This is a genomic window from Geotalea uraniireducens, from assembly GCF_027943965.1.
Classification (GTDB): domain Bacteria; phylum Desulfobacterota; class Desulfuromonadia; order Geobacterales; family Geobacteraceae; genus Geobacter; species Geobacter uraniireducens.
The window spans coordinates 2,205,922-2,263,592 of the sequence record NZ_AP027151.1; the positions used below are offsets into that span (position 1 = coordinate 2,205,922).

51 protein-coding genes and 3 tRNA genes (2 of these 54 only partly in view) are annotated in these 57,671 nt (G+C 51.3%); 48 read left to right on the top strand and 6 right to left on the bottom strand.

Annotated features, from left to right (window positions below):
* The 4 genes in view from ispG to rlmB are tightly spaced (at most 26 nt apart) and all read left to right on the top strand, a layout consistent with a single transcriptional unit that may run on beyond the window.
* Window positions 1–548 carry the 3' portion of a flavodoxin-dependent (E)-4-hydroxy-3-methylbut-2-enyl-diphosphate synthase gene (gene ispG, locus QMN23_RS10225; protein ID WP_281999214.1) on the top strand. Its footprint begins 517 nt before the window's first position, so 548 of the gene's 1,065 nt are visible here — the last part of the coding sequence; its start codon lies off the left edge, out of view; the stop codon is at window positions 546–548.
* 9 nt (window positions 549–557) lie between these two features.
* On the top strand, window positions 558–2,270 hold the full coding sequence (locus QMN23_RS10230; protein ID WP_281999215.1) for a proline--tRNA ligase: 1,713 nt from the start codon (window positions 558–560) through the stop codon (window positions 2,268–2,270).
* 25 nt (window positions 2,271–2,295) lie between these two features.
* The gene (pyrF, locus tag QMN23_RS10235; RefSeq protein WP_281999216.1) at window positions 2,296–3,015 is read left to right on the top strand and encodes an orotidine-5'-phosphate decarboxylase; all 720 of its coding nucleotides are present in this window, start codon (window positions 2,296–2,298) and stop codon (window positions 3,013–3,015) included.
* A 26-nt stretch (window positions 3,016–3,041) separates the two neighbouring features.
* Window positions 3,042–3,794, top strand: coding sequence for a 23S rRNA (guanosine(2251)-2'-O)-methyltransferase RlmB (gene rlmB / locus QMN23_RS10240; RefSeq protein ID WP_281999217.1), 753 nt, complete (start codon window positions 3,042–3,044; stop codon window positions 3,792–3,794).
* Between the two features lie 67 nt (window positions 3,795–3,861).
* Here the strand turns inward: rlmB and QMN23_RS10245 are convergent.
* Window positions 3,862–3,948 (bottom strand) — tRNA-Leu (locus QMN23_RS10245).
* A gap of 124 nt (window positions 3,949–4,072) precedes the next feature.
* Here QMN23_RS10245 and QMN23_RS10250 point away from each other — a divergent pair.
* The 17 genes from QMN23_RS10250 (at window position 4,073) to QMN23_RS10330 (ending at window position 20,161) form a co-directional block, all read left to right on the top strand.
* Window positions 4,073–4,148 (top strand) — tRNA-Ala (locus tag QMN23_RS10250).
* Window positions 4,149–4,321: 173 nt separating this feature from the next.
* Window positions 4,322–6,106, top strand: coding sequence for an aspartate--tRNA ligase (gene aspS, locus QMN23_RS10255; protein ID WP_281999218.1), 1,785 nt, complete (start codon window positions 4,322–4,324; stop codon window positions 6,104–6,106).
* 42 nt (window positions 6,107–6,148) lie between these two features.
* Window positions 6,149–6,805 (top strand): LysM peptidoglycan-binding domain-containing protein, encoded by a 657-nt coding sequence (locus tag QMN23_RS10260; protein WP_281999219.1) that lies wholly within the window; start codon window positions 6,149–6,151, stop codon window positions 6,803–6,805.
* A 329-nt stretch (window positions 6,806–7,134) separates the two neighbouring features.
* Window positions 7,135–9,366 (top strand): NADP-dependent isocitrate dehydrogenase, encoded by a 2,232-nt coding sequence (locus QMN23_RS10265; protein ID WP_281999221.1) that lies wholly within the window; start codon window positions 7,135–7,137, stop codon window positions 9,364–9,366.
* 42 nt (window positions 9,367–9,408) lie between these two features.
* Window positions 9,409–10,365, top strand: a complete 957-nt coding sequence (gene mdh, locus QMN23_RS10270) for a malate dehydrogenase (protein WP_281999222.1) — start codon at window positions 9,409–9,411, stop codon at window positions 10,363–10,365.
* A 189-nt stretch (window positions 10,366–10,554) separates the two neighbouring features.
* Complete coding sequence (locus tag QMN23_RS10275) at window positions 10,555–10,749, top strand: 4Fe-4S binding protein (RefSeq protein ID WP_088534432.1); 195 nt, start codon at window positions 10,555–10,557, stop codon at window positions 10,747–10,749.
* A gap of 24 nt (window positions 10,750–10,773) precedes the next feature.
* Window positions 10,774–11,907, top strand: a complete 1,134-nt coding sequence (locus tag QMN23_RS10280) for a 2-oxoacid:acceptor oxidoreductase subunit alpha (protein WP_281999223.1) — start codon at window positions 10,774–10,776, stop codon at window positions 11,905–11,907.
* A gap of 2 nt (window positions 11,908–11,909) precedes the next feature.
* Window positions 11,910–12,731: a 2-oxoacid:ferredoxin oxidoreductase subunit beta gene (locus QMN23_RS10285; RefSeq protein WP_281999224.1), complete on the top strand. Its 822-nt coding sequence runs from the start codon at window positions 11,910–11,912 to the stop codon at window positions 12,729–12,731.
* A 27-nt stretch (window positions 12,732–12,758) separates the two neighbouring features.
* On the top strand, window positions 12,759–13,304 hold the full coding sequence (locus tag QMN23_RS10290; RefSeq protein ID WP_281999225.1) for a 2-oxoacid:acceptor oxidoreductase family protein: 546 nt from the start codon (window positions 12,759–12,761) through the stop codon (window positions 13,302–13,304).
* A gap of 160 nt (window positions 13,305–13,464) precedes the next feature.
* On the top strand, window positions 13,465–14,646 hold the full coding sequence (locus QMN23_RS10295) for an HD-GYP domain-containing protein (RefSeq protein WP_281999226.1): 1,182 nt from the start codon (window positions 13,465–13,467) through the stop codon (window positions 14,644–14,646).
* A gap of 71 nt (window positions 14,647–14,717) precedes the next feature.
* Window positions 14,718–15,677: a GTPase-activating protein gene (locus QMN23_RS10300; RefSeq protein ID WP_281999227.1), complete on the top strand. Its 960-nt coding sequence runs from the start codon at window positions 14,718–14,720 to the stop codon at window positions 15,675–15,677.
* A 33-nt stretch (window positions 15,678–15,710) separates the two neighbouring features.
* Window positions 15,711–16,448, top strand: a complete 738-nt coding sequence (locus tag QMN23_RS10305) for a hypothetical protein (protein WP_281999228.1) — start codon at window positions 15,711–15,713, stop codon at window positions 16,446–16,448.
* Window positions 16,449–16,542: 94 nt separating this feature from the next.
* Window positions 16,543–17,166 (top strand): DedA family protein, encoded by a 624-nt coding sequence (locus QMN23_RS10310; protein ID WP_281999229.1) that lies wholly within the window; start codon window positions 16,543–16,545, stop codon window positions 17,164–17,166.
* 10 nt (window positions 17,167–17,176) lie between these two features.
* Window positions 17,177–17,923, top strand: a complete 747-nt coding sequence (locus QMN23_RS10315) for an RNA methyltransferase (protein ID WP_281999230.1) — start codon at window positions 17,177–17,179, stop codon at window positions 17,921–17,923.
* 112 nt (window positions 17,924–18,035) lie between these two features.
* Window positions 18,036–18,620, top strand: a complete 585-nt coding sequence (locus QMN23_RS10320; RefSeq protein ID WP_281999231.1) for a LemA family protein — start codon at window positions 18,036–18,038, stop codon at window positions 18,618–18,620.
* Window positions 18,621–18,635: 15 nt separating this feature from the next.
* Entirely contained in the window at window positions 18,636–19,499 is an 864-nt protein-coding gene (locus QMN23_RS10325; RefSeq protein WP_281999233.1) for a TPM domain-containing protein, read from the top strand.
* A 23-nt stretch (window positions 19,500–19,522) separates the two neighbouring features.
* Complete coding sequence (locus QMN23_RS10330; protein WP_281999234.1) at window positions 19,523–20,161, top strand: TPM domain-containing protein; 639 nt, start codon at window positions 19,523–19,525, stop codon at window positions 20,159–20,161.
* A gap of 42 nt (window positions 20,162–20,203) precedes the next feature.
* Here the strand turns inward: QMN23_RS10330 and QMN23_RS10335 are convergent, their stop codons facing one another.
* The 5 genes from QMN23_RS10335 to QMN23_RS10355 form a co-directional block, all read right to left on the bottom strand.
* On the bottom strand, window positions 20,204–21,757 hold the full coding sequence (locus QMN23_RS10335; RefSeq protein WP_281999235.1) for a DHA2 family efflux MFS transporter permease subunit: 1,554 nt from the start codon (window positions 21,755–21,757) through the stop codon (window positions 20,204–20,206).
* Between the two features lie 22 nt (window positions 21,758–21,779).
* Window positions 21,780–22,910 carry an HlyD family secretion protein gene (locus QMN23_RS10340; protein ID WP_281999236.1) on the bottom strand — a complete coding sequence of 377 codons (1,131 nt, stop codon included), beginning with the start codon at window positions 22,908–22,910 and terminating at the stop codon, window positions 21,780–21,782.
* Between the two features lie 2 nt (window positions 22,911–22,912).
* Window positions 22,913–24,193: a TolC family protein gene (locus QMN23_RS10345; protein ID WP_281999237.1), complete on the bottom strand. Its 1,281-nt coding sequence runs from the start codon at window positions 24,191–24,193 to the stop codon at window positions 22,913–22,915.
* Window positions 24,190–24,621: a MarR family winged helix-turn-helix transcriptional regulator gene (locus tag QMN23_RS10350; RefSeq protein WP_281999238.1), complete on the bottom strand. Its 432-nt coding sequence runs from the start codon at window positions 24,619–24,621 to the stop codon at window positions 24,190–24,192. Before QMN23_RS10350 ends, QMN23_RS10345 begins: the two co-directional genes overlap by 4 nt.
* A gap of 156 nt (window positions 24,622–24,777) precedes the next feature.
* Window positions 24,778–26,994 (bottom strand): transglycosylase SLT domain-containing protein, encoded by a 2,217-nt coding sequence (locus QMN23_RS10355; protein WP_281999239.1) that lies wholly within the window; start codon window positions 26,992–26,994, stop codon window positions 24,778–24,780.
* Between the two features lie 225 nt (window positions 26,995–27,219).
* Between QMN23_RS10355 and rnr the strand changes: the two genes are divergently transcribed.
* From rnr to thrS, 27 genes are all read left to right on the top strand, one after another.
* Complete coding sequence (gene rnr, locus QMN23_RS10360; RefSeq protein ID WP_281999240.1) at window positions 27,220–29,499, top strand: ribonuclease R; 2,280 nt, start codon at window positions 27,220–27,222, stop codon at window positions 29,497–29,499.
* A gap of 73 nt (window positions 29,500–29,572) precedes the next feature.
* Window positions 29,573–30,427 carry a twin-arginine translocase subunit TatC gene (tatC, locus tag QMN23_RS10365; protein WP_281999241.1) on the top strand — a complete coding sequence of 285 codons (855 nt, stop codon included), beginning with the start codon at window positions 29,573–29,575 and terminating at the stop codon, window positions 30,425–30,427.
* Between the two features lie 9 nt (window positions 30,428–30,436).
* On the top strand, window positions 30,437–31,405 hold the full coding sequence (locus tag QMN23_RS10370) for a bifunctional riboflavin kinase/FAD synthetase (RefSeq protein WP_281999242.1): 969 nt from the start codon (window positions 30,437–30,439) through the stop codon (window positions 31,403–31,405).
* On the top strand, window positions 31,402–32,412 hold the full coding sequence (locus tag QMN23_RS10375; RefSeq protein ID WP_281999243.1) for a lysylphosphatidylglycerol synthase transmembrane domain-containing protein: 1,011 nt from the start codon (window positions 31,402–31,404) through the stop codon (window positions 32,410–32,412). The genes QMN23_RS10370 and QMN23_RS10375 overlap by 4 nt, the downstream gene beginning before the upstream one ends.
* Window positions 32,413–32,427: 15 nt before the next feature.
* On the top strand, window positions 32,428–33,186 hold the full coding sequence (locus tag QMN23_RS10380) for a class I SAM-dependent methyltransferase (RefSeq protein WP_281999244.1): 759 nt from the start codon (window positions 32,428–32,430) through the stop codon (window positions 33,184–33,186).
* On the top strand, window positions 33,183–35,057 hold the full coding sequence (locus QMN23_RS10385; protein WP_281999245.1) for a glycosyltransferase family 117 protein: 1,875 nt from the start codon (window positions 33,183–33,185) through the stop codon (window positions 35,055–35,057). Before QMN23_RS10380 ends, QMN23_RS10385 begins: the two co-directional genes overlap by 4 nt.
* The gene (locus tag QMN23_RS10390; RefSeq protein WP_282003854.1) at window positions 35,057–35,920 is read left to right on the top strand and encodes a shikimate dehydrogenase; all 864 of its coding nucleotides are present in this window, start codon (window positions 35,057–35,059) and stop codon (window positions 35,918–35,920) included. Before QMN23_RS10385 ends, QMN23_RS10390 begins: the two co-directional genes overlap by 1 nt.
* A gap of 60 nt (window positions 35,921–35,980) precedes the next feature.
* Window positions 35,981–37,687, top strand: a complete 1,707-nt coding sequence (pilB, locus tag QMN23_RS10395) for a type IV-A pilus assembly ATPase PilB (RefSeq protein WP_281999246.1) — start codon at window positions 35,981–35,983, stop codon at window positions 37,685–37,687.
* Window positions 37,688–37,701: 14 nt separating this feature from the next.
* On the top strand, window positions 37,702–38,796 hold the full coding sequence (locus tag QMN23_RS10400; RefSeq protein ID WP_281999247.1) for a type IV pilus twitching motility protein PilT: 1,095 nt from the start codon (window positions 37,702–37,704) through the stop codon (window positions 38,794–38,796).
* A 66-nt stretch (window positions 38,797–38,862) separates the two neighbouring features.
* On the top strand, window positions 38,863–40,077 hold the full coding sequence (locus QMN23_RS10405) for a type II secretion system F family protein (RefSeq protein ID WP_281999248.1): 1,215 nt from the start codon (window positions 38,863–38,865) through the stop codon (window positions 40,075–40,077).
* 5 nt (window positions 40,078–40,082) lie between these two features.
* Entirely contained in the window at window positions 40,083–41,756 is a 1,674-nt protein-coding gene (locus QMN23_RS10410) for a two-component system sensor histidine kinase NtrB (RefSeq protein WP_281999249.1), read from the top strand.
* A gap of 1 nt (window position 41,757) precedes the next feature.
* Window positions 41,758–43,137 carry a sigma-54-dependent transcriptional regulator gene (locus QMN23_RS10415; protein WP_281999250.1) on the top strand — a complete coding sequence of 460 codons (1,380 nt, stop codon included), beginning with the start codon at window positions 41,758–41,760 and terminating at the stop codon, window positions 43,135–43,137.
* Between the two features lie 227 nt (window positions 43,138–43,364).
* Window positions 43,365–43,580, top strand: coding sequence for a type IV pilin protein (locus QMN23_RS10420; RefSeq protein ID WP_281999251.1), 216 nt, complete (start codon window positions 43,365–43,367; stop codon window positions 43,578–43,580).
* A 24-nt stretch (window positions 43,581–43,604) separates the two neighbouring features.
* The gene (locus QMN23_RS10425) at window positions 43,605–43,982 is read left to right on the top strand and encodes a hypothetical protein (RefSeq protein WP_281999252.1); all 378 of its coding nucleotides are present in this window, start codon (window positions 43,605–43,607) and stop codon (window positions 43,980–43,982) included.
* A gap of 180 nt (window positions 43,983–44,162) precedes the next feature.
* Entirely contained in the window at window positions 44,163–45,722 is a 1,560-nt protein-coding gene (locus QMN23_RS10430) for a tetratricopeptide repeat protein (RefSeq protein ID WP_281999253.1), read from the top strand.
* Between the two features lie 30 nt (window positions 45,723–45,752).
* Window positions 45,753–46,544 carry an ABC transporter permease gene (locus QMN23_RS10435; protein WP_281999254.1) on the top strand — a complete coding sequence of 264 codons (792 nt, stop codon included), beginning with the start codon at window positions 45,753–45,755 and terminating at the stop codon, window positions 46,542–46,544.
* Window positions 46,544–47,398 (top strand): hypothetical protein, encoded by an 855-nt coding sequence (locus QMN23_RS10440; protein WP_281999255.1) that lies wholly within the window; start codon window positions 46,544–46,546, stop codon window positions 47,396–47,398. Before QMN23_RS10435 ends, QMN23_RS10440 begins: the two co-directional genes overlap by 1 nt.
* Window positions 47,399–47,411: 13 nt before the next feature.
* Window positions 47,412–48,326: an ABC transporter ATP-binding protein gene (locus QMN23_RS10445; RefSeq protein ID WP_281999256.1), complete on the top strand. Its 915-nt coding sequence runs from the start codon at window positions 47,412–47,414 to the stop codon at window positions 48,324–48,326.
* On the top strand, window positions 48,323–49,174 hold the full coding sequence (locus QMN23_RS10450; RefSeq protein WP_281999257.1) for a decaprenyl-phosphate phosphoribosyltransferase: 852 nt from the start codon (window positions 48,323–48,325) through the stop codon (window positions 49,172–49,174). The genes QMN23_RS10445 and QMN23_RS10450 overlap by 4 nt, the downstream gene beginning before the upstream one ends.
* A 51-nt stretch (window positions 49,175–49,225) precedes the next feature.
* Window positions 49,226–49,999, top strand: coding sequence for an ABC transporter permease (locus QMN23_RS10455; protein WP_281999258.1), 774 nt, complete (start codon window positions 49,226–49,228; stop codon window positions 49,997–49,999).
* Window positions 49,989–50,693 carry an ABC transporter ATP-binding protein gene (locus QMN23_RS10460; RefSeq protein WP_282003856.1) on the top strand — a complete coding sequence of 235 codons (705 nt, stop codon included), beginning with the start codon at window positions 49,989–49,991 and terminating at the stop codon, window positions 50,691–50,693. The genes QMN23_RS10455 and QMN23_RS10460 overlap by 11 nt, the downstream gene beginning before the upstream one ends.
* Window positions 50,690–51,739 carry a glycosyltransferase family 9 protein gene (locus tag QMN23_RS10465; protein ID WP_281999259.1) on the top strand — a complete coding sequence of 350 codons (1,050 nt, stop codon included), beginning with the start codon at window positions 50,690–50,692 and terminating at the stop codon, window positions 51,737–51,739. The genes QMN23_RS10460 and QMN23_RS10465 overlap by 4 nt, the downstream gene beginning before the upstream one ends.
* The gene (locus QMN23_RS10470) at window positions 51,726–53,636 is read left to right on the top strand and encodes a glycosyltransferase family 9 protein (RefSeq protein ID WP_281999260.1); all 1,911 of its coding nucleotides are present in this window, start codon (window positions 51,726–51,728) and stop codon (window positions 53,634–53,636) included. Before QMN23_RS10465 ends, QMN23_RS10470 begins: the two co-directional genes overlap by 14 nt.
* A 55-nt stretch (window positions 53,637–53,691) precedes the next feature.
* The gene (locus tag QMN23_RS10475) at window positions 53,692–54,696 is read left to right on the top strand and encodes a hypothetical protein (protein ID WP_281999261.1); all 1,005 of its coding nucleotides are present in this window, start codon (window positions 53,692–53,694) and stop codon (window positions 54,694–54,696) included.
* A 30-nt stretch (window positions 54,697–54,726) separates the two neighbouring features.
* A complete protein-coding gene (locus tag QMN23_RS10480; protein WP_281999262.1) occupies window positions 54,727–55,869 on the top strand; it encodes a glycosyltransferase family 9 protein in 1,143 nt (380 codons plus the stop codon).
* 18 nt (window positions 55,870–55,887) lie between these two features.
* Window positions 55,888–55,962: transfer RNA gene (locus QMN23_RS10485), tRNA-Val, on the top strand.
* 74 nt (window positions 55,963–56,036) lie between these two features.
* On the top strand, window positions 56,037–57,671 hold the 5' portion of the coding sequence (gene thrS / locus QMN23_RS10490; RefSeq protein WP_281999263.1) for a threonine--tRNA ligase. 276 nt of this gene lie beyond the right edge of the window; only the first 1,635 of its 1,911 coding nucleotides appear in the window; its start codon is at window positions 56,037–56,039; its stop codon lies off the right edge, out of view.

The following is a 57,671-nucleotide window of genomic DNA, read 5'->3' on the forward strand; positions in this document are numbered from 1 at the left end:
TGAAAGCCTCCGACGTCAACAAGACAGTCGAAGCATACCGACTGTTGGCCCGGAAGGTCGATTATCCGCTCCATATCGGCATCACCGAGGCCGGGACGGTCTTTTCCGGGACCATCAAGTCGGCGGTGGGGCTCGGCATCCTCCTTGCCGACGGAATCGGCGATACGATGCGGGTCTCATTGACCGGCGATCCAGTCGACGAGGTGCGGGTTGCCTACGAGATTCTCAAGGCGCTCGGTTTGCGACAGCGAGGAGTCAACTTCGTCTCCTGTCCCACTTGCGGCAGATGCCAGATCGATCTGATCAAGGTAGCCGAAGAAGTTGAACAACGGATTGCTTCCATCGACGCGCCTCTGACCGTGGCGGTAATGGGCTGCGTCGTTAACGGCCCCGGCGAAGCGCGGGAAGCCGATGTCGGGATTGCCGGAGGGCGTGGCGAGGGGCTGCTGTTTCGTCATGGCGAAGTTGTTCGTAAGGTACCGGAACAGGAGATGGCTGATGCTCTGGTCGCCGAAGTGGAGAAGATGGCCAAAGAAAAATCCCTCTAGAGGTTAACTATGCGTTATTCCCAGTATTTCATCCCTACAGTGAAAGAGACCCCCTCTGATGCCGAGGTGATCTCCCATCAACTGATGCTGCGGGCAGGCATGATTCGCAAGCTGGCGGCCGGGATTTACAATTATTTGCCGTTAGGACTTCGCTCGGTCCGTAAAGTGGAAAAGATCGTCCGTGAAGAGATGAACCGAGCCGGTTCCATCGAGCTTCTCATGCCATCGGTGCAACCGGCCGAACTCTGGCAAGAATCGAAGCGCTGGGAACAATACGGCAAGGAGTTGCTCCGTTTCAAGGATCGCAAGGATGCCGAATTCTGCCTTGGCCCAACCCACGAAGAGGTCGTTACCGATATCGTGCGGCGCGAAATCAAGAGTTACCGTCAACTGCCGCTTAGTCTCTACCAGATCCAGACCAAGTTTCGTGACGAGATCCGACCTCGTTTTGGTCTGATGCGCGGCCGTGAGTTCATTATGAAGGATGCCTACTCATTTGACGTGGACGGTGCCGCCGCAGATATCTCCTATGACAAGATGTATCAGGCGTACCGGCGCATTTTTCAACGTTGCGGCCTGAACTTTCGGGCGGTCGAAGCCGATACCGGGTCCATAGGCGGCTCTTCGTCCCACGAATTCATGGTGCTGGCAGATTCGGGGGAGGACGCCATCGTTTCTTGTTCGGCATGCGAGTATGCGGCCAATGTCGAAAAGGCCGAGGCCCGGCCATTGCCGATAGAGCATGCCGAGCCGCGACCATTGGAGAAGATTGAAACGCCGGCGAAGCGGAGTGTCGAAGAAGTCACCGCTTTCCTCGGTATTCCCGCCTCGGCGCTAGTGAAGACGCTGCTGCTGGTGGCTGATGGTGAGCCGGTGGCTGCCTTGGTACGGGGCGACCATGACCTGAACGAGATCAAGCTGAAGCATCTGCTTGGTTGTGAAGAGCTGATGATGGCAGATGAGTCTCTCGTACAGCGGGTCACCGGTGCACCGGTCGGTTTTGCCGGACCGGTCGGCTTGTCGATCAGGATCGTTGCCGACCTGGCGTTGCAGGGGATGAAGAACTTTACCGCCGGGGCGAATGTCGCTGACATGCACCTCAAGAACGTCAACCCCGGGCGCGATTTCACTCCCACTACCTTTGCCGATATCCGGAATGTTGTCCACGGAGACCAGTGCCCCCGTTGCGCAGCCGGTCATCTGGAGGTGTGGCGGGGGATTGAAGTCGGTCATGTCTTCAAACTCGGCACCAAGTATTCCGATGCGCTCAAAGCTACTTACCTGGATAGTGACGGGAAGGAGCGAGTCGTTTTCATGGGCTGTTACGGAATCGGGATCGGTCGGACGGTTGCCGCCTGCGTCGAGCAGAATTACGACGAGAACGGTATCATCTTCCCGATTCCCATCGCACCGTTCCATTGCGTCGTGTCGGCCGTGAACGCCAAGGATGCCGAGGTGATGGCGGCGGCGGAAGAGCTCTACCGAACCCTCACGGAAATGGGCGTCGAAGTGTTGTTCGATGACCGGGACGAACGGCCGGGAATCAAGTTCAAGGATGCCGACCTGATCGGTATTCCACTCCGATTGGTTGTCGGTGCGAAAAACCTTGCCGAAGGAAAAGTGGAGCTGAAGGTCCGCAAAGGGGGCGAGGTGCAGTTGGTGCCGTTTGCCGACGCCGCGGCACGGATACAGACGCTCGTTAAAGAAGCACTTTCCTGTTAATGCTGCCACTGGAGATTTGCCGACCATGACCAGAGATGATGCCAGACAAAAAATAATCTTTGCCCTCGATACCAGCGATTTTGCCCATGTGCAGTATTGGGCGGAGACCCTGGCCGGCCGGGTGGGGATGTTTAAGATCGGTAAGCAGTTGTACACTGCCTGCGGGCCGGCTGCGGTCCGGATGATTCAGAAGTTTGGTGGTGAAGTTTTTCTCGATCTGAAATTTCATGACATCCCGAATACGGTGGCCATGGCATCACTTGAAGCGGCCCGGCTCGGAGTAAAGCTTTTCAACCTCCACGCGCTCGGCGGCTATGAAATGATGGCGCGCACCGTCGATGCGCTGGACAATGAATTCAAAGGGGCGGAGCGAGCCAAGGTGTTGGCTGTGACCATTCTCACTTCATCCAGTGACGAAACCCTTCGCCAGGTCGGCATTGACAAACCGGTGGCGGAAATGGTTGTCAGACTTGCCGAGTTGGCACAACGGGCCGGCATTGACGGCGTCGTTGCCTCACCTCAGGAAATCCCCCTGATTCGCCGGGCCTGCGGTGATGATTTTCTGATTGTTACCCCGGGAGTCCGCCCGGGGTTTGCCGCCCTCAACGACCAGAAACGGGTCATGACACCGGCAGAGGCGGTAAGGGCCGGTGGTGACTACTTGGTAATCGGTCGGCCGATTGGCGATGCTCCCGATCCGGCAGCAGCAGCCGAAATGATCCTGGAAGAAATTATTGCCGGTTAAGGCGGATTGATGAGCGAGGCTGCCTGATGAAAGACGAGTTGCTTTACGGAATCAATGCTGTCAGCGAAGCCCTTCGTGGAAAACGGAGGGCTTTCGAACTTTTTCTGGCCCGTGATGGTCATGACCGGCGGTTGGAGAAACTTCTTACCGACGCGGCGGCGAAGGAGATCGCGGTCCATCGCCGCAACAAGGCCGACCTCACCCGGCTCTGTGGCACCGAACATCATCAGGGGGTGGCGCTGCGGTTGGAAGGATTCCCTTACGTTGACCTTGATCAGTTTCTGGCCGATCAACGTTGCGCGGAGGACGACTCGCTCGTGCTTGCGTTGGACTGTATTCAGGACCCGCATAACCTTGGCGCGTTGATCCGTAGTGCGGCCTGTGCCGGAGCCACTGGCGTTCTGATCCCCAAAGATCGCGCTGCCCGGGTGACGGCGACGGTTGAACGGAGTGCTGCCGGGGCGACGGAGACGATTCCGATTGTTCAGGTGACCAACCTTGCCCAGACCCTTACCGAGTTGAAAGGAGAGGGGTTCTGGATTTACGGAACGGCCGACACTGCCGCTGCGTCACTGTATGAGCAGCGCTTTTCGGGCAAAGTCGTCGTAGTTATCGGGGCCGAAGGGGAGGGGATGCGGCCTTTGGTGCGTAAACAGTGCGATTTTCTCGTTTCGATTCCTCTACGGGGTGGGGTCAATTCCCTGAATGCGTCAGTAGCTGGCGGGGTAGTCCTTTTTGAAATTCTTCGACAACGGTTGATGGCTGCTGTGGGGAAATAGCCTGGCTGGCCAGCGAGGATAAAAAAAGGGGTTCGTGGCTGGTGCCGTGAACCCCTTGGTGTCAAGATGGTGCCGGAGGTCGGAGTCGAACCGACATGCCCTTGCGGGCGCCGGATTTTGAGTCCGGTGCGTCTACCAATTTCACCACTCCGGCGAAAAGCTCACGAAGTATAGCTAATGAAAAGTGAAGCGTCAAGAGTGAAATGGTCAGCATAATTTTCTGAAAAAGATATTGACAGCGTCTGCACCATTTGCTATAAGTCAAATCTCTTTGAAATGGGGCTGTAGCTCAGTTGGGAGAGCGCTTGAATGGCATTCAAGAGGTCGTCAGTTCGATCCTGATCAGCTCCACCAAGTATCAAAAGGGTTAGCGGAAACGCTAACCCTTTTTTCGTTCGAACGGTTTTCCCTTGTAGGCAATTTCTGCTGACAGTTTGCGCGGTAAGATATCTATTAGCCCTTGAACTAAATGGGGGCATTAAGTATACTTGACCGGTTTTAAGTGACGATTGAGGAGGCTTGGACCTATGGCAGATATTATTGGAGATTGGAAGCGGAGCCATTATTGCGGTGATCTGACAGCCGACGATGCCGGTAAGACTGTTACCCTGATGGGGTGGGTGATGCGACGCCGTGACCATGGCGGGCTGATTTTTGTCGATCTGCGCGATCGTGAGGGGATTGCCCAGGTCGTCTTTGACCCGGCAAGGAATGTCGAGGCGCATGGGAAGGCCGAGTCAATCCGGAACGAATATGTCGTTGCGGTTACCGGTGAGGTGATTCGCCGCCCCGAGGGCACGATTAATCCGAACATGAAGACCGGCGAAGTCGAGATTCTTGTCACGGATTGCAAGCTTCTCAATCGTTCGAAAGCACTGCCGTTTACCCTTGACGATTACGTCGATGTAGCGGAAAACCTGCGGCTGAAATATCGCTATCTCGACCTTCGCCGTCCCGCATTACAGGAAAATCTCATATTGCGGTCGAAGGTTGCCCAGCTAACTCGCCAGTATTTGACAGAACAGGGCTTCCTTGAGATTGAAACGCCTTTCTTGACCAAATCGACTCCAGAAGGTGCTCGCGATTTTCTTGTCCCCTCCCGTATTAACCAGGGCAGCTTTTATGCTTTACCCCAGTCTCCGCAAATCTTTAAGCAGATCCTGATGGTTTCCGGCTTCGATCGTTACTTCCAGGTGGTTCGTTGTTTCCGTGACGAGGATCTGCGGGCTGACCGCCAGCCGGAATTCACCCAGATCGATTGCGAGATGTCTTTTATCGACCGCGAAGACATTATTTGTGTGATGGAAGGGCTGATCGCCAGGATTTTCAAGAAGGCGAAGGGGGTAGACGTAACCCTGCCAATGCCGCGTATGACCTATGCCGAGGCTATTAGACGGTATGGGGTGGATAATCCCGATGTCCGGTTTGGGCTTGAATTGGTTGAACTGACCGAAACGGTAAAAAATGCCGGCTTCAAGGTCTTTGCGGACGTGGCCGCTTCCGGCGGTATCGTCAAGGGCCTGAATGCCAAGGGCTGTGCCCGTTTCTCCCGGAAGGAGATCGACGACCTTACGGAGTTTGCGAAAATCTACGGAGCCAAGGGCCTTGCTTACGTAAAGGTCGAGCAGGGCGAGTGGCATTCGCCGATCGCCAAGTTTTTCACTGCCGACGAGATAACCGCCATGAATACCGCGTTCGCCGCCGAAGAGGGGGACCTGCTCCTCTTTGTTGCCGACAAGCCCAAGGTGGTCAATGATTCACTCGGCAAACTCAGGAATCATTTGGCCCAATTGCTTGGACTCGTCGATAAGAACGAATTTAAATTTGTCTGGATTACCGATTTCCCTTTGCTGGAATGGGACGAAGAAGAAAAGCGCTGGGCGGCCGTCCACCATCCGTTCACGGCGCCGATGGATGAAGATTTGGAAAAGGTGGAATCAGATCCCGGCAGCTGCCGGGCAAAAGCTTACGATCTTGTTCTGAACGGTAATGAGATCGGCGGCGGCAGTATCAGGATTCATCAACAACAGATTCAAGCCCTGATGTTCAAGATGCTCGGCTTTACCGAAGAAGCAGCCCGGGCAAAATTTGGCTTCCTGCTTGATGCTCTGGAATATGGAACTCCTCCGCACGGTGGTATCGCCTTCGGGATGGATCGACTTATCATGTTGTTGACCGGCAGTGATTCGATCCGTGATGTCATCGCCTTCCCGAAAACGCAAAAAGGTACATGTCTTATGTCTGAAGCCCCTTCGATTGTTGACCAGAAACAGTTGCGGGAATTGGCGTTGAAAGTCACCGTTAAACAGTAATTCATGATGTGGTCAAGGGCTGGCGTAACAGCATGCATAGTCATGGCAGTGCTGGCTGCCTGTTCGAAAAACCTGCCAGTCTATCGGATTGATGCGCTGACGCGCCTCTATGCGGTACGGTCTCTTGGCGGCGAACAGCGACTGCCGGATGAGTTTGCCAGCATAGAGAATGCGCTGACAGATGGTGATAGATACCTGCAACTGGAAGATGTTGAGATGGCCGATCGCTATTACTTGTTGGCGCTACGCAAGGCTACACTTCTTGAGCAGACCATCAGGGATGAACAGCGCCGCGAACAACAGGCCAAGCAACTTCAAGAAGCACGTCAGCATGAGCTTGAGCGTCAGCAGGCCATTGAGGCGCTTCAGCGCAAGCTGGATGAGGAACGCATCAAGGCTGAACGTGAAGAGCGAAAACGGCAGGAGCGCATAGCTGCGACCCGCGATCGCGAGCGGGAGGAACGACCACTCGCCCTGTATCATACGGTCAAGCGTGGCGAAACATTGCCACAAATTGCAGCACAGGCTGATGTTTATAACGACGCTTCACTCTGGCCGATTCTTTATCGGGCAAATCGCGATCAAATCCGTGACCCTAGACGCATCTGGCCTGGCCAGGTTTTACGTATACCTCGTAATTTGAGTCGTGAAGACATCGTCGAAGCCCACCGGTATGCACAAGATCGCCAAATTCCGTAACGGAGCACGAGCCGGGCTCTATGTCCGGCTTTTTGCTGCAATTCTCCCCGCGTCACCCCAAAAAGCACAAAGAGTTTTTGCTTGACAGCCTAAAATCTTTTGTATACTGTATACACACTATTCCAAGGAAAAATTAATTAGCGTTAATGCGTTATTTTACTCAGAACGTCGTTTTGTTGTGCGGGAGGCGTGACGATGTTGTGGGGTGTGTTGATGTGTTAAAAGGTGATTTTGTCTTTTTGGTCGTATGGGGAAGGTGTTGGCGTGTAGTTGCATAATCCCTTTATTGAATGACTACGTGAAGCTGGCAATAAAAATAAGGAGAGAATATGACAACACAAACATCAAAAATTATCTGGTCGAAAATCGATGAGGCTCCGGCTTTGGCGACGTATTCGTTGCTGCCGATTGTTAATGCTTTCACTAAGGCCGCTGGCGTTGTTGTTGAAACGCGTGATATCTCCGTTGCCGGGAGGATTATTGCAAACTTCCCCGACTATCTGACGGAAGAGCAGCGGATGCCGGACTATCTGGCTGAGCTGGGGGAACTCACCCAGAAGCCCGAAGCCAACATCATCAAGCTTCCCAATGTGAGCGCTTCTATTCCTCAGCTGAAAGCTGCCATCAAGGAGTTGCAGGAAAAAGGGTACAAGCTCCCGGATTATCCCGAGGAACCGAAGACTGATGCCGAGAAAGAGCTCCATGCCCGGTATGCCAAATGCCTTGGCAGCGCTGTCAATCCGGTTCTCAGGGAGGGGAACTCCGACAGGAGATCGGCAAAAGCGGTTAAGGAATACGCCAAGAAGCATCCGCACAAGATGGGGGCTTGGAACTCTGACTCCAAGACTCATGTTTCTTGGATGGATTGCTGCGATTTTTATGAAAATGAAAAGTCGTTTACCATGGAGAAAGCCGGCAACGTCAAGATCGAGTTCGTTGGTAAGGATGGCAAGGTCACGGTGCTGAAAGAGAAGCTCCCTCTCCTGGCCGGTGAAGTCTTTGATGGTACCTTTATGAACGTACGCGCTCTGCGTAAGTTCATTGAAGAGCAGATCGAAGACGCCAAGGCTAAGGGGATCCTGTTCTCAGTGCATCTCAAGGCCACCATGATGAAGATTTCCGATCCTATCATGTTCGGTCACTTCGTTTCGGTTTACTTCAAGGACGTGTTCGAAAAGCATGCCGCCACCTTCAAAGAATTGGGCGTCAATCCGGACCTGGGTCTTGGCGACCTTTACCTGAAGCTTCAGAAGTTGCCGGAAGCCAAGCGTGCCGAGATCGAAGCGGATATCCAGGAGACATACAAGAAGAGACCGCCTTTGGCGATGGTTGATTCTGACAAGGGTATTACTAACCTCCATGCCAGTAACGACATCATTATTGATGCCTCCATGCCGGTTGTTATCCGTGACTCCGGTGGGATGTGGGGCCCTGACGGCAAGCTTCACGATGTGAAGTGTGTTATTCCTGATCGGTGCTATTCTCGGTGGTATCAGGTCTGTATCGATTTCTGCAAGAAGAATGGCCAGTTCGATCCTACCACCATGGGGGCCACCTCCAACGTTGGTCTTATGGCTCAGAAGGCCGAGGAGTACGGCTCCCACGACAAGACCTTCAAAATGCCGGCAGACGGCACGGTGCGCGTTGTCGACGAGTCCGGCGCCGTGTTGATGCAGCACGAAGTGGAAGAAGGCGATATCTGGCGCGGTTGTCAGGCAAAAGACCTGCCGATTCAGGATTGGGTTAAGCTGGCGGTGAGAAGGGCACGGGCGACCGGTGCACCGGCTATTTTCTGGCTCGACAAGAATAGAGCTCATGATGCTCAGATGATCCTGAAGGTGGAAAAATACCTGAAAGATCACGACACTAATGGTCTTGATCTCCGCATCATGGCCCCGGTTGACGCTATGCTTTTCACCTGCCAGCGGGCAAAAGAGGGTAAAGATACCATTACGGTGACCGGTAACGCCCTGAGGGATTACCTGACCGACCTCTTCCCGATCCTTGAACTGGGCACCAGTGCCAAGATGCTCTCCATCGTGCCGCTCTTGGCTGGCGGCGGTCTGTTCGAGACCGGAGCGGGCGGTTCTGCTCCGAAACATGTTCAGCAGTTCGTTCAGGAAGGGTACCTGCGCTGGGATTCGCTCGGTGAGTTCCTGGCCCTTGCCGTCTCTCTGGAGCACTTGGCCGCGACTTTCAAGAATGACAAGGCGCAGCTTCTGGCTGATACTCTTGACCAGGCCAACACCAAGTTCCTGGAGAACAACAAAAACCCGGCGCGTAAGGTTGGCCAGATTGACAACCGGGGCAGCCACTTCTACCTTGCCATGTACTGGGCCGAGGCGTTGGCCGCTCAGACTAAGGACAAGGACTTGGCGGCACGCTTTGCCAAGGTTGCACAGCAACTTCACGAAAACGAGGTAAAGATCAACGAGGAACTGATTGGCGCTCAGGGTAAGCCCCAGGATATTGGTGGCTACTACATGCCGGATTCGCTGAAGACTGAAAAGGCCATGCGCCCCAGCACAACCCTGAATGCGATTATTGACGCGATCATTTAAGTTAGCGGTGGGAAACACAACAATCTACTGAAGGAGGAGATCATGGCTAGAAAGAAGATTGCATTAATCGGTGGTGGTCAGATCGGTGGTGTGTTGGCTCAGCTTTGCGCTCTGCGTGAACTGGGTGATGTAGTGATGTTCGATATCGTCGAAGGGCTTCCCCAGGGCAAAATGCTCGACATCGCCGAAGTTGGCCCCGTTGACGGCTTCGATGTAAATCTGAAAGGCACCAACAGCTACGAAGATATCGAAGGCGCCGACGTTGTTATCGTTACCGCGGGTCTTCCCCGTAAACCCGGGATGAGCCGTGACGACCTGATTGAGGTCAACTCCAAAATCATGACCCAGGTCGCCGAAGGGATCAAGAAGTACGCCCCGAAATCCTTCGTCATCGTTATCTCTAACCCGCTTGACGCGATGGTTACCCTTTGTCAGAAGGTTACCGGCTTCCCGTATAGCAGAGTTATGGGTCAGGCTGGGGTGCTTGATTCTTCCCGTTTCGCTTCCTTTATCGCCTGGGAACTTGGTGTCTCCGTGAAAGACGTTGTTGCCGTAACTCTTGGCGGCCATGGCGACGACATGGTGCCGCTCGTTCGTTATACCAGCGTCTGCGGTATCCCGGTTATGGAACTTCTTGAGCGCAAATACAATGACAAAGCCAAGGCCAAGGAAGTTATGGAGGCGATGGTCAAGCGGACCCGCGGGGCTGGCGGCGAAGTTGTTGCCCTGCTGAAAACTGGTTCTGCCTTCTACTCGCCTGCTTCTTCGGCTATTGCCATGGCAGAATCAATTCTCAAAGACCAGAAGCGGGTCCTCCCGACCTGCTGTTTCCTCCAGGGTGAGTTTGGCGTGAACGGCTACTATGTTGGGGTCCCGGCAGTTCTCGGCGAGAACGGTGTCGAAAAGATCATTGAATTTGCTCTTGACGCTGAAGAGCAGGCGATGATGGACAAGTCTGTAGCCGCTGTCAAAGGCCTTGTTGATAGCATGAAGTTTTAGTCTGCAAGAAATTGCAGTAGTCTGAGCTGAAAGCAAAGAAGGGCCTCAGCCCTTCTTTGCTTTTTCTACATGTGCACCACGTTGGACACTATTAATCAACGCAAGCGCCTTTCATGTTTTCATTTAGGCTTTTTTGTGGAACAGGTTGATAACTGGAAGAGCGTATTCACACCAAAGGAGCGAAAGTAGATGGAAAAGAAGCTTCCCACAATCGAGATTATCGAGAAGTACTGTAAGGGGTGCCACATCTGCGTGGAGTTCTGCCCTACCAAGGTTCTGGAAATGCAAGGGTTTGTCGCTGCAGTCAAGAATCTTGAAGCCTGCATTAAGTGCATGCAGTGCGAACTCCGCTGTCCCGATTTTGCAATCAAGGTGACGCCTTAAACAATTTAACAGGAGGTAGTTAAAGTGGCAAAGAAAGTTGCATTCCTGCAGGGTAACGAAGCTGCCGCCCACGGCGCCCTTTACGCCGGCTGCAAGTTCTTCGGTGGTTACCCGATTACTCCGTCTACCGAGGTTGCGGAGGTAATGTCGGCTGAGCTTCCGAAGGTCGGTGGCAAATTCATTCAGATGGAAGATGAAATCGGCGCCATGGCATCGATTATCGGAGCTTCTCTGACCGGTCTGAAGACGCTGACTTCGACCTCTGGTCCCGGTCTTTCTCTCAAACAGGAGAACATCGGTTATGCATGTATTACCGAAGTTCCCTGCGTCATCATCAACGTCATGCGCGGCGGTCCGTCCACCGGTATGCCGACTGGCCCTTCCCAGTCTGACGTAATGGTTGCCAAGTGGGGTACCCATGGTGATCATCCCGCCATCTGCCTTGTTCCGGCCTCCGTCCAGGAACTTTTAGAAGAGATGGTTCGTGCATTTAACCTTGCCGAGAAATACCGGACGCCGGTTATGGTTATGCCTGACGAAATTGTTGCTCATATGCGTGAGCGGGTAGTGTTCCCGGAGCCGGGCGAGCTTGAGGTGATTGATCGTGCAGCTCCGTCTGTGTCGCCTGAGCAGTATAAGCCGTACGATACACAGTTTGGCGATATTCCGCCGCTGGCCTCGTTTGGTTCCGGCTATAAGTTCCACGTGACAGGCCTTAATAAGATGGCCGACGGTTTCCCGACCACTAAGGCGTCTATCGTCCAAGCCGAAGAAGAACGGCAGGTACGCAAGGTCGAGGCCAACAAAGCTGACATCATGAAGTGGGAAGAGTACATGGTTGAAGACGCCGAAATCATCATTGTTGCCTTCGGTTCTACTTCACGTTCTGCCCGTTTCGCGGTCAACGAAGCACGTAAGCAGGGTATCAAAGCAGGTCTCTTCCGTCTTATCACTTTCTGGCCGTTCCCAGAAGAGCGTCTGCTTGAGCTTTCCAAACAAGCAAAAGCATTCATTACTCCCGAGATGAACCTCGGTATGTGCACCGGCGTAGTTAAAGGGTGTGTGGAAGGCAACGCTCCGGTACACGGTATCTTCCGTGTAGACGGGGAGCCCATCAACCCCGGGCAGATCCTCGACAAGATGAAGGAGGTCAAGTAACAATGGCATTCGATTACGATAAGTATATTCGTCCCGGCAAACTGCCGCATATCTGGTGCCCAGGCTGCGGCCACGGGATCATTATGAAGGGGTTGATCCGGGCCATCGACACTGTTGGCCTCAAGAAAGAAGATACTGCGATTGTTTCCGGTATCGGCTGCGCTTCGCGCCTCCCCGGTTACATGGACTGCTGTACGCTCCACACAGCCCACGGCCGCGCAGCGGCATTCGCCACTGGCGTGAAAATGGCCCGTCCGGAAATGACCGTCATCCTTGTCGGTGGTGATGGCGATGGGACGGCGATCGGTGGGAACCATTTTATCCATGCCTGCCGCCGTAACATTGACATGACGTACATCATCATGAATAACAATATTTACGGTATGACCGGCGGTCAGTTCTCCCCCTGTACCCCGACCGGGGCAAAAGCTTCCACCACTCCTTATGGCAACCCCGATCCGGCTTTTGATGTTGCCAAGCTGGCAATTGGCGCCGGCGCTACGTTTGTCGCCCGCGGCACGGCTTATCATGCCACCCAGATCGACAAGCTCATCGCCGAAGCGATCCAGCACAAAGGGTTCTCTGTGGTGGAAATCCTTGACGACTGCCCGACTACCTATGGACGCCGTAACAAATTCAAATCGGTTGTCGAGATGATGAACCGGTTGAAGGAAATTGCCGTCCCGGTCAAGGCGGCGGAAAAGATGACCCCTGAGCAGCTTCAGGGTAAGGTTCTTACCGGCGTTCTGTACAAAGAAGACAAGCCTGAGTACTGCGAGCAGTATGCGAAGCTCATCGAGCGCGCTCAAGGCGGCGCCAAGTAATCAAACACCTAAAAGGAGAATCGACAGATGTCTGGAAGATATGAAATTCGTTTTTCCGGGGCCGGTGGTCAGGGTCTGATCCTCGCTGGGGTTATCATGGCTGAGGCTGCCTCGATCTTTGATGGCAAGCAGTCGGTCCAGTCCCAGAGCTATGGACCGGAAGCCCGCGGCGGAGCCTCCAAATCCGAGGTTATCATTGCCGATGGCCCAATCGACTACCCGAAAGCAACCGTTGTTGATGCGCTGTTGGCCCTGACCCAGGAAGCATGCGACAAGTACAGTCACGATCTGAAAGAGGGTGGCGTACTGTTGATCGACTCCGATCTGGTAAAGAGACAACCAGCCGGTAATTTCAAGGTCGTTTCCTTCCCGATCATCAATACTGCCAAAAACGAAGTCGGTCGTGAAATCGTTGCCAACATCGTTGCCCTTGGTGCAATGGTCGCGCTGACTGGGGTTGTTAGCAAGGAAAGCGCTGAGAAAGCTGTTCTTTCCCGCGTTCCGGAAGCCTTTGTCGAGTTGAATAAAAAGGCTTTCCAGATGGGGTATGAAAAGGCTTTGGCTGCGCAATAAGTTACAGTAGTATCATAGGTTAACAAAAAAGCCCGGCAAAATGATTGCCGGGCTTTTTTGTCCGCCGAACGTTCTGATCGCCTTGCGGCACCCTCCGCAATAGAGTATAAGAATCTCTAAATTGTCATTACATCAATTTTGCAACAGTTCGGAGTCAATCATGAGCCTTGACTTGTGCGTGATGTCTCTGCAGCAAATGCAGGATCTACTCTGGTTGACTGAAAATACTTTGAAAAGTATTTGCTGTCGCAAATTCACCAATGATGAGATTTATGCAGACGCGTTGCGCAAGGTGCTCGGCGGTCAGGGGAGGCGTGGCCCAGCTAATATATTCATCCTTTTCGAGGATTCAGCCGGGCAGGGTGGGAGTGGCCGCGGCTTCCATCTGCAGTCGGGAAGCCTTGTCGAGGCGTCTGAGCGCTTCCGCCTAGATCCTGCTACCATTGCCGCACTTTCGCATCTTAAAGACGAGGTTCTGGTCTCCAACGGTGCTGATACTGCAGGTGATCTTGATGAATATCAGACCAATTTCCATCCCTTGATCAGAGAGTTTGTCGGCGGATCAATACGAAATTTTGTTGCCTGCCGATTGAGCGGTTCTCTGCCTGGGGCGCTCCTGGCCCTTAATTATCCAAACAAGGCAACGGATTATGACGGCAGCGTGCTGGTAAGTCTTGGGGTGATGCTTTCATCGCTTGAAGCCCTGTCGATGAGTGTCCGTGAAACCGAACTGGCCTTCAAGTATACGATCGAAGCCCTTGCTCGGGCCTGCGAAGCGGCTGAGGAAGACACGGGGGCGCACATTACCCGGGTAAACCGGTATGCCGGGGCCTTGGCCGCTAACATGGGTTTGTCTCTTGACCTCGTTGAGGAAATCTCGTTTGCCGCCCAGATGCACGACGTGGGGAAAATCAAAGTTCCGAATGCGATTTTATTGAAGGGAGGCCCACTCGATGACGATGAAAACCGGGTGATGCAGCTCCATCCGGTTTACGGTGAGAGGATTCTCGGTGACTCACCGCGGTTACGCATTGCTCGCGAGATAGCCATTTCTCACCATGAAAACTGGGATGGAAGCGGCTATCCTTTTGGGCTTGCCGGGGATAAAATCCCGCTGTCGGGGAGAATAGTCAAGCTCGCCGATGTCTATGATGCGCTTCGCTCCCGCCGTAGTTACAAGAATGCCTTGTCGCATCAGGAAGTACTGACAATCTTTAAGGAAGGCGATGCACGGGTCGTCCCGGCGAAGCATTTTGACCCAGAGGTTCTTGCAACATTCTTCAATATCGAACAACTTTTTGCTCATATATACGAGGGGAACACGGCGTATATCCCGACATAATCGCTATTTAGCCTTTGACTCGCAGCGCGAAATCTATTACTTTTAAGAAAATTCTGACCAAGGAGACCGGAATGTTCCTTCTTCCCAAGGGCAATCCACTGTATGAAAATATTGCCGTCACCAAAATAAAGCTCCCGGAAATGTTTGAAAAACTGAAAGGGAGCACGTTCACCGGATATTTGCATTTTACCTTTCCCGCAGCTTTTTCGGTCTTTTTCTTTGAGGACGGTAAACTCATCAGTACGATGCTTGAACAGGACGACAAATCCCAGTCTGGATTTGAAGCGATTGCCGGCGTCTGCAATCTTATTTTTGGTGAAGGCGGCAGCCTCAGTGTTTATAAAACATCACGTGACCTAACCATGTGTTTGCATGCGATGCTGCACGGTGATGTCCTGTACAAAGGGCAGGAACTGAAATTGATTGATATCAAGGGCCTGCTCGAAAAACTCAAGGCGCAGCGCCTGAACGGTTGCCTGCGCATTTATACCGAAGACCGTACCGCCTTGATCTTTTACAAGGAAGGAGCCCCACTTGGATTTTTCCACGATGGCTCTACCGATATTGAAACGTCAGCTAGTGAGTCGCAAAAAATAGCCGGATTACCCGGAGCGAAGATTGATGTTCTTTCGACGAAAAGTGCCGATGAATTGATGCATTATGATCTTTTGGAAATGGTGAATGTTGCTAAGCTCTGGGAGTCGACCGCCAGCAGGTTCGCCTCGGAGCGTGAAAAGATCAGAAAAGAAGCCCAAGCGGTTGATAAGCAGCAAGCGGAATCAGTGTTAAATGAGCTGGAAGATGACCTTAAAGAGGTCGCGATGGCATATGTCGGTAAAATGGGCGCCACGCTGATTGAAAAGGAATTGAATGACCGCGGCGGGAGAAAAGCGCTTCTCGATGCTGCCAGTACGACTGCGTTTTTGGCAGGAGTTGAAAAGGGTGCAAAATTGCTTACCAGTATCTCTAAGACCAAGGAGATGCTGGAAACGATGAAGAACGAGATTGCCGACCGAATCAAATCATTATGATAGATTTTCACTGGATGTAGGTGCGAGGGGGCAATGGCTGACATATCTACAGTTGACCTGATTCAAATAATCATCTGGTTTCTTGCCGGATGTATCAGTTTTTATTTCAGTATTGGGAACGCCAGAGTCTGGACAAGTATTTCAATGGGGTTTTTCCTTATTTTCTTAAGCCAGTTGTATGTGGTGGAAAAAGCTCTTGATGCTCCCTGGACCGCCTATACCCAGCTTGAAGCGATTCATTACATAATCGGGACCATTGCGATCATGGTTATGACGTATGGTTTTCAGGAATATTACATTTTTAGTCGTACGCTCGAAATCGGCGGGAGTAAAACAGTCGTCTATCTTGCGATCCTGGCTGTTGTTGCGGCGTCGGTTGCATTTGTCTTTGCCAATCCCGAGCCGCAATATACCGTGTTGCGCAATATCCGGATGATTGAAAATTCGACCTGGGTTTTTCTGTCATTGGTTAATATCGACATGATCAGGAAAATTCATCAGCAGATACATGATTCAGTCATTGCTAAGGGTTTCATTGCCTTTGGGGTCATTTTTGTGGCAATCTTCCTGTGGAAAGGGTCCGAGCTTTACCTGCAAGTCTATAACTGGGATGCCGACTGGAAGATCATTATGCAAAACCTGGGCGCTTCCGTTCCCGATCTGTACATGGGACGGCGCGATTTTTCCCAGCTCGTTCACGACATTTCGGGGCTTTTGGCAGGGTTCTCGGTGGGAGGGACCTTCATCTATCTTTTCAGACTCTTGCGCTGATGCCCCTCGCTGCTAGGTAAACAACAGATCAAAAAAGGGCTTTACAGCCCTTTTTTCGTTAGATCAGTCCGCAGGCGTTGCGGGAGGAGAAGCCGTGCAGCAGCTGCTCGGTAATTATTTGGAAATCTACGGTTATTGGGTACTATTGCTCTGGACCTTTCTTGAAGGCGAGGCAGGCTTGATCCTTGCCGGCTTCCTCGCTTCGCAGGGACATCTGAATATTTTTGGCGTTATGGCGACAGCGCTTTGCGGTGCATTTTTCGGTGATCAATTCTATTTTTATCTCGGGCGGTGGAAAGGGAAGCAACTACTGGGGCTGTTTACCCTAATTGCTAGAAAATTCAGGAAGGCGCTCCGTCTGATAGAAAAGTACGGATCGCTTGTCGCTTTTGTCTCTCGTTACACCTATGGTTTTAGAATCGTATTGCCGATTATCCTGGGCATGTCGTCCTTTCCGGCATCGCGTTTTCTCTGGCTTAATCTCTGTAGTGCCTCGCTTTGGGCATTGCTGTTCTCATCAGTAGGTTTTCTGTTCGGTACAAGTGCCTCCTTAGTGGTTGAAGATATCGACCAATACGAGTTTCAACTGCTGATAGTGTTGACGATAGCGATCTTTTGTTTTTGGTTGAGCCATTTTTTTATTGCCTGGTGGCGAAGACGACATGCCCGAAGGCGACTGAAACGTATGAAAGGCTTCGAGCGCGAAGGGGAGCCATAAGGAGATATTTGTGCCACTTACAGTAAGTGATGCAATTTCGATTGTACTTGTAGAACCGCAAAGCCCCGGTAATGTCGGTATGGTCTGCCGGGCGATGAAGAATATGGGGCTTACCGACCTGCGAATAGTCAAAGGGTGTCCGATTGATCACCCCGAAGCGTATAAATTTGCGGTTTCCGCTCGCGACTTGCTTCTGCAAGCACGCATTTTTCCGTCGTTGCCGGATGCTCTTGCCGATACTGAACTTTCCGTGGCAACCACTCGCCGACATGGCAAATACCGGCAGGAAATCCACACTCCCCGGGAAATAGTCCGGAAAATTTCCGACCAGCTGTCGGGAAACAGAGCTGCCCTGGTGTTCGGTAGAGAAGATAACGGCCTGACGACCGAAGAATTGTCCTGTTGCCGCTGGCTGGCGACAATTCCTACTGATGATGATTATGGGTCTTTAAACCTTGCACAGGCGGTGTTGCTGTTTTGTTATGAGCTTTCAACCGGCTTCGGTGCGGCGCTGGATGCCGTACCAGAACGTTCGCTTGCTTCTACCGCCAATCTGGAGGTACTCTACACACACATGGAACGGACGTTCTTGCGCATCGGTTTCCTTAATCCGCAAAACCCGGCTCACATCATGAGGACGATGCGGCGGATTTTCGCGCGGGCTGAGCTTGATGAGCGAGAAGTTTCAATTCTGCGCGGGCTCATGACGCAAATTGACTGGTCGGCGGATAATTTCCAAGGGAAAAAGGGCCGCTGATCGAACCGCTCGGTGAACGCTTGGCTATGCCGGTAAAAAACGAAGAGCAAGGGTGACAAACCCTTCTTTGATGGTTATTTTGTGTTCAACTACGATTTGTGCTGGAGGCATTATGAAGAAACTCTCTCTTATGGCAATGGTTGTCCTGGTGCTCCTTGGCTTGTCCGGCTGCGGCTATAACACCATGCAAGCGAAGGAGGAGGCGGTTTTTGCCGCCTGGGGAAACGTGGAAGCGGCTTATCAGCGGCGGGCCGATCTGATCCCGAATTTAGTCGAGGTCGTTAAAGGCTATGCCAAGCACGAAGCCGATACGTTGCAGGCGGTCACGGAAGCGCGGGCAAAAGTCGGCTCCATCCAGGTGACCAAAGATGCCCTTGCCAATCAGCAGGCTTTCGCCCGGTTCCAGGAAGCGCAAGGCCAGCTGACCGGCGCGCTTTCACGTTTGATGGTGGTTGTCGAGCGCTACCCCGACCTGAAAGCAAACCAGAATTTCCTGGACTTGCAGAATCAACTGGAAGGGACTGAAAATCGCATTAATGTAGCCCGAACCCGTTACAATGAAGCCGTCCAGGATTTTAACACCAGTATCAGAACGTTCCCTAACAGTCTAACCAATTCCATCGTTCTGAAACTCCAGCGGAAGGAGCCGTTCAAAGCCGAGGCTGGAGCACAAACCGCCCCGAAGGTTAAATTTTAACCGGCGAATAGTGTTATGAAGAAGTTTATCGTTATCCTGGTCCTGTTGCTTGTCCCATGGTGTGCCTCGGCGCTTGACGTGCCGCCGTTGCGCGGCCATGTAAATGACTATGCCGGTTTGTTGACCCCGGCGGCGACGCAGCACCTGGAAACCACGCTGCGGGATTTCGAGCGGAGCGATTCGACCCAGATCGTAATCCTTACCGTGCCGTCGTTGGCAGGGGACAATCTTGAAGAGTTCTCCATCAAGGTTGCCGAAGCATGGAAGATCGGCCAGAAGGGATTGGACAACGGGGCAATTCTGTTGGTTGCAAAGGCGGAACGGAAAGTGCGGATCGAAGTCGGTCGCGGATTGGAGGGCCGCCTCACCGATCTCATGGCCGGCCGCATCATCCGAAACGATATCGTACCATTTTTCAGGCGTGGCGATTATGATGATGGGATCATTGCCGGTACTACGGCAATAATGGCGATAGTGCGCGGAGAGTATTCAGCCCCGCAGGGCAACTTGCGTCAAAACCATCGCAGCGCGCCGCCGATTGTCAGTTTACTGCTTTTCTGTGCCATCGCCTGTATCTTCGTCGGGGCGATATCGCGAGTCCTCGGGGGGATTGCCGGTGCAATCGGCTTGCCATTGGTCGTGTTGTTCGCTTTTCCAGGGATAGGCTTGGCCCTCATGGCCGGCCTGGCCGTCGCCGGTTTTGTTGCCGGCCTTTTCCTCTCCGTGCTGTTCGGTGGAGGGGGAGGCCGGGGGGGAGGCGGCTTCATCGGCGGTCCTCCCTTTGGTGGCGGTTTCGGTGGTGGCGGCTGGTCTTCCGGCGGCGGTTTTTCAGGTGGCGGCGGGAGTTTCGGCGGCGGCGGCGCTTCCGGGGATTGGTAAGTACGGAGGCGGGGAGAAAACGAGTGGTTACAAAAGCTGAGGATTTTTTCACCTCCGCCGAGCGGGAGCGGATTCGGCAGGCAGTTGTTGCCGCCGAAGCGACGACTGCCGGCGAAATAGCCACCATGCTCGTCGACGAGAGCGATTCCTACCGCGACGCCGAAATCCTCGGTGCCGTGCTCCTGGCCGGCCTTGCCGGGATTCTCGTCGCGGTAGGCACAAGCATGCACACGATCTGGTCGTATATCCCGCTGGTTTTCTGCCTGTTTTTCCCGGCTCGACTGGCGTTTCGTTTCTTGCCGTCGCTGAAACTCCCTTTTGCCGGTCGGTCGCGACTTAATTCAGCGGTTGCGGGACGGGCCATCCGATCGTTTTACGAGCGTGGGTTGTACAAGACGGCCGGCGAGACGGGAATTTTGATCTTTATCTCGTTACTCGAAAGAAAGGTTTGGATTCTTGGTGATCGCGGGATTAATGAAAGGATTGATCCTGGCTTTTGGCAACAAATGGCCGATGAATTGTCGCGTGGCATTCGCCAGGGGAATCCCTGTGACGCCCTCTGCGTGACGATTGCCCGTTGTGGCGCCGAGCTTCGCCGCCATTTTCCCCATCAGGCCGATGACATTAATGAATTGCAGGATGATTTGATAACCAGTAGGTGACAAGGCTTGATAACTCACCCGCCGGAACATCCCGCCGCCCTCTTAGTGCAATCCTGCGCTTTCAGCCCCGTGCTTCGGCCGGCGTAGCAGGATTAGTAGAGGAATAACTCCGAGGAAAGCTAGCGAGACAACCCAGAAGATGTGGTTATAGGCGAGCATGCCCGCCTGGCGCAGCACCAGCCGATAGATTGAAGCGAGCGCCGCATTGCCGGCTGTTGTTGCTTCCATTCCCCGGTAGAGAAAACCCTGTTGCAGAGCAGCCAGTTCCTGTCGGGCGAGGTGACTGTAAGGCGTGATGTTGCTGATCAGTACATTCTGGTAGAATTGCGTATCGCGGGCCAGCATGGTAGCCGCCAGAGCGATACCGACACTCCCGCCGATATTGCGCAGCAGATTGAACATCCCAGTAGCATTGCCCATTTCCTCCTTGGCGATAGTCGCGAGCGTGACCGTTGTCAGCGGTACGAATATCATTGCCAGCCCTACGCCGAGAATTACCCGCGGCCAGACGAAATCCCAGTAGGATGCTTCCAGTGTGAAACGATGCATGATGTACATCGACAAGGCGCCGATGAGCAGGCCGGTAAATACCACCTTGCGGCCGTCGTATCGGGAAATGATGATACCGACGAACGGCATGGTAATCAATGTTGCCATTCCCCCGGGGGCAAGGACCATCCCGGCAAGGGTGGCGTCATACCCCATCAGCGTCTGGAGAAACAGCGGAATGAGCATGATCGAGCTGTAGAGGCAAAAACCGACGATGAACATGATCAGGTTTCCTGCTGAAAAGGAAATATCCTTGAACAGTCGCAAGTTTATGATTGGGTGTTCATGCTTCAGCTCAACATAGATAAGCGCAGCCAACGCCAGAGCGGAAACGATCGAGCAGGTGATAATGAATGACGAATTGAACCAGTCGTCTTGCTGCCCCTTGTCGAGAACAATTTGGAGCGCACCCAGACCTACCGTGAGGAGCGACAGTCCCCACCAGTCGACCGAAACCTGTGATCGTTTGAGATATGGTGGATCGAATATGAAAGCAACCGCCATGATTACGGCAATGATCCCGATCGGGATGTTAATGTAGAAAATCCATCGCCAGTTGAAATTGTCCGTGATCCAGCCGCCGAGCGCCGGGCCGATGATCGGCCCGAACATTGCGCCGATGCCGAAGATCGCATTAGCCATTCCGCGCTCGTGAGGCGGGAATGTCTCCAGGAGGATTGCCTGGCTGCTCGGAATCAGGGCGCCGCCCGCCGCACCCTGGATAATCCTGAAGATGATCAGCGTGGCAAGATTCGGCGCGGCGCCGCACAAAAATGAAGCGATGGTAAAGATCGTGATGCAGGTGAGGAGAAATCTTTTCCGGCCAAACATGCGCGATAACCAGCCCGTCATTGGCAGGACAATGGCGTTGCTGACGAGGTATGAGGTCAGCACCCAAGTGATCTCGTCAGTACCGGCATTGAGGCTCCCCTGCATGTGAGGGAGGGCAACGTTGGCAACGGAGGTGTCAACAATCTCCATAATGGTCGGCAGCATCACCGTAATGGTGATCAGCCATTTATTTACACTCTTTACCGGCGAGTCCATAGGCGTCCCGTTGGCACAGTGTTCAGAAGGGCCAGAGATCGCGCAGGATGTCGCCCAGCCGTCGGTTGGTATCGATGGTCGGCACGACACTCATCCCAACGCGTAACAGATGGCTCGGATCGGTTGCCTTGTCGATGAGGATTTTCACCGGGATTCGTTGCACAACCTTGACGTAGTTGCCGGTCGCATTCTCCGGCGGGAGCAATGAAAAGGCGGCTCCCGTTCCGGCCATGACACTATCGACCCGCCCTGAAAAAGTATGGTTCGGATAGGTGTCGACCTTGAATTGAACTTGTTGCCCCGGCTTAACGTTGGTCAGCTGGCTTTCCTTGTAATTGGCAACGACCCAGCTGTCGTTGAGGTCGACGATTGCCAGCAGCGGCTGCCCTGTCTGGACGGTGTTGCCAGGTTCCACTGACTTACGGGTCACATAGCCATCAGCCGGGGCATAAATCCTGGTGTACGAGAGATTGAGGGTTGCCTGTTTCAGGACGGCGGCCCGCTGGGCAACCCGAGCCTCCTTGCTTCCACTGCCCGATAGTCCGAGTTCCGCCCGTGCCTTGCGGACCTCTTCCGATGATTCGCGCAACTGGGCGGCAGCAACGCGACGAGTTGTCACGAGGCGGTCCAGCTGTTCCTTCGGAATGACTTCCTTGGCAAAGAGCGCATTTCCCCGGCGCAAATCGATGTCAGCCTGCTCAAGCCGGGCGGCAGCGTTGTTCTCGGCTGCCCGCGCTGCTTCGATCTTGGCGTAGTCGCCGGACGTCTCGTTTTTGGCCATGTCGAGGGACGCGGTCGCTTCCCTGACTTTCGCATCGTAATCGGTCGGGTCAAGGGTGACCAGCAGATCGCCCTTTTTTACCAATTGATTGTCGTTGACGAGCACCGTCGTTACTGTGCCGGATACCCGTGGCGATACGGAGTGGATATGCGCTTCGATAAAGGCGTCATCGGTCTCGACGTGCCCTTTGCTCCAAATGAACCAATGGAGGCCGAACCCGGCGCCGACGATGATGATAACCAGCAGGACTATTCCGGCTTTCGTGCGTTTGCCACCGCTCTTCCTGGCGGGGGTAGCCGAAACGTTGTCCGATGATGCTTCACCGTCGGCCCCTTCGGCCAGTGGCGTTTCCTGATCCAGTTCCAATGCCATGCTTACAGATCTCCCATAGCTTTTTGCACTCGTGCTGATGCCACCTGATAGTCATATATAGCCCGGAAATAATCGGTTCTGATTTGGGTCAGCAAAGTCTGGGCATCAATTACGTCGGTGGCGGTACCGACCTGCTCCTGATATCGGTCCCTGTTTATCCGCAGATTTTCCTCTCCCTGCTTGATCGCTTCCTCAACGGTCTTGATGCGTTCGGCGGCGACATTGGTATCATTGAGAGCCGTCTGCAACTCCAGACGGATCTGTTCTTTTGCCATCCTGAGGGCGTCCCGGTTTTTGCTGAGGCTGCGTACCGACTGGCGAAGGCGAGAGGTTGTCGCCAAGCCGTCGAAGAGATTAATCCGCAAGCCAATGGTGGCGGAGTAAATTGCCTGCTCGCGAACCTTGCTGTTTTCGACGTAGTCGACGCCGGCGGTTGAATATATCTCCGGGAAATAGCCGGTCCGGTTTTCGGTCACCTCGGCTTCGCCAGCTTCGACAGTCTTGGTAAGAGCCGCTATCTCCGGTCGCTTGGCAAACGCCTGTTCCGGTGCGTTATCCCCCTTCACCACGGCTGGCGGAACGTTTTCATCGGTTAGCTCGGCCCGGTAGGCCAACGGTTGGCCAATGAGATAGTCGAGATATAACCAGCGGTTGTTGAGTCGATTGGTCGCGGCAAGACGATTCTGCTTGCTGTCGGCCAGTTTGACCTGCGCCTGGAGAAGGTCGTTACGGGTCACAACACCTTGCTCATAAAGATTTTTTGCCACCCGCAGGTGATCTGTGCGCTGGGTCACCTCGTCATCGGCCGCCTGAATGAGTTTCTGGGCTTCGAGAATGCCGTAATACGCTTCGACGACCTGGAGGAAGGTGTCTTTTTCTTGGGCGGTGTAATTGTAGCCGACCGAATCGGTGAGGAGACTGGCGCGTCTTTTCCGTGCCGCCGTCCGACCAAAATCGTAGACGGTCTGGGTTGCGGTAAGACTGAAAAACCCGAAATCGGCATCCTGGGTTTCCATTGCCTGCGAGCCGATTGTGATAGCCTGCGGATCAAGTTGAAGGGTGTAGCCGCCGTTAAAGTCGATTCTCGGCAGGTAACCACTTTTTGCCTGGACAATATTTTCCGCGGCAATTGCGCGATCATGGGCCGAGACGGTCAGTTCGTAATTTCCGGATGATGCACGCTGGAGACATTCCGCAAGGGTAAGCGTCTCCGCGTGGACCGCTGCAGGGATGAGCACGGTACAAAGCGCGGCAATCTTTACGATGATCGGTAAATTTTTCATGATTTGTTCTCCGGCCACTGGCGAATTTTCTTGAGGATGGTGCGGAGGTTACCTTGCTCGTCGGCTGAAAGCGGTGCCAGGTAAAGTTCGGTGACATCAAGGGCAATGGCGCACAATTCGCTCTCGAGACTTTTGCCCCGGTCCGTCAGACAGATGCGGTAGGCGCGGCGATCTTCAGGGTGCGGGCAACGCTTAAGGAGCTCAAGTCTTTCCAGACGGTCGATAAGACCACCGATGGTGGTGCGATCAATCTGGGTCTTGTGGGAAAGTTCGCTCTGGGAAAGACCATCTTCTCGCCAAAGGAAAGCCAGAAGACTGAACTGTTGCGGGGTTATATCGAACTTGTCCAAGCGTTCCTTGAACATTCCAAAGCCCCGCTGGTATGCCTTTGCCAGAAGGAAACCGATACTCTCTTCGATATTGTACATGGCGCCTCTTCCGTTGTCTCCCAGAATGACCAGGCATTATACAGATGGTCAGTATACTGTCAAATAAATAGAATTTCATCCCTCCCGGCAGGGCGGGTGAAACCGAGACGCGGTGATTGCGCCGTCGGGGAGAGCTTAGAGGGGGCATTCAGACAATCAATGTGGGGTATTATTCCGGGAAATTTTTTCTTCCCTGGAGCCGGGTCCCGCAGCCGGCACAGGGAGCGGCGGGGATGAGGCTGGAGGAGCTAGCACGCCAAGGGGGGATTTACTCAGGTCATCATAGAGAAAACGATAGAGACGGGCACCGGTCAATACCTTCTTGACGTATTCGCGGGTCTCGTAATAGGGGATATTTTCGATGAATTCGTCTTCCTGGTCATAGGTCAGCTTGTTTCGCCAACGGTCTACCGGGGTTGCACCGGCATTATAGGCGGCTATTGCCGAAACGACGTTGCCGTTGTAGCGGTTCAGCAGGTCGAGCAAATGCTTGACGCCAAGCCGAATATTGAATTGCGGTTCCGTCAGCCGAGCCCGTACAGCGGCACTTTCCCGTTCTTTAGACAGGCTTTTTGCCGTTGCGGGCATGATCTGCATCAAGCCGACCGCCCCGGCCGGTGATACCACTTTGGGCGAAAAGCTGCTTTCTGCTTTGATGATGGCATAGATGAGTTCTTCCGGAACGCCCTGTTCACTGGACTGTTGTGCCACGGTTTGGTGGAAAGCCCGAGGATAGAGGATATTCCACGTCAGAAGCGTATCCGAGTCGAAACTGCGCGGCGGACCAGAACGGAAAAGGGCCGCCGCCGCCGCGTAATCGTCCATTTCCAGGTAAAGACGCGCAACGCCCTGGAGTGTTTTTGGGTGGCGGGGATTTTTTCTTACGGCCAAGGCCAGTTCTTTACGAGCTTCGTCCCAAAGTCCGATATTCATCAGCGCTTTGGTGCGCTCGTAGCCGCCAGGCAAGGCCAGAGAGGCAAGGGGTTCCCGGAGCGCGGCGATCAGCCCGGCTTCTTTGCCGTTGCCAGCAGCACGCAGTTGGAATGTGTAAAATGAAACCGGGAATTCCTCGGCCAGAGCAGTGAAACACTGGGCTGCCGAATCGGCTTCTCCGGCTTCCTTTAATGCCCGGCCCTGCCAGTAGAGAGCTTTTTCCCGGTATTCGGCGCTCGAGGCAACAAGCTGGAAATATGCTGCTGCCCCTCGGTAATCTTTCGTGTTGTATCGTGCCCAGGCATCTTCCCACTGGATGCGAGGCTTGAGCCGAGTAGTGGGATAACGTGAGAGAATCGTCTCAAGAGTCTTCAGTTCGTCAAGATAACGGCCGCGGAATTTATCAATGTAGGCAATCTCAAGTAAGGCATCGTCGGCAAGTTCGGACGGCGGCGTCGAGCCGGCAAGTGCGAGATACACGATAATGGCCTGGTCTTGCTGGCCGGTCCGGTCGAGGGCTTTCGCCTGCCAGAAACATGCTTCGTCGTGGAAGGAGGTTTTGAGCTGGCGATCGAGAAGCGAACCGAAAGTCTGGAGGGCGTCACGAAAACGTCGGGCGCGGTATTGGGCCTGGCCGGTCTTGAGATCAAGGCGGGTGTTGAAATCTGTAGCTCCGTCCTGCCGTGGGATACGGTTGAGCGCCTCGACCGCCTTGTCGTATCGGCCAAGATTGTAAAGCGTTGACGCTCTCTTGAAGAGTTCATCGCTGGTATAGGGAGTTGCCGCGACCCCCTGTTTAGCCAACATGTCGAGCATCTCTTCAGCTTGAGCTGCAACTGGCGACGCCGGATAGAGCAGCCACAGGGTCCGCAGCTCCTGAACCGCTTGCCGTTGTTCACCCAGCTCCTTGTAGCAGAGAGCAATTTGATACAGCGAGGCGATGGAATCGCTCCCCGAGGGATAGAGTTCGACAAACTTGAGGTAGCCGCCCAATGCTGTGCGATAATCGCCGCGGGCGAAGAGAATGTCTGGTTTAAGGCGGTAGGCCTTTCGGGCCAGTGGCCCGTCGGACCAATTTTGCAGCACCTTGGATACGGCAACGAGGGCCTCATCGTAGCGCGCGGCGGCAAATAACGCTTCGGCTTGCCATTCCAGGGCATAATCAGTGAGGAGAGGGAGGTCGCGTGCTGCCTGCCCCAGCAGGTCGATGGCCTCCGGCCATTGTTCCAGCCGGAGGGCTGCCACACCGCACAGCAGCTCTTTCTCGGGACAATCTTTTGCCGTGCGCGCAAGGTCGGTGGCGCCGCGATAATCCTTTACCTTCAGCCGTTGTGCTGCCTCACGGAGCGGCGCGTCGAGGGTGGAGGGTGCGGCCTGTGCCGAAGCGGTAATAGGAAGCGTAGCGATTAGCAGCAAAAGAAACAAACTACGTGAAAACATCCTAAGGGATACCTCAATTGGAAAATCATGGCAGCTGTTGCGGGAATTCCCCCGAAGGCGAATCGTAGATCGAATTGAACCGCCGGGGGTCGTCAAGAAATAGTAACCGCAACGGTCGAGAAAAATCAAAAGGTTTTTATCCTGCCTCAAGCCGTATACGGATTGACTTTGCCGACCCAATAAAGGCATAGTAAGCAGATTTCGCTTGAATACCAAGGATCGTTCATGAAACAGAAAAAAAGTACCGTTATCAAATTTATCCGCGAGCAGGGTGGGACTGTATATTTTAAAGACCTGATGCTTGCCTTTGGCATAAATAAGGCACAACGCGGAAATTTCAAACTATTTGTCGAGCAGTTGGTCGCCTCTGGCGAACTTGTCCGGATCAGAGGCAACGGCTACGCGCTTCCTGGGGATGGCAACATCGTGACCGGCCGGCTATCGACGCATCCGGAAGGATATGGTTTTGTTATTCCTGATGATGGGGGTGAAGATATCTACATCCCCGCCCGTTATCTTCAGGCCAATATGCACGGCGATCTCGTCGAAGCCCGGGTTGAGATATTGAAGCGTTCGGGGAAAAAAGAAGGCCGGATCACCCGCACTATCGAACGGGGAGTCAAACGGGTTGTCGGCCGATACCATCTCGAGAAGGGCATGGGCGTTGTCGTTCCAGACGAGCTGCGAATTACCCGGCAGGTGGTTATCCCGCCGAAAGCAGCGGGTGACGCCCGTGACGGCCAGGTTGTCGTTGCTGATTTGACTTCGTGGCCGACTGAGCGGCAACAGGCGGCGGGGCGAATTTCCGAAATTCTCGGCTGGCCTGACGACCCGGAAGTTGAAGTTCGTTCCATTATCGCGAAATACGAGTTGCCGTTCACGTTCCCGCCCGAAGTCCTCGCCGAGGCCCATGCTGTCCCCCAGGAGATCCGTCAGGCCGATTTTGGCAACAGAACCGATCTGCGCGGCCATCTGACCGTGACGATCGACGGAGAGACGGCGCGCGATTTTGACGACGCCGTTTGCGTCAAGCGGGAAGCCGGCGGCGATATCCGACTTTGGGTGTCGATTGCCGATGTTTCCCATTACGTCAAACCGGAGTCGCCTCTTGACCGTGAAGCCTATCTGCGCGGTACGTCGGTATATTTCCCCGACCGGTGCATTCCGATGCTCCCCGAAGAACTCTCGAACGGGATTTGCTCACTCAACCCCGGAGTCGACCGGCTGACCTTCACGGCGGAGATGCTGTTCGGCCAAGAGGGCGACCTGAAAGCGTCGACCTTTTACCCGGCGGTCATCAAAAGCGCCGCCCGTCTCACCTACACCATCGTCCGGCAAATCCTGGTTGATCGTGACGAGACAGTGTTGACGGCTCATCGTCACCTTGTTGCCGATCTTGAAGTAATGAGGGAGTTGGCGCTTCGCCTGATGGAAAAGCGGCGCAAGCGGGGAAGCATTGATTTCGACCTTCCAGAACCGCAGATTGTCCTCGATCTGCAGGGCCATACCGAGGCTATCGTCAAAGCCGAACGAAACCTTGCCCATCGGCTGATCGAGGAATTCATGCTGGCAGCCAATGAAGCGGTGGCTGCCCACATCGAACAGCGCTCCGTTCCGTCGTTGTACCGGGTCCACGAACCGCCGGATCCGGCGAAACTCGCCGATTTTGCCGAATTCATCTTCAATTTCGGCTACCAGCTGCGGATTACGGAAGATGGTGCCGCCCCCAGAGAGTTGCAGCAACTGCTCGACGATGCGGCGGGCAAACCCGAGGAGCGGATGATCAATGAGGTATTGCTCCGCTGCATGAAGCAGGCGCGCTATAGTCACGAAAATCTAGGGCATTTCGGTCTCGCCGCCCGAAGTTATACGCATTTCACTTCACCGATCCGGCGCTATCCCGATCTCGTGGTGCATCGTATCCTCAAGGAAGTCCTCACCGGCAGAGTGAGCGAAAAGATGATTTCCCGTCTGGAGGAGACACTGCCCGCCGTTGCCGAACAAACGAGCAAACGCGAACGGGTTGCTATGGAGGCGGAACGGGAGATCGTAGCCCTGAAAAAGGTCCAGTTCATGCGTGGCAAGGTCGGAGAGACCTTTGACGGCTACATTACCGGCGTGTCCTCCTTTGGATTTTTCGTTGAGCTGATCGAGCTCTACGTCGAAGGAATGGTCCACGTGTCAACTCTTAAGGATGACTATTACAGCTACATCGAAAAGCAACACTCCCTCGTCGGGCAGCGAAGCAAAAAGGTCTTTCGGATCGGTGATAAAGTGCAGGTTGTTGTCGCGGCAGTCAGCCTGGAGCGCCGGCAGGTTGAATTCGTGTTGAGTGGCCTGGTTGTGGCGCAAAGTGAAATCGAAGGCAACGACGATGAAGCATACCGGCGGGTGCCGATCAGTGGCAAGCTGCCGAAGGGGTTCGCTGAGCGCCGCAAGCGTCAGACCAACGGCGAGAAACCAGGCGGTCCGCCGCGGCCAAAAGGGCGAAAACCGCGGCGGTGAAAGCTGTTGCGCATCTTCTTTGAGCTATGTTAGTCTTCAACCGTCATTTTTACCGCCAATAGGAATGCTATTCATGTCCGATGAAAACTTGAAGGTTCAACCGTTCCTCGAGCACCTGGTGGAACTCCGGAAGCGGCTCATTGTCTGTGTCGTGGCAGTTGTCATTGGCATGGGGCTTTCATGGAACATTTCGCCCGACCTGCTTGCGTTTATTACCAAACCGATTACCGGGCAGACCTATCTAACAGAAATCAAAAAACAGATTTATCAAGAGATTGCCAAACGGTCTCCGGCCGCCTACAAACATTTCGAGCTCGACAAACAAGCAAACGCACCGAAACAGGAACGAATGCTGAACTACAGTGCGCCGCTCGAGCCGTTCTTCGTTCAGTGCAAGATTTCGATCATTACTGGTTTTATCCTTGCTTTGCCCGTGGTCTTCTACCAACTCTGGCTCTTTATTGCCCCGGGGCTTACCCGCCGCGAACGCCGGCTTGTTTTCCCTTTTGTAACGGTCAGCACCGTCAGCTTCTGTGTCGGAGCTCTTTTTTTCCTGGTCATCATCTGGCCGGTCATCATCAATTTCTCTCTTTCATATGAAGCCGAGGGATTGCGCAGCTGGTTCAATCTGAGCGCCTACGTGAATTTCTGCCTCCGATTGATCCTGGTGTTCGGGTTAATCTTCGAACTGCCGATCCTCATGCTTCTTCTGTCCCGCTTTGGTATTGTTACGTATTCGTTCCTTGCCCGGAACCGGAAATACGCATTGCTTGCCAGTGCGGTAGTGGCAGCATTTCATGCGGACCTGATCACCATGTTCGTGATCATGGTGCCACTCTATCTGATGTATGAGATCAGCATCTGGCTGGTTCTCGCGTTTGGTAAACGAAAGACGGGAGAAGCCATGGCAGACGGTGAAACGGAGTAGGGCAGGGGCATGATCGTTTTCAGGAACATTGATGAAATTCATGAGCGGCTACCTCATCCGGTGGTGACAATCGGGAACTTCGATGGCGTGCATCTGGGGCACCGGGAGATCTTCCGCCGGGTGACACAGGCCGCTGCGACATTGGGGGGCGTATCGATGGTCGTGACCTTCATACCTCACCCCCTGAAGGTTCTCGGGCTCAAACGCGAACTGCGCCTCATCAATACCTATCCGGAAAAAGAACTGCTTATCGAAACATCCGGAATTGATTACCTGTTAACGATTCCGTTCACCCGCGAATTTGCCGCGCTCAGCGCCGAATATTTCGTTCGCGAAATCCTGGTCGGTAAAATCGGCATCAAGAGGCTGGTGATCGGTTACGACTATGCTTTCGGCAAAAATCGCGAGGGAAGCATTGAATTGCTCAACCGGCTCGGCAAGGAGCTCGGTTTCACGGTTGAGGTGCTCGAACAGGTCGGCCATGACAATATCGTCTACAGCAGCACTGCCGTTCGAAAAATGATCGCCGAGGGGCAGGTCCGGGAGGTTGTCAAGCTGATCGGCCGGCATTTTTCTCTCGGTGGCACGGTGGAGCATGGCAAGCATCGCGGCAAGGAGCTTGGCTTTCCCACCGCAAACATTGTCACTGAGAAGGAGCTCGTCCCGAAACCGGGAGTCTATGCCGTGAAGGTTAAAATCGATGGTGCTGAGTACGATGGCGCATGCAATATCGGCAACAATCCAACCTTTGGCAATGAGCGCGTTACTATTGAAGTCTTTATCTTCAATTTCACGGAAGACCTGTACGGTCGAGAGTTGCGGCTGTATTTTGTCGACCGGATTCGAGACGAACGAAAATACCCGGATGTCTCTACACTCAAGGCCGCCATTGCCGCCGACATCGAGCGGTGCCGGGCGTTGCTGGCAAATGTTTCGATTATTGAATACCATGAATACCTGGATGGGGATCGCCCGTGACGGCAGTGCTGTTTGACCGGCGTCTCTGGTTGGGGATCGGCATCAGTGCCGGTTGCCTGCTGTTACTCGTCCGTTCGGTAAACGGCACGGACGTGCTTCATGCCCTGGGTGGTGTTAACGGCTGGTACCTGATCCCGGCAGTAGCCATAACTTTTCTCGGTTATTTTTTCAGAGCGATCCGCTGGCGCTACCTGTTGGCCCCCCTGAAAAAGTCGTCTCTTGCCAATCTCTATTCGGCAACACTCATCGGCTACATGGCCAACAACCTTCTCCCGGCTCGGCTTGGTGAATTCGTCAGGGCGTATGCCCTGGCTGACCGCGAACGGCTGGAATCAAGTTCAGTTTTCGCGACCCTCGTTCTCGATCGCCTTGCCGACGGTTTCACCGTTTTGCTCTTGCTGTTGGTAACGGTTTTCACTCTTCATCTCCCGGCCGGCCACCAGTCGGTACAGGAAGGTTTGTTCATCGGTGGTTATGCGACTCTAGCTCTGTATGTGACGGTGATCATCTTCCTTGTCCTGCTCAAGAAAAACACCCTTAAAACGTTACGTTTCCTCGAGCGCCTGTTGCGTCCCTTTCCCGCACGCTTGAGCAGCAAGGTGATACCGCTGATCGGTTCGTTCCTCGCAGGGGTAAGAATTTCCCCGGTCGGTGCCGAACGGTGGGGAATCGTGATCTCCTCGCTGGTCATCTGGGGGCTGGCCATCTTGCCAATTGATCTGGCCTGCCGAGCTTTCGGCCTGGCTTTACCGTTGCCGGTTTCCGCCTTTATTCTGGTGTTACTGGTTTTTGCCGTAATGATTCCGGCCTCGCCCGGCTTCGTCGGGACCTACCATGCGGCTTGTGTGTATGGTTTGCTGGCCTTTGGTGTTTCTCGTGAGGAAGCATTGAGCATTGCCATCGTCATTCATGGCATCAACTTCTTCCCGGTAATCATTGCCGGGCTTTTCAGCCTTTGGAAGGCAAACCTCTCGCTTGGCGCCCTTGGTAAAAGAGCTGGCAAATGAGTTTCGAAGGCTGACATGGAGTGGTATCCGACCCCGAGCTATCTGGTAAAACGCCAGGCAATCCTTGATGCCCTGGCTACCGTCCCCTATCGGTCGGTTCTTGAAGTCGGTTGCGGCATGGGAGATTTGCTGTCCGTACTTGCAAGCCGCGGTTTTAGCGGATTAGGGATCGATGTGGCTAAAGAGGCAGTAGCTGCTGCCCGCCAGCAAGTTGACAACCAGGCAATTGCGGTTGAGCAACTGGACATTACCGAGGTCAAACAGCGCTATGAGGTTGTCATTGCCTCCGAAGTTATGGAGCACTGCCCCGACGATCTCGGTTTTCTGCGCGAGCTGCGCCGATGTCTGATCGACAATGGCTATCTGATCATCACGGTTCCGGCACATATGGCCAAATGGGGAGCCAATGACGATCTGTGCGGCCACATCAGGAGGTATGAGCGGGACGATCTGCGCCGGAAGATAGAGCAGGCCGGCTTTGAACCGCTTTTCATTCACTCGTACGGAGTGCCAATCTACAACGTGATGAAACCATTTTACGACCGGGCGGTCAAACGGCAGTCCCTGGAATCTGTCGACCTCGCAGAACGGACGAAATCGAGCAGCGGCATGCGACTCCTGCCCCGCTTGAAAACTGTTTTTGCGTTGTGTTTCAACAACATAACCATGGCCCCGTTTTACGGCTTGCAGCGGCTCTTCTACGCGAGCGATCTCGGCAATGGCTATCTTGCCGTTGCCCGACCGAAATCTGTGCCAGAGGCAACCAGATCATGAGAGCGAGTATTGCGGCATTCTTTAGACGTATCGATCCATTAGCTGTTTTGTCGATTAGTATCCCTTTTGCTGTCTATATATTGACACTTGCCCCCTCGGTGACGTTTTTTGACAGCGGTGAATTCATCACGGCAATTGATTCGTTAGGGACTGCCCATTCGCCAGGCTATCCGTTCTTTATCAATTACGCTAAACCGTTTACTTGGCTTCCATTTGGCAACATTGCCTTCAGGGTGAATATTGCTACGGCAGTTTCCGCTTCCATTGCCTGCTATGGGGTTTATTTGTTGGTCTGTTATCTTATTGCTGCCGACAATCGGTTCAGGCAACGAGAAACGGTCCCCATCTTTGTCCATGGCTGTGCTTTGGCCGCGGCACTCGTTTTTGCCTATTCAGCCCGGCTCTGGCTGCAATCCAATCATGACAAACCGTATCCTCTCGTTTCCTTTCTTGTCGCGATAGTATTTTACCTTCTTTTCCGCTGGCGCGACCTTTACGATCAAGGCACTGAGGCGCCCCGCTACATTTACCTCGGCTGCTTCATCTGTGGTCTGGCTACCGGCGCCCACCAGACTATTGTCTTGCTCATCCCCTCATTTGCCTGGTTGATTCTTGCCAAAAACTGGCGCTTGGTCGCGCGGGTCAAGGAACTGCTACTTGCCGTTGCTTTCGCCATCCTCGGGTTCTCCATTCAGTTGCATATGCCAATCAGGGCTACCCAAAACCCGCTCTTGAACTGGGGAGATTCCAAAACTCTCGAACAGTTTCTCTGGAACATCCTCCGCAAAGGATACCCCAGCGAACCGCCAGACCGCGATCTGCACCTGTTGTGGCAACAACTCTCGGCATTCAATATCCCCCATGAATTCACTTGGATAGGTGTTTTTTTACTGGCTGTCGGTTTATTGACATCGCTGGGTAAAAATAAGGATCTCGTGATTGCATACGTAATTGGGGTCATCTGTTCTCTTTTAGTGATAGTCGGCTATTTCAATGCGCAAGCGGAGCTGATTTTTCTTACGGAAGAGTTTTTTACGCCTCTCTACCTGCTGACGGCGGTCTTCATCGGACTCGGCTTCTGGTTTCTGTTGCGGCATGGGCTGGCAACTCTCCGTGCAAACCAGCTGAAGAGCTTGCCTGTAATGCTGCTGGTGGCGCTGTTTCTCCTGATATTGCCTGTAACAATTTGCGCCATCAATTATTACGAAAACGACCAGCACGAGAATTATGTTGCCTTCGACTATGCAACGAATACCTTCCGCTCCCTCCCACAGGGAGCGGTGCTCTTCACATGGGGCGACAGTGGGGCTTTTCCGCTTTGGTATCTACAGGGGGTGGAGCGGATGAGAACTGATCTTGATCTCCTTCATACTCCCCACTTGGTGTTTACCTGGTACCTGGACTCGTTCCCCGAGCTCTTCCGTTACAGTATGCTCAGATCGCTCCCCGGTGCGCTCAACTCTGCTGAGGATGCCCTGAAAATCGCCGTTGCGGAACAGATTGAACGCCGACCAGTCTTTATCGATTTCTCGACTCGCTATTCGTTGCCATTTCCCGAATATGGACTGCAGCAACAGGGAATCTGTTATCGATTGATCAAAGGGGGGGCCGGACGCGTTTATGCGCCAGACGTGGCGGTCTGGGATCTGTACAGCCCGCGTGGTTATCTGAGCCAGATGGGCTTTCGTGACCTCGATACGGGGAAGGCGATTCTAATCTATGCGAGCAGTCGAATGGAGGCTGGAGAATTGCTCTTGCGGCTGGGGATGCGTACAGAGGGGATCGAACAGCTCCGAGCGGCAGCGGTAATTTCTCCTGACCTTCGCTTCCAGGTTGAAGGGTTACTCAACGCGTACGGAGCCGGGCAATGATGACAATTTTTGGCACAACCCGCGTTTTGGGGATACTCGGTTGGCCCGTTGGTCATTCGATGTCGCCGATTATGCAGAACGCAGCCTTGGCAGTCCTTGGCCTCGATTACGTCTATGTCCCCTTTGCTGTTCCCCCTGAGGGGCTTGCCGCTGCCGTTATCGGCCTGAAAGCACTGGGGGTCGATGGTTTTAATGTAACGATTCCCCATAAAAGCGCTATTGTACCGTTATTGACGCGCCTTTCCCCAGAAGCGGAACTGATTGGTGCGGTCAATACTGTGAAGAGGGAAGGCGATGAACTGGTCGGTTACAATACTGACTGCAGCGGTTTTATCAAGTCGTTGCGAGCAGATTTTGGGAGCGATCCGGCGGGCAGCCGGGTACTCGTTCTCGGGGCTGGCGGTGCAGCCCGTGCGGCACTGGTTGGCCTTTGCCAGGCAGGTGCCCGGGAAATCATCGTTGCGAACCGAAGTCTTGAAAGCGGGCGTCGGCTTATCGGCACCTTCAGCACTCGATTTAGCGGCACACAACTTGCTGCCATCCCCCAGGATGTTGCCAGCCTTAGTCCTGTATTACAAAAAATTGACATCCTGGTAAACACAACATCCGTTGGAATGGGTGGCAGCAGGTTTCCTGACTTCAACTTAACGGCCATGAACCGCCATGGCTGTGTTTACGACATGGTGTATACCCCTCCGGAAACACCTCTGTTACTTGAGGCGGCACGTCAAGGCCTGCGGCGTGCCAACGGCCTCGGGATGCTGGTTGCCCAAGGCGAGCTGGCCTTTGCTCTCTGGACAGGGGAAGAGGCTCCGCAAGGTGTCATGAAAACGGCAATTGAGTCGGCCATGTCTTGTAAGTAGACGTTGACATTGCCGTTTTTATCGTTTTAGAATTTCTGCTAAATCGACAATGGAGTGTTTATGCAGGCAAGCAGACTGGGAGAACTCCTAGTTCGAAATAATCTTATCACCAAAGAGCAACTTGCTAAGGCGCTGGAAGAGCAGAAAGCAACGGGAGGGCAGCCGCGGCTTGGGTCAATCCTGATCAAGAACGGTCTGATTGCCGAACCTGACCTGACCTCGTTCCTTTCAAAGCAGTACGGTGTTCCTTCCATCAATCTCGCTGAATTCGAAGCTGATCCTTCCGTCATCAAAGCTATTCCTGCCGATGTCGCGCAAAAATATCAGATTGTTCCGGTGAATAGGGCCGGTTCGACCCTGATTATCGCGATGGCGGACCCTTCCAATATATTTGCTATTGACGACATCAAGTTCATGACCGGCTACAACGTCGAGGTCGTTGTAGCGTCGGAGACGGCAATCAAGGCCGCGATCGACAAGTATTACGATCAGTCCGCATCGCTGGCCGATGTCATGGGCGACCTGCAGATGGAGGACCTGGAAGTCGTCGGCGAGGAAGAGGATGTTGATGTCTCCTCCCTGGAGCGGGCTACCGAAGATGCTCCGGTGGTCAAACTGGTAAACCTGATTCTCACTGACGCCATCAAGAAAAAGGCTAGCGATATCCATATCGAGCCCTATGAACGAAGCTTCCGCGTGCGTTATCGAATCGACGGCGTCCTCTACGAAGTGATGAAACCGCCGTTGAAATTGAAGAATGCCATTACCTCCCGGCTAAAGATCATGGCAGAGCTCGACATTGCCGAGCGCCGTCTTCCCCAGGACGGGCGGATCAAGATCAAGCTCGGCGGTGGTCAGGATATGGACTACCGGGTTTCCGTACTCCCGACGCTTTTTGGCGAAAAGGTGGTTTTGCGGCTTCTCGACAAGTCGAACCTGCAACTCGATATGACGAAGCTCGGCTATGAACCCGATGCTTTGACTCACTTCAAGGAGGCCATTCACAAACCGTTCGGGATGGTCCTCGTGACCGGCCCGACCGGGAGCGGCAAGACGGTTTCGCTCTATTCGGCACTGTCGGAACTGAACAAGACCACCGAAAACATCTCTACCGCCGAAGATCCGGTCGAGTTCAACTTTGCCGGGATCAACCAGGTCCAGATGCACGAAGATATCGGTTTGAATTTTGCCGCCGCCCTCCGTTCGTTTCTTCGTCAGGACCCAGACATCATCATGATCGGTGAGATTCGCGATTTCGAGACGGCGGAAATTGCCATCAAGGCGGCACTCACCGGCCATCTGGTCTTGTCAACCCTCCATACCAACGATGCCCCGGCAACAATCAACCGGTTGCTGAACATGGGAATCGAACCGTTTCTTGTCGCTTCGGCCGTTAACTTGATTACCGCCCAGCGTCTGGCACGGCGAGTCTGCTCCGAGTGCAAGGAAGTTGAGGAAATCCCCGTTCAGGCGCTGATCGATGCCGGGGTGCCCCCGGAAGAGGCTCCCCATTTTGTCTGCTATAAAGGGACGGGTTGTTCGAAGTGCAACGGAACCGGTTATAAAGGGCGGGTCGGCTTTTACCAGGTCATGCCGATGCTTGAAGAAATTCGTGAACTGATTCTCAACGGCGCGAACACTGCTGAAATCAAACGCGAATCGATGCGGCTCGGCATTAAAACGATGCGGCAATCGGGGCTCACTAAACTGAAGGAGGGAGTGACCTCCTTCGAAGAAGTGCTACGGGTTACCGTAGCGGATGACTAGGGGAGAAACAGACCATGGCCAATATTCATCAACTGTTGACTGAGCTGGTCAATCGCGGGGGATCCGATCTCCACGTGACAACCAATACTCCGCCGCAGATTCGTATCGATGGTGAGTTGATTCCCCTTGATATGCCACCTCTCAACGCAATAGAGACCAAGCAACTCTGTTACAGTATCCTTACTGAGCAACAGAAGCACAAATTTGAGGAAAATAACGAACTCGATCTATCGTTCGGCATCAAAGGCCTCTCCCGCTTCCGGGGTAATATCTTCGTCCAGCGGGGGGCCGTCGCCGGGGTTTTCCGGGTTATTCCCTACAAGATCCTCACATTTGAAGAGCTTGGCTTGCCGCCAGTAGTCAGAGATCTGGCGGAGAAACCCCGCGGGCTGATTCTCGTTACCGGGCCGACCGGCAGCGGGAAATCGACGACTCTGGCGGCCATTATCGATAAGATCAATACCGACCGGCATGAACATATCGTCACCGTTGAAGACCCGATCGAATATCTGCATCCCCACAAGAATTGTGTCGTCAACCAGCGGGAAGTCGGTGCCGACACCAAAAGCTTCAAAAATGCGCTCAAATACATCCTTCGCCAGGACCCGGATGTGGTCCTGGTAGGCGAGCTTCGCGACCTCGAGACGATTGAAGCAGCACTGACCCTCGCCGAAACCGGCCATCTCTGCCTGGCGACCCTCCATACGAACTCGGCTGTGCAGACGATCAACAGGATTGTCGACGTATTCCCGTCCTATCAACAACCGCAGGTCCGTGCTCAGCTTTCGTTCGTGCTGGAAGGGGTGATGTCACAGACGCTGTTACCGAAGGCTTCCGGCAAGGGACGAGTGCTGGCTCTTGAAGTCATGGTACCGAATCCGGCGATCCGCAACCTCATCCGCGAGGACAAGATTCACCAGATGTACTCGCAAATGCAGGTTGGTCAGGAAAAATTCGGCATGCAGACGATGAATCAGTCGCTTTACTCGCTGCTTCAGAAACGTCTGATCGCCCTGGACGTGGCCATGGGCCGCTCACCGGACCCCGATGAACTGAAACAGATGCTTTCCAGCGGCGTCCGGCCGCAGCAACGGCCACCGATGAGATAAGTAGTTCCACTCTTGGAATAGTGTGGATAGACGACGAATAGCCCTGATCCGTTCAGGAGGACCGTGATGGCAAAATTTAGTTGGGAAGCTAAAAGCAGAACCGGCTCTGTGCAAAAAGGTGTGATGGAAGCGGCCAATGCCGGGCTGGTGGAGAATCAGCTCAAACGCTACGGGTTTTCCGCTATCTCCGTAAAGGAGGAGGGGAAGGGCCTCAGCATGGAGATTAAACTGCCGGGGTTTGCACCCAAGGTCCAGGCCAAGGACATCGTCGTCTTCACCCGCCAGTTTGCCACCATGATCGACTCCGGTCTCCCGCTCGTTCAGTGTCTCGATATTCTTTCCAGCCAGCAGGAAAACAAGACCTTGAAAGAGGTTCTCCTGAAAGTGAAGGAAACGGTCGAAGGCGGATCGACCTTTGCCGATGCCCTGGCCAAACATCCGAAAGTTTTTGATCGCCTCTATGTCAACCTGGTCGCTGCCGGTGAAGTAGGCGGTATTCTCGATACTATTTTGAACCGGCTGGCAGCCTACATTGAAAAAGCGATGAAACTGAAGAAGCAGATCAAGGGGGCGATGGTTTATCCGACAACCATTATGTCGATTGCCGTAATCGTTGTCGGCGTTATTCTTGTCTTTGTCATCCCGACGTTCGCGAAAATGTTTGCCGATTTTGGTGGTGATTTACCAGGCCCGACCAAGTTTGTCATAGCTCTTAGTAACTTCGTCGTCAAATACATCCTGTTGATTGTCGGCCTGATTTTCGCGTCTATTTTTGGTGTAAAGAAATACTATTCGACCCCGAAAGGCAAAAAGCTTATCGACAAGATGGCACTCAAGGCCCCCATTGCCGGACCGTTGATTCGCAAGGTCGCTGTCGCCAAGTTCACCCGGACGCTCGGCACGATGATCAGCAGTGGAGTACCGATCATGGACGGTCTGGAAATCGTTGCCAAAACTGCTGGTAATACAGTTGTCGAGGAAGCGATCTTCAAAGTTCGGCAAGCAATCTCCGAAGGCAAGACGATGGCGGAACCGCTTCAGGAGTGTGGAGTGTTTCCACCGATGGTCGTGCAGATGATTTCCGTCGGCGAAGCGACTGGCGCCATGGATGCAATGCTCTCGAAGATCGCCGATTTCTACGATGACGAAGTCGATGATGCGGTGAGTGCCATGACCGCTATGATGGAACCGCTTTTGATGGTTTTTCTCGGGACGGCTGTCGGTGGGCTGGTTATCGCCATGTACCTGCCGATCTTCAAACTTGCCAGTACTGTTGGCTGAGAGGAATGGTGTTCTCGCGGCGGCTCGTCTGGTTCATCCTCGCCAGGATAGTGGTGGTATCGTTATTTCTCATTTCCACCATTGTCCTGAGGGTCAAGGGTACCGACATTCTGAGTACTCGGTCGCTCAACAGTATCACGCACCTGATTGCTGCTACCTACATATTTTCCGTTATTTCCCTGCTGTTTCTCAAAGTCTCAGCCCGAATCAGCCGCACGCTGACCTATCTGCAAGTAGCCTGGGACATCTTTTTTATTACCATACTGATTGTCTACTCCGGCGGGATCAATAGCCCCTTTTCCTTTCTCTACCTGCTGGCTATTACCAGTTCAAGTTTTTTGCTTGGCCGCCGCGATGCATTTTATACCGCCTCTCTTTGCGCCATCATCTATGGCGCGATCATTGATCTGCAATTCTATGGGAAACTCGTTTTTCTTGGTTTGACCCCGTTAGTCGCGCAATATTTTGGGACAAACTATATTTTCTACACGATCTTCATGAATATTGTGGCGTTCTATCTGACTGCCTTTCTCAGTGGCTCACTGGCGGAACGAGCCCGACAAAGCGAAACTGAACTGGAAAAGCGGGCCGTTAATTACCAAGAGCTTGAACGGCTCAACAGCACGATCGTCACCAATCTCAATAGCGGGCTCCTGACAACGAACAACCGCGGGCAAATTCGTGTATTCAACGGGTATGCGGAGATGATGACTGGAATTAGCCAGGAGGAGGCCTATAACCGCAACTTGTATGATATCTTCCCGGGCTTCAGAGTGTTTTCCGCGGATGTGCTCAGCATCAAACGGGGGGAATTCGAATACATAACCAAGAGCGGCAAACAGTTGGTCCTCGGATTTAACAGTGTGATCTTAACTGATGGAGAGGGTACGAAGATTGGGGCAATGATCAACTTCCAGGACCTGACCCATTATAAGCGGATGGAAGAAAGCCTGAAAAAGGCGGATCGTTTGGCGGCAGTCGGTGAGCTGGCCGCCCGCATTGCCCATGAAATCAGAAATCCTCTCGCTTCAATCAGCGGTGCGGTACAACTGATCGCCAACGGAACGGCAATCGAGGAAAATGATAAAAAACTTTTCGATATCATCTTGCGGGAAACCGACCGGTTGAATTTGCTGATCAGGGATTTTCTCGGTTATGCCCGGCCGACCCGGCCGAATCTGCGCCAGATCAATCTCGCCTTGTTGATCGGTGAGATTCAGGCGCTGGTCGGCACGGATTCACGTTTTGCTTCCGTTAGGGTCGAGAATGAGATCGATAACGATCTAGTGGTCGAGGTTGACCCTGATCAGATCCGCCAGGTATTCTGGAACCTGCTGGTCAATGCTGCAGAAGCAATGCCGGCCGGCGGGCGGGTCATTATTGATGCGACACGTATGGAGGAATTACGATCGGGGGAAAGCGTCAGCCGCACGGTCAAGGTGGCGGTAACCGATAATGGCAGCGGGATGAGCCCGGAAAATGTCGCCCAGGTCTTTGAGCCATTTTTTTCAACCAAAGGCGGTGGCACCGGATTGGGACTCGCTACGGTCTATCGGATCATCGAAGCACATTGTGGGCGGATTACTGTGGAAAGTTCTCTGGGGAAGGGAACATCGTTTATCATATTTTTGCCCGAGCACCAGGCTATCGGCCTGCCGCCGGTTCGCGAGGTAATGTAACATGGATATAAGAGTACTTGTGGTTGACGATGAGTTAAGTATGCGCCAGTTCCTGGCCATTCTCCTTGAACGAGAGGGGTATCTGGTCGATCAGGCGGAAAGCGCCGAAGCGGCTTTGGCCCTTCTTGCCAGTCAGAATTACGATCTTGTTTTTTCCGATGTCAAAATGCCCGGTCTTGACGGCATTGCCCTACTCGAAGAGATTAAAAAAGATTCTCCCGATACTGCCGTCTTGATGATGACCGCTTTTTCCACGGCGGAACAGGCGGTTGAAGCGATGAAACTGGGCGCCTATGATTACATCGCCAAGCCATTCAAGGTTGAGGAGATCAAGGTGCTGGTTCGTAACGCCCTTGAAAAGCGCGACCTTAAGCGGGAAAACAAGCGCCTCCGCCAGGAAGTCCAGGAACGTTACAGCTTTAGTGGCCTGATCGGCAAGAGCAAGGCGATGCGGGACATCTATTCGCTGATCGAGAAAGTGGCGCCAAGCATGGCCAATGTTCTGATCCTTGGCGAAAGCGGCACCGGCAAGGAACTGGTCGCTCGCGCCATTCACTATAACAGTCAACGAAAGGATAAGCCGTTTGTTGCCGTCAACTGTGGGGCCATCCCCGAAAGCCTGATGGAAAGCGAATTGTTTGGTCACAAGCGGGGAGCGTTTACCGGTGCCATTAATGATCGCCCCGGCCTGTTCGAGCAGGCGGAGGGCGGGACGTTGTTTCTCGACGAGATCGGCGAGGTCCCGCTGCAACTCCAGTCCAAATTGCTCCGCGTCCTGCAGGAACGTGAATTCAGACGGGTAGGGGGGACCGATGCCAGACGGGCCGACGTAAGGATTGTCGCCGCTTCCAATCGGAACCTCGAGGAGCAGGTGAAAGAAGGGACTTTCCGCGAGGATCTTTTTTACCGGCTTAATGTTGTCCAGGTCCAGATGCCGCCGCTGCGCGAGCGAAGTGAAGACATCCCCGCCTTAGTGGAACATTTTTACAAAAAATTCGTCTCGCCTCCCCATGACGGCCAGATTATCACGGCCAGTGCCTTAAAACTGCTCATGTCCTATCGTTTCCCCGGCAACGTCAGGGAACTGGAAAACCTGGTGGAACGGTGCGTTGTATTAGGCAGCCGGGAGATTACCGAAGACGTGCTGCCATTTCAGATCAAACGGGATTGTACCGAAATTGTCCGCGAAATATGCGGAGCGCACGAAATTCCCGCTGACGGACTTGATATTGAAGCTTACCTGAATGCGATCGAAAAACGAATTCTTCTTCAGGCACTTGAAATGAATGGCGGAGTAAAAAAGAAGGCGGCCGAATTTCTGCGGTTGACGTTCCGTTCGTTCCGTTACCGGCTGGCTAAATTCGGCATGGATGACGAGTGATCTGGTGACAAAAAGTGTCAAGTAGGTGTGACGAATTACCGCCTTGTGATCTATTGTATATCAAGGCTATAATCCACATTCTCTTGTAACTAGTTAAAACCAGAATGCGATTATAATTGGTCCACCTCTTGCTTATGAAAAGGCAACGGCTTGAGATTCAGAGGATTAGTTGGCCAACTATCCACAATTCAGCACCGTCACCAAAGAAACAATGAAAGGAGTAAATTATGTTGCGCAAGCTTAGAAACAGCAAAGGTTTCACCCTCATCGAACTGTTGATCGTCGTGGCGATCATCGGTATCCTGGCGGCCATCGCTATCCCGCAGTTCTCGGCTTACCGCGTTAAAGCGTATAATAGCGCTGCGGGCAGTGATCTGCGAAATCTGAAAACTGCGCTTGAGTCTGCTTTCGCTGACGATCAATCTTATCCGCCGGAAGGTTAATTGACAAAGGAAAGAGGGGATACCATGAAAAAGACTGTACTAGTTATAGGTGCAATTATAGCTCTTGAAGGTATTGCTTTTGCAGCAGGCAAGATTCCTACAGCTACAATGAGTGGGAAAGCTTTTACTCTTAAACCATCATCCAATGTTGAAGTCTCTTACTATACTACTAATGGGACTACAAACGCTGCTGGAACAATAAACACCAATTACATCGCGAATACTAAAAACATTTCAGGTAATACTGTTTTTTCATCTTCTAATAATACTTCAAATATCTATTACCAGGAAAACGATGATTGGAAAGGAAAGACTCTTGCTGAAAGTGGTGTTGCAATGACTGATCCTACAAAAACTACCGATACAGATTATGCTAACGCTGGCGGTTGGTCTTCAAAGTAATTCTGGCAAACTTAATACAATCTCAGCAACAAAGGGGCATCTACATGCCCCTTTGTTGTTAAGTTACTAAACAGTATGCGTAACGCTAATATTTATCACTTCTTGATAGTTGTTGCAGCTGTCATATTAGCTTACCTAAATGTTGTTCATGTTGGGTTTCTAAGCCTAGATGATCGATATATGGTAGGACTTCTCCAGAGTTCAGATTACAATATTTGGAAGCAGTTTGGGGGTGGCGGAGGGGATTATTTTCGGCCTCTCGTTTTTTTGTCATATGACCTAGATTTGAAACTTTTTGGGGACAATCCGCAAGGGTTCCATCTGGTAAACCTCGCGATTCACCTTGCTAATAGCATCTTAGTATACATTCTTGCCGACCTACTTACCAGAAGCAAGGAGCCAAATAGATATTGCGCTCTTGTTGCTGCTGTTTTCTTTGCTCTTAATCCGTTGAATACTGAAGCAGTTGTCTGGATTTCAGGCCGTTTCGACCTGCTCTGTTGTTTCTTTTTTCTATTAGCTATGATTGTTGCTATTGATAAGCGTGTTTCGGTTTTAAAATCGGCAATCTCACTTTTTATAATGTTATTCTGCTCGTTACTATCAAAAGAAGCTTCTGCAGGATTTGTTTTGATTCTTAGCGTGTATGTGTTGGTTGATTTATCAAACAAAAGTAAACGTACATTTATACTTTTAATGACTGCATGGGTAACAACGGTAGTGTATTTATTTTTCAGGACCGGATTTACCACAAAAGTTGATAGTGGAATAACTAAGGTTATCACTGCGCCCGCAACATTTAGTGCAACTGTTTTTGATGATTTTGCAGTTTATGGTTTCTATCTGAAAAAACTTTTATTTCCATTCCCATTGAACTTTGCTATTAACAGTATTGACAAACCTTTATGCCTATTTATTGGCATTGTTGTGTTACTACTATTTGCCTTTTTATTTAAACGATATGATATATATCGTTTGCCAATACTTATCGTGGTCTTTTCACTTATACCGCCAGTCCTTGCTTATCAAGGCGGATTACCATGGACGTCCTTTGCCGAACGTTATCTTTACCTCCCTATGGTGGGAATGGCACTTCTAATTGGATTAATTGTTGGTCGTTTGCCTCGAACGTCTTTTATTTTATCTTGTTTATTGATTATGTTGCTTGCAATTCCAACTATGCAACGAGTTAATCTTTGGGCTGATTCCAAAGCATTTTGGATTGATGTGATAAAAAAATCGCCAGAATTCCCTCGGAGCTATTCTGGCCTCGCAATTGAGTTCCTGTCGGAAAAGCGGTATGATGAGGCGGAAAGGCTGTTTAAAAAAACTTTGTCGATGGGCTACGAACGTGAATTTATCTGGCAAGACCTCGCTTCTATTTATCTAGCGAGACAAGAGATGCCATCGTATGAATATGCGATGGCACGTGCAGCATTTCTTGCACCTGCTCCCCGTTCAACAAGTATCTATAATTCGTTAACACAGGTGCTTATGTATTATGGTAGTGATACTGAATCAACTAAGAGCATTTATAGGAAAGTGGTTCAGTATTATCTTAAAGCGTACGAGAAAGATCCGACGTATTCTGATGGCCTCTACAATGCAGGCAAAATTGCCATGCTTGCTGGTGATAATACGGATGCTTTGCGTTATTTAAATAGGTTTTTGCTAAATCCAGGTAATTCAATGTTCAGACCCTTTGCGATTAAGCTCATCAGTAAAATAAATGATAAATGATATGCATCTAGTAATGAATGGAGTTAACAAATGTTTCGGCTCATGTTGGTCACGTTCAAGGGCATTGTCAGAGATCGAGTTCTACATGGCGTAGGGGCTCTATCGTTATTTTTCATTCTCATCCCATCAATTAGTTCCTTATCCATGCGTCAGGTTGTTGAGCTATCAACAACTCTTTCTCTGTCTTTTATATCGTTGATATTGCTTGTATTAGCAACGCTTCTTGGGAGCACCTTACTCTGGAAAGATATGGAACGTCGATATACTTTCAGTGTTTTAAGCCTTCCTATTGGTAGAGCTGCTTATCTTTTGGGTAAGTATCTAACCGTAAGCCTTTTTGTTTTTATCGTATCAGGTATACTTACCTTGGCAGCAGTTATTGTAATTAATGTTTCGTCTGGGATGTATCCCCCGGACCGGCCGGTTTCATGGAGCTTTATTGTTTTATGCATACTTTTCGATGCGATGAAGTCGCTTATACTGATATCATTTGCATTTCTTTTTTCGACAGTTAGCACATCTTTATTCCTTCCCGTTTTTGGTACCCTGGCAGTCTATTTCGCAGGTAACGCCAGTCAACAGGTCTATGAATACATCACGGCGGGTGGTGGGAGCCAACTCCCCTCGATAATTAAGGGGGCTGCTACTGTATTATATTATTTCCTTCCTAATTTCAGCTCATTCAACCTTAAAACCTACGCTATTTATGGAGTGCAACCTAATTTTCAGAGCCTCTGGTACGTAACTGCGTACTTTATTGTTTACACTGCCATTATTCTTGTTTGCGCATCTATCATATTCTGCCGTAAGGAAATGAACTGATGAAAACAAAGATAAGCATTCTCTTTGTTTTGATATTGCTCTACAGTATCATCATCATTCCTTTCACTCACTATATGAAAGAACGTCCATTTGTGGAAAAAATGGGATATCTCCCTGCCAATGATGCCCTCAAGTTTTTATCTGCAGATCAGAAGCAGGCCGTTGGTGCATCGTTGATTCTAAAGGTATTAATGTATTTTGGTGGTCAGGTAAGCAGCAAAGATATAGAAGTAAAAGCCACTATTGACTACAAAGCCATGTCCCGTACTATCCACTCAGCCTTGCATCTTGATCCGTACAATCTAGATGGTTATTACTTTGCACAAGCGATACTGGTATGGGATGTCAAACAGTATCAGGTAGCTAATACTTTATTACAATATGGCATGAAATATCGTACTTGGGATTGGTATCTGCCCTTTTTCGCAGGGTTCAACTATGCCTATTTCCTCCATGATTATCCTAATGCGGCAAAAATGTATATGCGTGCCGGCGAGTTGTCTGGAGAGCCGTTATTCAAGAAGCTGGCAGGACGCTATTTGCAGCAAGGTGGGCAAACGGCAATGGCAATTGCCTACCTCAGCACTATGGAAAAAGGTGCTAGAGACAAATCCATTAGAGAATCATTCCACTTACGTATCATTGCGTTTAAACGGGCTCTTTTGATTGAGAAAGCCCAAGGCAGATTTATCGCTGATCATGGTCAGCGCCCGAGTGCAATCCAGGACCTGGTTTTAGCAGGGTATCTAAAGGAAATCCCTGTTGATCCATACGGGGGGAAATTCTATCTGGAGCCAGATGGATCTGTTAATACCACTAGTAAGTTTGCTTTTGCCGGAGTCATGAACCATTGAGAAAGGGACTTTTATGACAACCCTCACTGCTTGTGAGCGTTCCGAAAAATCGGCTATTGTTATAGAACATCTGACTAAAACCTATATTGGCAAGAAAAGAGTTCGAATCGAAGCGCTGAAAGATATATCTCTTTCTGTCACTTGTGGTGAAGTTTTTGGTTTTTTGGGGCCTAACGGGGCAGGTAAAAGTACTACTATCAAGTGCCTTGTAGGCCTTTTGGAGCCCACAAAAGGTCATGCTTCAATAATGGGTAACATCGTCCCCCAAATTGCCTCACGGCGCAATCTTGGCTATTTACCCGAAAACCCGGCTTTTTATGATTATCTTTCGGCTGAAGAATATATCACTTTTGTAGGGTCGTCGTTTAACATGACGAAGGAACAATTGACTCCAAAATGTGAGGAAGTGCTCAAATTGCTGGGGCTTTGGGATGCCCGAAAGCGCCCGATGCGTAGCTATAGTAAAGGTATGGTGCAGCGCGTCGGATTAGCACAAGTGCTCGTTCACGACCCCGAGGTCTATATTCTTGACGAACCGATGAGTGGGCTCGATCCCCTCGGGAGGTCCTTGGTCAAAGATATTATTTGCGATCTCAAACGTCGAGGCAAAACGGTTTTTTTCAGCACACATATTATTGATGATGTAGAAAAAATTTGTGATCGAGTCGGGATAATCCTGCACGGTGAACTTCAATGCGTTGCAAAGGTTGAGCAAATTGTAAATGAAGGGATTACTGGCTACCAAGTCCGATCTCATCGCTCCGAGACTGGCGTTTTTACTGATCATATTGTCTCCAAGGAGGAATTGACTGATTTTCTTAATCGGCTTAAATCATCGGGTGAAGACGTAGTTTTGGTAGAACCTTGCAGGCAGCACCTTGAGGATTTCTTCCTCGCACTAGTTGGCAAGAATAAGCAGAGCACATGAATGTACCTTCTCTTGTACGGCTTCTTCGGCCACATCAGTGGCTAAAGAATCTGATGCTCTATTTTCCTCCTTTCCTTTCGGGGGCAATTACTGAGCCAGGGCTAGCAATCCATGGCATATTGCCATTCTTTGCCTTCTGTATGGGGTCGAGTGCAACATATATTTTCAATGACATCATCGACTGTGAACATGATCGCAACCACCCGGTCAAGCAGCATCGGCCAATCCCATCAGGGGAGGTCACGCTCAAGACAGCGGCTATTTGGGCCTTTTGCCTTTTTTTTGTTAGCTTGTGGATTGCCGTTTTTTCCAGCTCAGGGTGGTTTGTACTCTGCTTGGGCCTTTATCTTCTTATTTCCTGCATTTATACCTTAAAACTGAAAAATATCGCCCTGATAGATATCTTCTGCATAGCTACGTGTTTTTTGCTCCGGCTAGAGGCCGGTGGCGAAGCTTTTGCAATTACAATCTCTGCATGGCTTTTTATCACGGTATTTCTTTTGGCGCTTTTTCTCAGCATTGGCAAGCGATTAACCGAGAAACGGAGCCTGGGTACAGCAGCGGACCTGCATAGAAAGAGCCTCCAGAGCTATCCTGACGGATTTCTGGAAGGAGCTATGAATTTGACTGGGGGATCAGTACTCGTTACATACAGCATATATACCATCTCACGTAGCCAATTATTCTTGACCGTCCCCCTCTGCTGTTTTGGTCTCTTACGATATATTATGCGGGTCAAGTCAGGACTAAACGGTGATCCAACCGAATCATTATTGAAGGATTTGCCACTGCTCTTGGTTAGCCTTGCATGGGCTCTGATTGTAGGGTGGCGACTCTATTTTGCCTAAGATCTGCTACCTGGATATTTAACGTGAGTAGGAATACGCGAAGGTATATGAATGATTCAACGTCTTTATCGCTATAAGGACTTGCTGCTCGTATTTATCTGGCGGGAGTTTCTGATTCGTTACAAGCAGACCGTTATCGGGATTCTGTGGGCCATTTTGCAGCCTTTGAGTCTCATGCTCCTCTTCAGTTTCATCTTTGGCGTAGTCCTCCACATGACCCAAAAGAATTATCCCTATACACTTTTCTATTTCGCTGGTGTTCTCCCTTGGACATTTTTCTCCGGAGCTACTAATTTTTCGGTAACCTGCCTCTCTCATAACTTCAACTTAGTGACTAAAATTTATTTTCCTCGCGAGATCATCCCATTGTCAGGCGTTGCTATAAATTTTATTGATTATCTTATAGGTCTTTTCGTCTATTTTATTCTATTGTTCTTTTATAGTGTGCCAATTACATGGAACTTTATCTGGTTGCTACCGCTGATTTTACTGTTAATAATATATACTACATCTGTATCTCTTTTACTTTCTGCTCTGAATGTGTATTATCGCGATGTTAAATTGGCAACTAATTTCATAATTCAATTTTTATTTTTTGCAACGCCAGTCATCTATTCAATTGATTCAGTTGATAATCGCTGGAAGATTCTTTTGTTTTTCAATCCTCTTACATTCATCGTTGAAAATATGCGCCGTGTCACCATTGAAGGGCGAGGAATTATTATTTGGCAAATCGGTGCGGAAGCGCTTGGCATCATTCTTCTCTACATAATTATTTACAAGGTTTTCATAAGGATAGAGCGGGCCTTTGCCGATGTTATCTGAACCTATTATCTCATTTAGAAATGTTTGGAAGAAATATTCGCGGCAACAAGTGTTGAATAATTCGCTCCGAGAAGAGTTAGTCTCTCTTTTTACCGGCAGAAAAAGTCGCGAGGATTTGGATGAGGGGGAATTCTGGGCACTTCAAGGGATAAATTTTGACATAAAGCAGGGCGAGTGCATCGGTCTTTATGGCCCAAACGGTTCAGGTAAAAGTACTATTTTAAAGCTCATCTCCAATGTTACATACCCTACCAGGGGAATTATTGATGTTCGTGGCAGGGTTGCTCCGCTTATTGAACTCGGCGCCGGTATGCATCTCGATCTTACTGGTATCGAAAATATTTATATGAACGGAACAATACTTGGTGTTTCTATCAGGGAGCTGCGGAGTAAGGTAGACGAGATTATAGATTTTTCTGGGCTCAACGATTTTATTAATGTGCCAGTAAAAAAATATTCTTCTGGTATGTACTTACGACTTGCTTTTTCTATTGCTGTACATAGTGCAGCTGACATTTTTCTTTTTGACGAAGTACTGGCAGTTGGAGATGAAGAGTTTAAAGAGAAATGTAGACATAAAATTTCAGATATTATGGTAAGTGACAAAATAGTGTTAATTGTGAGTCATGACAAAGAAGATATGCAGCGTTATTGCGATAGAATACTCAGCATTACTCATGGGATCATGCAATGAATGAGAAATCGCAACGTACGTTTAATTGGCAATCATCGCCATATTTGCTAGTATACACAATGACCGCAGGGCTTGGAGATTATTTCGTAGTCGGTGACCTGACGCGTAAAGCTCGGGAAATAGTTCCTGGAGCAACTTGTGTCGTCATTCATCGTGGCAATCCCCATGTGAAGCTCTGGCCTACCTGTGATGCAGGAACACTTTTCTTTGACCTTTACCACCCTCTGGAGTTATTCTCCTTCATCCACCTGCTCAGAATGGCTCGAAATTCTGGCGCCAAGGTTTTCGGGTTCCAAATGGCTCCGGGCTCACTCCAAGGGTATCTCTTTTATTCCTTAATCAAGCGAATTAAAGCACTTGACTTCATTGTCGATTTCAATCTCATCAATGCGGACATTATCACCCCTCCAAAAGGTGACTACATCCTTGATTTGCATCTTAACCAGCTCGCTACTATCTTCAGGAAGCCGCCCCATCCCAATCCACGCCTTAAACTGCCAATTGCAACTAAATGCGCACCTCTCCAGATTAACTCTTCCTTTGTTGGAATCCACCCATGGACACGACGCAATAACGATCGCCTGACATGGTCATACGATAAGTGGCTGGAAGTGGTGGCATACCTTCTTGAACACAGGTATCGCCCGGTTCTCTTCGGACGGGACTCACAGTTCCCAGTCTTCAGAGAGAAGCTCCGGCGCGAGTTCGGAGACAATAAAATCATATTTCGTCCTTCCGGCAGCGTTAAAGAACTAGTGGAAACAGTTAGCGAACTGTCGCTCCTCATATCGCTTAACACTTCAACTATTCATGCATCCTATGCTCTACAGGTAAAAACGGTCGTACTATCGGGTCCCCATCTAGACTTATGGACACCAAAGAACGAATTGTTCCGTGAAGTTCGCGATCCGATTGCGATTTATCCCCCCTCTGACGAATCAAAGACTGACCCCGGAATGCCGATGGTTTCGAGAATACCAACCAGTACTGTGATTTCAGCTATTGATGAACTATTGAACGAGGGTGGCAGCTGTGAAGGTTCTTGACGCTGCATACCGCTACTACAAGGATTTCGGATTCAGACTGACGGCAAAGCAAATCTTCCATAGACTGGCGGGCTATGCTGTTGAGGGATTCGTCATCCTTGCGTCCCACTCTATAATTTTGAGGAAATGGATATTCGGATACTGCGTCAATGCCATTCCCGATGATATATCAAAGCTTTTTGATGATAGGGAGGGGACGCGTATTGCCATCATCCTGATCGGCGGGATAGGGGACAGTCTTTTTCTTTCTGCTATGGCTGTTGGAATCCGCGAAAAGTACCCTGACGCCAGACTTTTCGCCTTTGTCAGAGATTTATCCCAAGCTGATATTTTTTTGGGTTGTGGGCTCTTTACTGCATTCTATGGGGTCAGGGATAGACGCCTTGATTTTCTGCGCAGAATCTTAGCTAATGAAGTCGATCTATCCTTTGAAAACCGTTATGTCGTGGCCACCAAAGGGAAGCTTGTCTCTCGCAATGAATCTGTCAAGTTGAAAAGAAAGTTTGCTGAATTGAATCAGAACTGGGAACTCTTTCCCCTGGAGAACTTCCGTTATGGCACCCTTGGCAAGACAATTTTTGAACTGGCATCAGCCACTTCAGGTCTGGAGATAAGTAACGACAACCTTTTTATTCCTCTCCACTCCGGAGATTTTGAGTGTTTGGGAAGAGAGTTGCATGGCCTATCTCCTTACCGGTACATAACAATTCACCATGGCTGTGACCGCAGAATGGTTCTTCCTGACGGCAGTGGTAGCAAGTACCAAACTAAAAACTGGCCACTTGCCCGATGGGAAAAAGTTGTGGCTCAATTACAGGAAGAGGGATTTGTTGTTGTCCAGCTTGGGCTCAGCACAGAAGAAATGATCCCCGGTGCGCTCAGCCTGCTGGGAAAGTTGTCAATCAGAGAAACAGCTGCGGTGCTTAAGTATTCACAGTTACATCTCGACACCGAAGGAGGACTTGTACATCTGGCAAAAGCGGTGAAAACGAGATCCATTGTTGTTTTTGGTCCGACACCGGTTAGCCTTTTCGGGTACTCTGAAAATGCCAATCTGACAGCGGGAACATGTCATAACTGTTTCTGGAGCGATGTTCGGTGGTTCCAACGTTGTCCAAAGGGAACGAATCCTGCAGCTTGTATGGAAATGGTGACGGTCCAAAACGTAACTGATGCTGCCCACCGTTTGTTGGAGAACGCTAGGCGCAAACTTCCACAGGCGGAATTGGTTGACCTTTCCTGTTTTGATAAGACTGCGATCGTTAATTGTCAGAATACGCAGTCACAACATATTGATACTGAAATTTTTGGACATGATAATGCTATCAATTCAAAAGAATTATTATATGTTATTGATCGGCTTAATAGTTTAACAACAACTATAGCTTTTGCACAAATATTAGTTGTTAAATCAGAAGTGGATTCATATCTGTACCATCTTATGTCATTTATATGTAAAAACTTTTCAGCATCATTACACTTGGTTAGTCTTGTAATGCCTGATGATAAATGTAGTGATAAATCATTAAAAGCTTATCAATCTAAATACGATATCAGATATGGTTCAACTTATAATAATGTTAGTAACGACGAGTCAGTAGATATAGTCATTATTTTATCGTTTGATAGTGAACCACATTGCGAATTTGTACTCTATGAAGCGCTTCGCGTGTTGCAGCATGGGGGGATAGTTATTGCTACTTTTGGGATGCAAGCATCCACTCAATCTACTGATATGGAAGTTTTAGCTTGCGCAAAGATTGAATCGCTTTTGTCTCAAATGGGAATTCACTCTGCAGGCAAGCCACTCTTTTGTGCTGGCGAACCGAGTTTTGGTAACACTGTAGACTGCGTGACGAGCAAGTCTGTGGGAGGCTTTGTTCTACGAAAAATGTAGCTTTCATCGACGATCGGAGCAGGGCAACAATATGTTCCGAGATGGCGCCATTTCCATGAATCTTATTGTCATTTCTAATAAAAAATATCCTACTGATTTTCGCAAATATCTTATGGCTGCTGCAGAGTTACAGTCTGCTGTGGCTATCCACATTTATGCTTGGGAGGAATTTGTTGTAACTTTTCAAGGGCACGAGATTTGCCGCCTGCCGGGTGCAGGCAACGAGAAAGTGGTCTATGAAATGGTCCGTAAGCTTTCAAATGGACCGAGCATTGTTCTGACTGGCCTCGGAGGCCGGCTATCGAAGTTGGCCATTTCCGCAAAACGATATCTATCCAATTGCCACTTCATCTATGACATTTACGATCATTTCCAGTACGGAGCCCATGGTGTTGACTATTGGCGTTGGCGCTGGAATGACTTGCGATGGCGGTATCACGTAGATTCATCAATTGTGCTGAGCGCAGATTTAATGCAACTGTATCCCGGGGCCTATCACCTGAACAATGCATCCCATCTGACACCACCTATCCAAAAGGCGCCAATCGACCCGGAAAGGATAGTCTATCTCGGTTCTATTGACGAACGTGTCGATTGGGAATGGCTTAAAGGGGTTGTTGCCAACGGCATCCATCTTGATATCTATGGTCAGGTACATTTGGCTAAAGCGCATATAGAGGCTAATCTAGCATCATTGCTGCACAATAATCCTCAAGTGAAATTTTACGGAAGGTATGACAATAATGACTTACCAGAAATCCTGTCGCAATATACCGTCGGAATTATTCCATATGCTGTCAACAGCCCACTCACTCATTATGTCAATCCAGACAAACTCTATCACTTTCTGAATTGCGGGCTTGAAGTAGTGGCTCCAGGTTTCCCACAGGCACTACGCCTCTCTCGCTATCTTCATCTACTGAACAATCCTCAGGAGTGGAATAATTGTGTTCAAGGCCTGTGCAACAGTCCAAAAGCAGGCGAATGGCGTCATCAGGACTATACTTGGGAGCGGCGGTGGCAAGAGCTGGTCGAAATTGTCCGTCTGGAAACAGCATAAACCACGGCCTATTAGTCTTGGAGGCGCTTTTTGAACGCTCAGATAATAGCACTTGTTAAAAAACTTGACAGCCTTCTCGGCCCATCTGTAGTGGCGTTTATCAATCGATTGCCACAAAAGAAAATACAGGGGAGCAGAGTTTCCTCGATCCTTCTCATTCGCCCTGGCGGCATTGGCGATGCGGCACTGTTAGTGCCAGCAATCAATAGCCTTAAACAGTACAACCCCGATATTTCCATAACAGTTCTTGCTGAACGGCGCAACGGGTTAATTTTTTCTCTCTGCCCGGATGTGGACCAGTTGTTCTATTATGATCGTCTGAATGAACTGCTGGCGACCGTTAGAGGGCATTATGACATCGTCATTGATACGGAGCAGTGGCACCGATTGTCTGCGGTAATAGCACGGATAACACGGGCACCAATTTCCATTGGCTATGCCACGAACAAACGTCAACAGCTCTTTACGCATCGAATTGCATATTCACATGACACTTATGAGGTGGAGAGCTTTTTTCACCTATTGAAGCCGCTAATAAAAATGCCTTTGGTTGGGTATGAAACACCATTTCTGTTTATTCCAGAAGATACCGACCGCTATGCCGGCACTCTACTCGCCAAAAATGACAAAAATCTGCTTATTACTCTTTTCCCTGGCGCAAGTATCCCCGAGCGGCGTTGGGGGGCTGAACGTTTTCAGAACCTTGCTCAACGGTTGCACTCCAGGGGAGCACATGTCGTGGTTATTGGGGGAAAAGAAGATTATAGTTACGGTGACCGCATCTGTACCGGGGGTATCGGGCTCAATCTAGCCGGTCGAACCTCACTTGTCGGAAGCGCAGCAATCATCAATCGCTCAGACTTACTGATCAGTGGTGATTCTGGCATACTTCATGTCGCTATGGGGCTCAATGTTCCAACCGTTTCACTTTTCGGCCCGGGAAGGGTGAATAAGTGGGCTCCCCGGGGGGAGAATCATCTTGTCATCAACAAAAGCCTTTCCTGCTCACCGTGTACAACCTTCGGCTGCACCCCCAGATGCCCGATTAACGCCCGTTGCATGGCAGAAATTACCGTCGATGAGGTGGAATGTGCCGTTTTGGAATTGCTGTCCAGAAAAAAATCGGCGGCAGCTACAAAAACCTTGACTTCGGTGCAGCCAGCTGGTATTTAGATACTCCGTTTTGCATGCAGGCACGTAGCTCAGGGGGAGAGCGCTACCTTGACACGGTAGAGGTCGGCGGTTCGAGACCGCCCGTGCCTACCATCAAACAACTCGCAGCTTCAGCTGTGTAAGGGGCATCGAAGTTCGATGCCTCTTTCTGTTAAGGGGCCCCAGTGATGAGTAATATCAAGGTTTCGTTGCCAGACGGTTCGGAAAGGGCGCTTGCTGAGGGTTCGACCATTAAGGATCTCGCTGCGTCCATCGGTACGGGGCTGGCCAAGGCAGCCATCGCGGGAAAAATCAACGGCACGCTGGTTGATTTGGCGGAGCCGCTGGTGGACAACGCAGCCGTTGAGATTATTACCGATAAATCACCCGAGGCCCTGGAGATAATACGCCATTCGACTTCCCATTTGATGGCTCAGGCCGTAAAAGAGCTGTATCCCGACGTCAAGGTCACCATCGGTCCGGCTATCGAAACCGGCTTTTATTACGATTTTGATGTCGAAGCGGCTTTCAGCCCTGATGATCTGGAGAAGATCGAGGCGAAGATGAAGGAGTTGGCCAAGGCGGATCAACAGATTGTCCGCCAGGTGCTGACCAAAGATGACGCTGTTAAATTGTTCAAGTCAATGGGAGAGAAGTACAAGGTTGAGCTTATAGAATCGATAGATGCCGATACGGTGTCGCTCTACCGCCAAGGCAGTTTCGTTGATCTTTGTCGCGGCCCCCATCTTCCTTCCACCGCATACTGTAAAGCGTTCAAGTTAACGTCGCTTGCTGGGGCCTACTGGCGCGGCGATGAAAACAATAAAATGCTGCAGCGCGTCTATGGGACTGCCTTTGCCGACAAGAAGGAGCTCGACGCTTATCTTGAGCGACTTGAGGAAGCAAAACGGCGTGACCATCGCAAGCTTGGCCGTGAGCTTGATCTGTTCTCCTTTTCCGATGAAGTCGGCGCCGGCCTGGTGATCTGGCATCCCAAGGGGGCCATGCTGCGGACTGTCCTGGAAGACTTTGAACGTAGAGAACACCTCAAGCGTGGCTACGACATTGTTGTGGGACCGCAGATTCTCAAGACTGAACTCTGGCAGCGGTCCGGACACTACGATAACTACCGGGAAAACATGTACTTCACTGAGGTGGAAGGGCAGGGGTACGGCATCAAGCCGATGAACTGTCTTGCCCACATGATGATTTACAAATCGCAACTGCGCAGCTACCGCGATTTGCCGTTGCGTTTTTTTGAGCTTGGAACGGTGCACCGCCATGAGCGGGCAGGGGTTCTTCACGGCTTGTTGCGTGTCCGCGGCTTTACCCAGGACGATGCCCACATTCTCTGCACCCCCGAGCAGCTCGATGCCGAGATCAAGGGCGTTATCTCTTTCGTTAATGATGTAATGGGCATTTTCGGCTTTGACTATGAGATGGAACTGTCAACCCGGCCGGAGAAATCGATCGGCGCCGACGAGGATTGGGAGCGGGCGACAGGTGCACTGCTTGCAGCCCTGAAAGACTCCGGCCGCCCCTTTGAGATCAATGAGGGGGATGGTGCCTTCTACGGACCGAAGATCGACATCAAGCTGCGTGACGCCCTTGACAGAAAATGGCAGTGTGCTACAATCCAGTGCGATTTTACCCTGCCAGAACGGTTTGACCTCTCTTACGTTGCTGCTGACGGTGAGCGGAAACGCCCGGTAATGGTTCATCGCGTTGTTCTGGGAGCGATTGAACGTTTCATTGGTGTCCTCATCGAACATTATGCCGGGAATTTCCCCCTGTGGCTTTCGCCGGTGCAGGCGATTGTGCTT

Coding starts and splice junctions, on each gene's coding strand:
- QMN23_RS10430 (WP_281999253.1), top strand. CDS start 44,163: ATGGTAGGACTTCTCCAGAGTTCAGATTACAATATTTGGAAGCAGTTT.
- QMN23_RS10230 (WP_281999215.1), top strand. CDS start 558: ATGCGTTATTCCCAGTATTTCATCCCTACAGTGAAAGAGACCCCCTCT.
- QMN23_RS10450 (WP_281999257.1), top strand. CDS start 48,323: ATGAATGTACCTTCTCTTGTACGGCTTCTTCGGCCACATCAGTGGCTA.
- QMN23_RS10425 (WP_281999252.1), top strand. CDS start 43,605: ATGAAAAAGACTGTACTAGTTATAGGTGCAATTATAGCTCTTGAAGGT.
- QMN23_RS10380 (WP_281999244.1), top strand. CDS start 32,428: ATGGAGTGGTATCCGACCCCGAGCTATCTGGTAAAACGCCAGGCAATC.
- QMN23_RS10475 (WP_281999261.1), top strand. CDS start 53,692: ATGAATCTTATTGTCATTTCTAATAAAAAATATCCTACTGATTTTCGC.
- QMN23_RS10455 (WP_281999258.1), top strand. CDS start 49,226: ATGATTCAACGTCTTTATCGCTATAAGGACTTGCTGCTCGTATTTATC.
- QMN23_RS10340 (WP_281999236.1), bottom strand. CDS start 22,910: ATGGCATTGGAACTGGATCAGGAAACGCCACTGGCCGAAGGGGCCGAC.
- QMN23_RS10300 (WP_281999227.1), top strand. CDS start 14,718: ATGTTCCTTCTTCCCAAGGGCAATCCACTGTATGAAAATATTGCCGTC.
- QMN23_RS10320 (WP_281999231.1), top strand. CDS start 18,036: ATGAAGAAACTCTCTCTTATGGCAATGGTTGTCCTGGTGCTCCTTGGC.
- QMN23_RS10345 (WP_281999237.1), bottom strand. CDS start 24,193: ATGAAAAATTTACCGATCATCGTAAAGATTGCCGCGCTTTGTACCGTG.
- QMN23_RS10410 (WP_281999249.1), top strand. CDS start 40,083: ATGGTGTTCTCGCGGCGGCTCGTCTGGTTCATCCTCGCCAGGATAGTG.
- QMN23_RS10290 (WP_281999225.1), top strand. CDS start 12,759: ATGTCTGGAAGATATGAAATTCGTTTTTCCGGGGCCGGTGGTCAGGGT.
- pyrF (WP_281999216.1), top strand. CDS start 2,296: ATGACCAGAGATGATGCCAGACAAAAAATAATCTTTGCCCTCGATACC.
- tatC (WP_281999241.1), top strand. CDS start 29,573: ATGTCCGATGAAAACTTGAAGGTTCAACCGTTCCTCGAGCACCTGGTG.
- QMN23_RS10265 (WP_281999221.1), top strand. CDS start 7,135: ATGACAACACAAACATCAAAAATTATCTGGTCGAAAATCGATGAGGCT.
- QMN23_RS10460 (WP_282003856.1), top strand. CDS start 49,989: ATGTTATCTGAACCTATTATCTCATTTAGAAATGTTTGGAAGAAATAT.
- QMN23_RS10350 (WP_281999238.1), bottom strand. CDS start 24,621: ATGTACAATATCGAAGAGAGTATCGGTTTCCTTCTGGCAAAGGCATAC.
- rlmB (WP_281999217.1), top strand. CDS start 3,042: ATGAAAGACGAGTTGCTTTACGGAATCAATGCTGTCAGCGAAGCCCTT.
- QMN23_RS10385 (WP_281999245.1), top strand. CDS start 33,183: ATGAGAGCGAGTATTGCGGCATTCTTTAGACGTATCGATCCATTAGCT.
- QMN23_RS10325 (WP_281999233.1), top strand. CDS start 18,636: ATGAAGAAGTTTATCGTTATCCTGGTCCTGTTGCTTGTCCCATGGTGT.
- mdh (WP_281999222.1), top strand. CDS start 9,409: ATGGCTAGAAAGAAGATTGCATTAATCGGTGGTGGTCAGATCGGTGGT.
- QMN23_RS10355 (WP_281999239.1), bottom strand. CDS start 26,994: ATGTTTTCACGTAGTTTGTTTCTTTTGCTGCTAATCGCTACGCTTCCT.
- QMN23_RS10420 (WP_281999251.1), top strand. CDS start 43,365: ATGTTGCGCAAGCTTAGAAACAGCAAAGGTTTCACCCTCATCGAACTG.
- QMN23_RS10390 (WP_282003854.1), top strand. CDS start 35,057: ATGACAATTTTTGGCACAACCCGCGTTTTGGGGATACTCGGTTGGCCC.
- QMN23_RS10335 (WP_281999235.1), bottom strand. CDS start 21,757: ATGGACTCGCCGGTAAAGAGTGTAAATAAATGGCTGATCACCATTACG.
- rnr (WP_281999240.1), top strand. CDS start 27,220: ATGAAACAGAAAAAAAGTACCGTTATCAAATTTATCCGCGAGCAGGGT.
- QMN23_RS10415 (WP_281999250.1), top strand. CDS start 41,758: ATGGATATAAGAGTACTTGTGGTTGACGATGAGTTAAGTATGCGCCAG.
- QMN23_RS10295 (WP_281999226.1), top strand. CDS start 13,465: ATGAGCCTTGACTTGTGCGTGATGTCTCTGCAGCAAATGCAGGATCTA.
- QMN23_RS10275 (WP_088534432.1), top strand. CDS start 10,555: ATGGAAAAGAAGCTTCCCACAATCGAGATTATCGAGAAGTACTGTAAG.
- QMN23_RS10440 (WP_281999255.1), top strand. CDS start 46,544: ATGAAAACAAAGATAAGCATTCTCTTTGTTTTGATATTGCTCTACAGT.
- QMN23_RS10305 (WP_281999228.1), top strand. CDS start 15,711: ATGGCTGACATATCTACAGTTGACCTGATTCAAATAATCATCTGGTTT.
- pilB (WP_281999246.1), top strand. CDS start 35,981: ATGCAGGCAAGCAGACTGGGAGAACTCCTAGTTCGAAATAATCTTATC.
- QMN23_RS10260 (WP_281999219.1), top strand. CDS start 6,149: ATGGCAGTGCTGGCTGCCTGTTCGAAAAACCTGCCAGTCTATCGGATT.
- QMN23_RS10405 (WP_281999248.1), top strand. CDS start 38,863: ATGGCAAAATTTAGTTGGGAAGCTAAAAGCAGAACCGGCTCTGTGCAA.
- QMN23_RS10400 (WP_281999247.1), top strand. CDS start 37,702: ATGGCCAATATTCATCAACTGTTGACTGAGCTGGTCAATCGCGGGGGA.
- QMN23_RS10370 (WP_281999242.1), top strand. CDS start 30,437: ATGATCGTTTTCAGGAACATTGATGAAATTCATGAGCGGCTACCTCAT.
- aspS (WP_281999218.1), top strand. CDS start 4,322: ATGGCAGATATTATTGGAGATTGGAAGCGGAGCCATTATTGCGGTGAT.
- QMN23_RS10465 (WP_281999259.1), top strand. CDS start 50,690: ATGAATGAGAAATCGCAACGTACGTTTAATTGGCAATCATCGCCATAT.
- QMN23_RS10285 (WP_281999224.1), top strand. CDS start 11,910: ATGGCATTCGATTACGATAAGTATATTCGTCCCGGCAAACTGCCGCAT.
- QMN23_RS10435 (WP_281999254.1), top strand. CDS start 45,753: ATGTTTCGGCTCATGTTGGTCACGTTCAAGGGCATTGTCAGAGATCGA.
- QMN23_RS10445 (WP_281999256.1), top strand. CDS start 47,412: ATGACAACCCTCACTGCTTGTGAGCGTTCCGAAAAATCGGCTATTGTT.